A 43,403-nucleotide genomic window follows, 5' to 3' on the forward strand; every position below is an offset into this window, starting at 1 on the left:
GTGAGGACTACGCAGAAACCGAGCAGCTCTGACGCGCTGACGGCCGAGACCGAACAGCTGTAGAGAACCCCTCAACACCCCCTCCCGGCCGAGAGGCCGCGAGCCCACCTAGGAGTTACCAATGCCCAAGCCCACCAAGGGTGCCCGCCTCGGCGGTTCGGCGTCGCATCAGAAGGCGATGTTGGCCAACCTCGCCACCTCGTTGTTCGAGCACGGCCGGATCACCACCACCGAGGCCAAGGCGAAGCGACTGCGTCCGTACGCGGAGAAGCTGATCACCCACGCCAAGGCCGGCACGCTGGCTCATCGCCGTGAGGTGCTCAAGGACATCCGGGACAAGGACATCGTGCACACGCTGTTCGCCGAGATCGGACCGTTCTTCGCCGATCGTCCGGGCGGTTACACCCGCATCATCAAGACGCTGCCGCGCAAGGGCGACAACGCCCCGATGGCCGTGATCGAGCTGGTCCGGGAGAACACCGCGTCGTCGGAGGCCAACCGCGCCACCCGTGCCGCGGCGTCACGCAAGGCCGCTGCTGCCGCGCCTGCCGAGGAGAACGTGGTGGAGGCCGTCGAGGCCGACGCCACCGATGCCGAGGTCGCCAACGCCGACGCCGTCGCCGAGGGCCTCACCGACGAGACGACCGCAGAGAGCGCCGCGGAGATCTCCGACGACGACGCCGCCGATCTGCCCGCCGGTGCGCACGCGCCGCTGGCCGACGACGCGCAGCCCGAGGGCTTCCCGATCAAGGGCAACGAGAGCTCCAAGCTCTACCACCGCCCGGGAACCCGGTTCTACGACTCGACCGTTGCCGAGATCTGGTTCGCGACCGACGCGGACGCCGAGGCCGCGGGCTACTCGCTGCCGAAGAGTCAGCAGGAGTCCGAGGACTGAGCGCAGTCAACGAACCCGAACCCGCCGTCACCGCATCCGGTGACGGCGGGTTCGTTCGTCTGCGGCTCGACGTCGGGTACGACGGCACCGATTTCCGTGGCTGGGCGAGTCAACCCGGTCACCGGACGGTCTGCGGGACCATCGAGTCGACGCTGTCCACCGTGCTGCGCTGTCCGATTCGGCTCACCGTGGCCGGCCGCACCGACAGCGGTGTCCACGCCACCGGTCAGGTGGCGCACTGCGACGTTCCACGCGCGTCGTTGCGGACCCGGTCCATCGACGGTGATCCGTCACGGCTGGTGCGGCGGTTGGCCAAGATGCTGCCCGACGACGTCCGGGTGAAGGCGCTGACCGAGGTGTCGGATGACTTCGACGCCCGGTTCTCGGCGCTCCGCAGGCACTACGGATATCGGCTCACCGACCGTCCCTGGGGTGCCGAGCCGGTGCACGCGCGGACCACCGGGGTGTGGACCCGACCGCTGGACGAGACGGTGATGAACGCGGCGTCGCGCCGGTTGGTGGGGCTCAACGACTTTGCCGCGTTCTGCCGGTACCGCGAGGGTTCGACCACGATTCGCGACCTGCAACGCTTCGAATGGAATCGTGGCGCCGATGGTGTGTTGACCGGCGTGGTGGTCGCCGACGCGTTCTGCTGGTCGATGGTCCGTTCGTTGGTGGGCGCGGTGGCCACCGTCGGAGACGGCCGTCGCGACATCGACTGGTGTGGTGCATTGTTGACCGAACGATCGCGGTCGGCACAGGTGCCGGTGTCGGAGGCCCGCGGACTCACCCTGGTCGGGGTCGACTACCCGCCGCCCGATCAGTGGGCGGCGAGGACCCAGCGCACCCGCGACATCCGCGACGCCGGGGACGTGACCGGTGGGTGCTGCTGACGGGACTCAGTCGCGCAGGACGCGCCCTTGACCGTCACGAACATTGCCGGTGAACATCATGATCGCGTCGACCAGCACCCAGATGGACAGGCCGAACAATATGAACAGGCCGATGAAGAATATCGTGCTGATCAGCCCGACGATGAAGAGCAGCAGCTGAGCGACCCCGATCGCCGTCGACCCGATGTAGAAGCGCCCGATCCCGAACATGCCGAGGAAGAACTGCAGCAGTCCGGCGGCGACCTTCGACTTGTCCGACAACGGCTCGCCGGTGCGCGGATCCCGACCGAAGGGTGCCGACGGGTCGACCCCGTACGGGTACGCAGGGGGTTGGCCCTGACCGTATCCGGGAACGGGCTGCCCGTAGGGCGACGGCTGTTGTGGCGGGACCGGTTGTTGGTACGAATACGGTTGCGGCACCGACGGATACGGCTGCTGCCCACCGTGCTCGGCGAACGGGTCGTCGTCGGGCCGGTAAGGGTTGGGGTACGTCATGTGTGCAGCATGGCACACGGATCGGACGACCACCGGCCGATGGTGTCGACCGAACGGACGACGGATCAGGTCGCGCTGCGCTCGTCGTCGAAGGCATCGAACACGGCCTCGCGGGTGTGGGCGTCACCGGTGATGGCGACCCCGCCCTGTCCCTCGGTGAGCAACTGTCGCCAGTTGTCCGGGTCGAAGACGATCGGCGGGTTGGCGTCCGCGAAGGCGATGATGTCACCGGCGAATCGCTGCGGGTCGTTGTGGAAGGGGAAGTGTCCCGCGCCGCGGAACGTCTCCAACCGAGAATGCGGGATGGCGCTGTGGGCCAGCGTCGCGTGCCCGTAGGGGATGACGGTGTCCTCGTCCCCCCAGATCAACAACACCGGCAGACGCTCGGTGAGGTAACAGCGGTCCAGCATCGTCACCACCTGTCCGCGCCAGTCGACCACCGCCCGGAGGGTGCGGGTGAACGCCGACCAGGCGACCGGATCGGCGAGATCACCCATCACCCGCATGAGGTCGTCGGCATCATTGAGCAGTTGCCGCGGTGACAGCGACCGCGGCAGTCCTGGAATGTGCGGGGCGGCCGACAATCGGGTGGCGGCGAACCGCAGCGTGGGTAGCACCCCGGGCACGCGCATCAGGACGAGGAACTCGTGGACGATCGGCATCGACGCCAGTCGCAGGGCCGGGTTCACGTCGCGAGTGACACCGCCGGCCGCCACCAGGATGAGGCGCTCGACCATCCGGGGGAACTGATAGCAGAACTGCATGGCGACACCACCGCCGAGCGAGTGTCCGACGACTGTCACCCTGTCGTGCCCGAGCACGGTGAGCAGATCGCGCATTCCGTTGGCGAAGGCGGCCACCGAATAGTCGGCCCGCGGTTTGTCGGACAACCCGTGTCCGAGCAGGTCCGGCGCGATGACGGTGAACCGCTGGGCCAGCAGCGGGATCACCTCGTCGAAGGTGGAGGAGTTGTCGCCGATGCCGTGGACCAGGAGAAGCGCCGGACCGGATCCGGCGATCCGGAATGCACGCTTGTACCCGTGAATGATCCGGTACTCGACACGGGTCTCGGTGGCGTTGACCGGACGCAGCTTTGCCTGACCGGTGCGGCCCGGTGGTGTGCTGGTGGGTGTGGTCATCGGGTACACCTCCTCGGTTTGGTGTCTCGTAGTGCGGGCTGCAGTTCAGTGAACCCTACGGGTCGGCGGATCGGCGTCGATGTTGCAGGCAATTAACGTGTGACCCCGCCACGATGGCGACACCTCTGGTGATCCAGGTCTCTCGTGGGGTGGGCGCCGGTCGCCGGAGCGGTGGTCATCACGTCCTGGCGCCAGGTTCTTCCGCGTCCGGGACACGCGAGGTGAACACCGCGTGTGAACGGGGTCGAACGCCCTGGTGAACACAGCAGACCTGCAGGTCCCGTGAGGTCGGCGCGGAAAGATGCGTGCGTACCCTCGATGCGGTGAACCCGTTCGATGTGGACTCTTTTCTCGCCACCGGCGGATTGATCGGTCTGTGCGCACTGATCTTCGTCGAGACCGGGCTGCTCATCGGTTTCATCTTTCCCGGGGACACGGTCCTGTTCACCGCGGGAGTGTTGACCGCACAGTCGAATCCGTTCGCGCCCTGGTGGTTGCTGTGCATCGTGGTCCCGGCGTCGGCGGTGCTGGGGGATCAGTTCGGATATCTCATCGGTCGACGACTCGGACGGGCGGCCGTCTCTGGTCGGGTGGAACGGATGATCGGCTCGGGGCCCATCGCCAGGACCCATGCGTTCTTCGACCGGTTCGGTGCGTTGACCGTGTTCCTCGGTCGTTTCATCGGTGTCGTTCGGACCCTGGTGCCGGTGTTCGCGGGGTTCAGCGGGATGAGCTACCGGATGTTCACACTGATGAGCGTGCTGGGCAGCGTGGTCTGGGCGGGAGGTCTGATCATCCTGGGAAATCTGCTGGGCAACGTCGCGATCGTCCGCGACAACATCGACGTCTTCCTCATCGCCTCGGTGCTGACCGTGGTGGTCCCGATCACCGTTCACCTCGGCAAGCGGTGGTGGCGACGGCGCGGTGGAGCCGACACCGCCACGGAGGATCAGGGCTGGAACGGCTCCTCGCGACGTGACGACGTGGTGAAGTCGTCGGCCACCACGGCCGCGAGTTCGACGAACGCCCGACGGGCGTCACGTGACAGCAGCTCCAGATCCACCTCGGCCCCCTCGGACAGGTGATCGTCGAACGGGATCGACTGCACGGCACGACATCTGGTGAGGAAGTGCTGGGCCAGCTGGTTGGTGTCGATGGTCGACGAACCCGGTCGCGACGAACTGAGCACGACGACCGCGCGGGACACCAGGTGGGCGTAGCCGTGGGCCTGCAGCCAGTCCAGGGTCGCCCCCGCGCTGCGCGCCCCGTCGATCGCCGGTGAACTGACCAGGATCAGCGCGTCGGCGAAGTCGAGGACACCGTTCATCGCCGAATGGCTCAGTCCCGTACCGCAGTCGGTGATGATGATGTTGTAGAAGCGCTGGAGTACCGCCATCACGCCGCGGTAGTCGTCCGCACTGAACGCCTCGGCGACTGCGGGATCACGCTCCGACGCGAGTACTTCCAGCCGACTGGGTGCCTGCGAGGTGTGGGCGCGCACGTCGGAGTAGCGGTAGATGGAGGTGTCGGCGAGCAGATCACGGACCGTGGATCGGGTCTGTTGCGGGATCCGCTGAGCCAGCGTGCCGAGGTCGGGGTTGGCGTCGACGGCGATGACCCGATCACCACGCAGGGCGGCGAAAGTCGAGCCCAGGCCGACGGTGGTGGTGGTCTTGCCGACCCCACCCTTCAGCGACAGCACCGCGATCCGATAATCACCGCGGACCGGACGGTTCACCCGCTCCAGCAGCTGCTGATAGTAGAGGTCGTCCGGGGAGTCGCCGGGGTTGATCGTCCCGGCGGACATCCGGTGTACCGCACGTCGCCACCCACTGGCCGGTGCCCGACGAGCCTTGCGTAGCAGGGCGACCTCGTCGAGCGATGGCGGCGGACCGGACTGGTCGTGACCGAACCCACCGGGTTGGCCCCACGGGTCGCCGGCCGGGCGTTGCGACCCGGTGACGTGCTGGCCGGATTGCGGTTGACCTGCTCGAGGTTGACCGGGCTGGGGTGCGCCCGGACCTGGGTGCCCCGATTGCGGCGCGAACGTCGGCTGCCCGTACGGCGGGCGTCCGGGCTGGGGTGCACCCTGGTGCGGCGGACCCTGCGGTTGACCCTGCTGCGGTCGGCCCTGCTGTGGTGTGCCCTGGAATGGGCCGTTCTGCTGGGTCTCGCCGGTCGGGGGCTGCGGAGGCCGGTGCTGCGGGGGCTGGCCCGGGGGAGGGCCACCGAACGGTGGGCGTGTCTCCGGGCCGGCCGCGGTGGCGGACTGTTCCCACGGTCGCTGCATCGGGGGAGGAGGGTCGGTTCGCTGCTCGTGACCTGCCGACGCACCTGTCGGTCGATCCTGTTCGCGAGGTGTCAGGGGTGTGAACGGTGGTTCCGTCGGCTGGGCCCCTGGCCGCCAGGGCTGACCCGGCCCCGCGGGCCCGCCGTGTCGACCCCACCCGGTCGGCGCCTCGCCGTGGTCGGGACGCTGCGTCGGTTCGGAGGTCGACGCGGCAGTCGGGGTAAACATGTCCGCGCGGGGTTCACCACCGTCGGGACCGCGCCGCGACTCGTCGTCCGCCGAGGCCCCACCGACCTGGTGCTCATGGTGCTGCTCGGTCCGCGGCTCGGCGTTGCCCGACGTGTCGTCGCCACCGTCGGACGCGCTGTTCTGCAGCCACGGCGGAGTCGCGGGCAGGCCGTTGTTGTCGTAGCTCACAGGCGGATCCCTTGTTGGAAATAGCTGGTCAGGAGTCGGTCGGTGATGGGCGCGGCGTGGTGTCCCGCTCGTCCGTACTCGCGATCGTCTGGCAGGAGCCTATACGTGCGGTGACCACGGACTCGACCGTGCAGCGGATTTACCCAGGAGTGCGTCGGCGGATCGAATGACACCGCGAGCACCGTGCCCAGCCGATCATGCCAACCGCATCTGCGACAGTGTGTTCGGAAATACGCCTTATCGGACAAGTACCCCACCTTTCATTCGAATAGCCGACACAACCGACGATTACAGGTGGCCGCATAACCTTTGCTATGGCAATATCACGCCGAGAAAGCCGCACATCTATTTCTTTCCTAGGAGCATTGGTGGCCAGTGCATCGTCGCGCAACGGCGACCTGTCCGTGGTGACGACCGACGAGGGTCTGCCCACGACGGTGTCGATCTCGGACGCCGCCGCGGGTCGCGATGCCGCGGTGCTGTCCCGTGAGATCCTCGGGCTGTGTCGACGGTCCGCGGTGTCGGCTGGGGTGGGACGTCGCGTACAACTGCAAGAAGCAGGGGTCGAGAGCGGTCTCATCGACGCCATGGGTCTGCCGACCGCCGATGACCTCGCCAAACTCGAGATGGCGGACGATCTCGACACCGGGGACACCGCGACCTGGATGCGATCGGTCCGATGAGCTGGGCCATGGACGAACTCGAGGCACGCGCGCACGCGCAGCTGAACTCGATGCGCGGTCTGCAGGAACAGCTCGGATCGATCCGGGTGCGAGAGACCAGCCCGGATGATCTCGTCACGGTCGAGGTCGATGCATCGGGTGCGCTCTGTGACCTGGGGTTGGCGCCCGGCGTCGGCGAGCTCGGTGGTCGACGCCTGGGAGAACTCATCGTCGCGACCGCGCACGCCGCGGCTCGCATCGCCTTTGCGCGGCGTGCCGCGCTGCTCGAGGACTTCAACCGGTCGTTCGGTGAGATGGTCGGCGTCGCGGCGGATGGCGGACCCCACGCGGAAACCGCGTCGTCGGGCACCGCATAGTGATCGTCGTGTGGGAGTCGTCACTCGACGAATGTGGAACCGCGCGGCGCGACGATGCGTCGAACGCAGTGAGAGGGGGTGTCGGCGTGCCGACGCCCGAACCGAGAACAGCCCGACAGGGGGTACACGATGAGTGAAGTGACTGCGGTCCCGGCCGCGTTGGAGACTTTTGGTTCCGCGGCCGCCGCCATGTCGGCGACCGTGGCCAGCGCCGGTTCGATCAACGCGGCGGCCAACACCGCGGTGATGGCCCCGGTGTTCGGTCTCATCGGTCAGGAATTCCTCGCCGCGTTCGTGCAAGCCCAGGCCTCCCACCTGTTCTCGGTGGGTCAGCTCGCCGCGGTGCACGCGGGAACGGCGGCGTCGATGTTCACCACAGCGCAGGAGTTCCAGTCGTCGGACACGGCCTCGGGAACGGTGATCAAGGCGGCCGGGGAAGGACAGTGACCCCGGGGCCTCCCCCCGGTCCCGGCGGCCTCCCGGCCGACCCCAGCATCGCGCAGTTCCTCGACGCGAGTCCGCTCGGTCCCATTCTCAACACCCCGGTCAGCGATGTCCTCGACGGACTTGGTCTCTCACTGCCGCAGATACCCGCGGGTCTGCCACCGCTTCCCGGTCTGCCGCCGCTACCGCCCCTCGACATCGGTGCCCTGATCAAACCCATCACCGACCTGCTGGGCGGGTTCGGGACCGGAAACCTCGGGGGCGCCGACTTCGACCCCAGCATGATCTTCCAGGGTCTCTCGCAGGTCCTCGACATGACGATGGGCCTGGGTTCCGGCGCGCTCAAGGCGCTCGATCAGGTGTGGACGGGGCAGGCGGCGGTGGCGAACACGGCCAAGAGCGTCGCCGCGAGCGGCGACACCGCCGCGTTGTCGACGCAGGGGACCGGCATGTCCATCGACATCCAGGCCGCCGCGGGGATCGTCGGCGTGGGCCTGGGTCTGGTGCAGGGCATCGTCGCCAAGACGGTCGCGTTGATCTCGGGGGCGATGCCGTTCATCCTCACACCGCCCGGACAGGCGGTTGCCCTGGGTGCCGCGGCCGACGGGCTCGCCGAGGCGACCGCTGTGGTCGCCTCCACCCGTGCCCAGTTGCTCGCCCCGACCACCACCATGGCCGCCCACGGCACCCCGATCCCGGTCACCGGTGCGCCGGTGCCGACGCCGGGCACCTCGCCGTTCGGGATCGCGGGTTCGGTGCTCGATTCGGTCGGCCAGCCCATGGTCAGTGCGATCGGTCAGACCGCATCGATGCTGGGTGGTGCGGGTGGTGACTTGTTGCGGACGCACCAGAGCAACCTGCTGAAGTCCGCGGGCGAACCGGAGGCGAGTGCGGTCGACGCGGCCGCGCTGAACCCCGATCTCGACCCTGCGGGCGGTGGATCGGGACCCGGTGGCGGCGCCGGCGGGCTCGGGGCGCTCGGTGGTGCCGTCGGAGGCATCGGTGGGGCTGCCGGGTTGGGGGGATCCACCCCACTCACCGGGCGGCCCACGCCGAGCCAGTTGACCTCACTGGGCGAATCGGGGCCGTCGACACCGACCACCCGGTCGTCGTCGACCGCCACCACCACAACGATGCCCGCGTCGATGGCCCCGATGGCCGGCGCGGCGGGTGCCGCCCGCGGCGCGGGCGCATCCGACGAGGAGCACGAGACGCCGGACTACCTCGTGACCGAACACAACGGCAACGAGGTGGTCGGCGACCTGCCCGACGTCGCCCCCGCCGTGCTCGGCGATCCCGAGAGTGCCGACAACGCCGGCGCCGCAGCATCACCGGACGTCGAGCTGCGCCTCGGACCCGTGTTCGAACGCACCATCTGAACCCAGCACGCACGCCGCCCACCACCGTCGAGGGAGAGCAAGGCATGACCCAGCACGTACACGTCGATCGGACCCACCTCGTCGTCGCCGCCCATGAGATGGACGCACTCGCCGATCATCTCGAGACAGCCTTGGGGAACCACGCCCCGACGCTGAGCGTCCAACCAGCAGGTGCCGACGAGGTGTCGGCGCGGGCGGCGGAAACGTTCTCCGAGGTCGCCGAGAAATACGGCGTCGAGGGCAGCCACGGTGTGCTCGAACTCCGCAAGATCGCGGCCACCCTGCGGGCGCAGGCGGCGGACTTCGCGGCCGCCGACGAGACGGTTGCCGAGGCGTTCCGCGCCTGACCGCGGACTGCTCGCGCTCCACTGACACGACCAGAACCGGAGAGGAGGAACGATGACCGGATTCACCGGGGTGGCCTGGGACGGCCGCACCACCGAGCGGCTCGCCCATGACCTGGTTCACGGTGCCGGGCCGGCCCCGCTCGCCGAAGCCGGTCTCGCCTGGGCGCAGGTCGCTGCCCTCCTCGCCGACGCCGGAGTGCAGTACCAGCGCATCGTGACCGAGCTCGGCAGGCATTGGCAGTCCACCGGACACGACACCGTGCAACAGAAGTTGCGAAGCCTCTCTCCTTGGTTCGAGCACATGGCCGGCGAGGCGGCCCAGAATGCGGTGCGGGCCGAAGGTCAGGCCGCCGCCGACACGGTCGCCCGACTGACGATGCCCAACGTCGTCGAGATCGAGGCGAACAAGGCGATCCACGAGAATGCGACCAGGATCGGGGCCGCGCTCGGGGCGCCGATCAACGGTGTCGCCGCCCGGGCCGAGAACGCTCTACACGATCAGAAGGTGCGCGCCGCCCGCGTCATGCAGACCTACGAATCGGCCACCGCACCGGTCGCCGAGTCCTGGCCCGCGCCGATGCCGCCGCAGGTGGTGTCGGGTAAGGCGTTGGCTGCCGAGCAGGCTGCTCGACGCGCTGCCGACGGACCCCGCGCGGCGGGGCCCCCGACGGGGACGCAGACATCGGCCACACGGACTCCGGCGGGTGCGGGAGTCGGGATGATCGGCATGCCGATGGTTCCGGTGATGGCGCCCACGCCGCTGACCGGACCCCGTGCCGCCGCAACGATGCTGGCCTCGGGGACGACGACGGTCGCCGAACCGCGTCCCGCACCCATCGGTGAGGTGCGGTCTCCGGTCGCGGCGCCGCCGACGCCGATCGCGGCCGTGAACGGTCTCAACGGTGACCGGGAGCTGCCCACGCGTCGGGCGGAGATCTCGGCGTCGGGAGACGACGTCACCGAGGCGACGGACGGACTGGTCGGCACCGGGGACGACGCCGCGGTCGGGGAGCGGTACCGAACCGAACGACTCGATCTGTTCGGCACTCCCGCACAGGCATCACCCGCGGTGATCGGCGCGGCGGAAGGGGGCCCATCGTGAATCTGACCGTATTCGCAGACGATGTGTCCTCCGAGACCGTCCTCACCGCGGCGCAATGGACGCGATTGGGCGAGCACGCCGACGTGCAGACCTGGCCGGTCGTGCTCGACCTCGAGCCCCGGTTCGACACCCACGCCGAACGGGCCGCAGCGGCGCGTGATCACGACGCCGCGCTGACCGCGGCGGGTTTGTTCGACCACGGTGAGGTCGATGCCGACCTGCGGAGCGCACTGACGGTGGTCGCCGACCCCGAGCGGATGCTCGCCGTCCGCCGGTTCGCCGGTGACGGCACCGTACGTGCGTGTCTCGCCCGGCGAGGGGACGCGCACGTCTGGCTGGTCAGGACCGGCGACACGATCCGACTGCGCCGACCCGGCGTCGCCGACGACACCGACATCGTCGCGCTCATCACCACACTTCTCGGTGCCCATGACACCCCCGACTTCGTCGGGATCAGTGCTCCGGCCGAGGAACTCGCCGGCCGGCTGAACTCGTGCGAGACCACCGCGAACTACGCGGATGCGTTGTACGCGGTCGGTGCGGGCCAACAGGACGCCGTGGTCGTCGCGTCCGCCCTGCAGGCGTGCGACGCGCACACCGAGATCGTCGCCGAGCAACGTGTCGACGGGGTCGTCTCGTCGTCGCTCGGTGCGCTCGCGATCTTCGAGTCCCCCCGGGGCCGAATCGTCGCGGGTCCCAGTATGTCTCCGGACGGACGGGTGTGGACAACACTCTCGAGAGGGACGAGTCATCGGATCGGGCAGGCTCTGCACCTGCTGATCGAGACCCTGCCCGACTCGCGGTGGATGCCATGACCGCCGGGTCGGGGAAGGAGTTCGGCAGGACCGATGTCGGACTCCGCGCACGAAGTTCGAACATCCGCGGTCATCACGCCGGTGGTGCCGCCTCAGTATGGAGGGAACTACCTTGGCAACTCACATGAATCTCGACACCGCGGGCGGACACGCCGGCGTACAGCAGGTCCAGGGCCAGATCGAGGAGATGCAGTCGCTGCTCAAGGCCGTCAACTCGCAGGTCGCGGCCGCGGCGAGCTGGAAGGGCTCGGCGAGCAGCACTTTCCATGGTGTGGCCGAGGACTGGCAGGCGCATGCAGGCAACTTGCAGCGCGCGCTGGACACCATGCGCGAGAACCTGAACGGCTCCTTCCAGGGCTACGAGCAGGCCGAAGAACAGGCCGCCTCCGGCTTCAACGGCCTCAAGCTCTGACTCACCTCTTCCACCCAACGGACCTTAGGACCACACATGTCTGATCTCATCAGCTACCACTTCGGCGACCTCCAGGATCTGCAGGCCGGCCTCGTCGCCAACGTCAACCGTCTGCACACCCTGTCGGCGGACCTCGGCCAGACCGTCTCCCACCTGAACGACGCATGGAAGTCGGACTCGGCGGGTACCGCGTTCAACTCCGCCTACCAGCAGTGGAACAAGGAACTCGACGCCGCGACCGAACATCTGCACGGCATCGGCAAGGGCGTCGGCAACGCCTCGGATTCGATGCAGCACGCCGACAAGGCGGCGGCGGCCCGATTCGGCAACTGATGTCGCCGCACCCCCGTCCGTCGGTGCTCGTCGGGAGATGAGACCGGACGGACGGGGCGGGTGGCACACGGTCGGCCGTCGTCGAGCGGCGCGCCGGTATGACCACCCCCGGTAGGGTCTCAGCGCGGCACTCGCAACGGGATCCATTCGGAAGGCGGCGTCATGTCCAGTGAGGGATCGACCAAGGCGATCATGGCGGCGCTGGCCGCCAACTGTGGCATCGCGATCGCCAAGTTCGTCGGCTTCGCGATCACCGGGTCGTCGTCGATGCTCGCCGAGGGCGTGCACTCGGTCGCCGACACATCCAACCAGGGTCTGCTGTTGCTCGGGCAGAAGCGCGCCGCGAAGTCGGCCAGCCGGTTGCACCCGTTCGGATACGGCCGTAACCGGTACTTCTACTCCTTCGTCGTCGCTCTGGTGATCTTCTCCCTGGGGTCGCTGTTCGCGATCTTCGAGGGGGTGGAGAAGATCATCGAGCCCCACGAGCTCGAGTCACCATTGGTGGCGGTCGTGATCCTGGTGATCGCCATGGCGTTGGAGGGGTACAGCTTCACCACCGCGTTCCGAGAGTCGGCACCGCTCAAGGGGTCGAACAGTTGGTGGCGCTTCATCCACACCACCCGCAGCCCCGAACTGCCCGTCGTGCTGCTCGAGGATGCCGGGGCCCTGTGCGGTCTCGTCTTCGCGCTCGCCGGCGTCGGGTTGTCCGAGCTCACCGGCGACCCGATCTGGGATGGCATCGGAACCCTCGCCATCGGCGTGCTGCTCGGGGGTATCGCGATCATCCTGATCACGGAGATGCAGAGTCTGCTCATCGGTGAGGGCGTCACCCCCTCCGACGAGCGTCGCCTGATCGACACGGTGGAGTCGGTACCCGGGATCGAACGGCTCATCCACATGAAGACGCAGTACCTCGGTCCCGACGAATTGCTGCTGGCGGCGAAGATCGCCATCCCGCGCGGTACCGAGGCGTCGCAGATCGCCCGGACCATCGACACCGCGGAGGAGCGCATACGCGGCGACTTCCCCGCTGCGCGCATTATCTACCTGGAACCCGACATCGACCGCGGCACGGGTAAGGAGGTGGCCGCACACGAGGCCGCGTCCCGGGACGTCGAGCCGGGAGAGTGATCGGGCGTCGCGGCGACCCCGGATAACGGTCACGACCGCCCGAGCGGTCCGATAGTTTCAATCGTGTGAACTCTTCGCGATCGAACCCACTGCTGCGGACAAAATCCGTCGAACAGTCCATGCGTGACACCGACGAACCCGGTTCGCAGCTGAAGAAATCGTTGTCGTGGTGGGATCTCACGGTTTTCGGGGTCTCGGTCGTCATCGGTGCGGGCATCTTCACGATCACCGCCTCCACCGCAGGTGATCTAGCCGGGCCGGCCATCTCGGTCTCGTTCGTGATGGCGGCCATCGCCTGTGCTCTCGCCGCCCTCTGCTACGCCGAGTTCGCCTCCACCGTTCCGGTGGCGGGTTCCGCCTACACCTTCGGCTATGCGACCTTCGGCGAGTTCCTGGCCTGGGTCCTGGGCTGGGACCTCATCCTGGAGTTCGCGGTCGGTGCCGCGACCGTCGCGAAGGGCTGGTCGAGCTACCTGGGCACGGTCTTCGGCTTCTCCGGCGGGGAAGTCGAGATCGGTGGCCTGACCGTCGACTGGGGTGCGCTGATCATCGTCGGCGGCATCACCGCGCTACTGGTGGTCGGCACCAAGATCTCGTCCCGGGTGAGTGCCGTCATCACCGCCATCAAGGTCGCCGTGGTGTTACTGGTCATCGTGGTCGGGTTCTTCTACGTGAAGTCGTCGAACTTCTCCCCGTTCATCCCCCCGGCCAAGGCGTCCGAGAGCGGAGGTAAGTCGGTGGAGTCGACGCTGTTCGCGTTGATCACCGGCGGCGGTGACTCCAGCTACGGTTGGTACGGGCTGCTCGCGGCAGCGTCCATCGTGTTCTTCGCCTTCATCGGCTTCGACGTGGTGGCGACCACCGCGGAGGAAACCAAGAACCCCCGCCGCGATGTCCCCCGCGGCATCCTCGGGTCGCTCGCCATCGTCACCGTGCTCTACGTGCTGGTCACCATCGTGGTCACCGGGATGGTCAACTACAAGGATCTCAGCACCGACGCCGGCGACGGCTCGGCCAAGAACCTGGCCTACGCCTTCGGCCAGAACGGCATCACCTGGGCCGAGAAGGTCATCGCCATCGGCGCGCTCGCTGGTCTCACCACCGTGGTGATGGTCCTGATGCTGGGTCAGTCGCGTGTGCTGTTCGCGATGTCGCGCGACGGCCTGCTGCCCCGTGGACTGGCGAAGACCAGCCGGTTCGGCACCCCGGCGCGGATCCAGATCATCATCGGCGTGCTGGTCGCGGTGGTCGCGGCCTTCTTCCCGATCAACAAACTCGAGGAGATGGTCAACGTCGGCACGCTGTTCGCCTTCGTGGTGGTCTCCGCCGGGGTCATCGTGCTGCGCCGTCGACGCCCGGACCTCCAGCGCGGATTCACGGTGCCCCTGATGCCGGTCATCCCGGTGCTGGCCATCGCGGCCTGCGTCTGGCTGATGCTGAACCTCTCGGCCCTGACCTGGATCCGTTTCGTGGTCTGGATGATCGTCGGCATCGTCATCTACTTCCTGTACAGCATGCGCCACTCGATGGTCGGTCGTCGTGCGCGCGGTGAGGTCCCCGACACCGTCGAGCATCCGTCGGCGGATACGTCGACCTGACCTGGGTGCGACAGCCCGCCGCGCCCGGACACGGGTGACCGGCTCGACGGGTACTTTACAAATTCTTCGGAATGTCTAGCCAAACGACAGATCATCCTCTAATGTCAAACGTATGCGATGTCGTACATCACATCGACGAGGAGGAATGGAATGAGCGGCGAAGCTCTCACCGCCCGGTCGGCACAGTCGGCCGAGGAGTGGCATGACAAGAAACGACACCTGTGGTTGCTCGGGTTGATCCCGCCGACGGCGGTGTTCCTGGCGTCCGGATTGGTGGCGCTGTTCAACGCGATCGGCTGGGACGTCGCGGCACCGGTGTGGTGGTGGATCGGGCCACTGCTGCTCTACGTGTTGCTGCCCATCCTCGACGTCTTCTTCGGCCCGGACGGTGACAACCCGCCCGAAGAGCTGATGGAGCAGCTCGAGAACGACAAGTACTACCGCTGGTGCACCTACGTGTACATCCCGTTCCAGTTCGCCAGTCTCGTCTACGCCTGCTACCTGTGGACCGCATCCGATCTCGGCTGGCTCGGGATCGACGGCGGACTGGGCATGACATCGAAGATCGGTCTCGCCCTGTCGATCGGTGTGATGGGCGGGATCGGCATCAACACCGCCCACGAACTCGGACACAAGAAGGACTCGCTCGAGCGGTGGCTGTCGAAGATCACCCTGGCGCAGACCTTCTACGGCCACTTCTACATCGAGCACAACCGTGGTCACCACGTGCGCGTCGCCACCCCGCAGGACCCGGCCAGTTCACGCTTCGGCGAGACCTTCTGGGGTTTCCTGCCGCGCAGTGTCTCCGGCAGCCTGACGTCGTCGTGGCAGCTGGAGAAGGCCCGCATGAAGCGCCTGGAGCGACCGGTCTGGCACCGCAGCAACGACGTACTGAACGCCTGGGCGATGTCGATCGTGCTGTGGGCGGCACTCACCGCGGTCTTCGGCTGGCAGATCCTGCCGTTCATGGTGCTACAGGCCGTATTCGGGTTCTCCCTGCTGGAGACGGTGAACTACCTCGAGCACTACGGACTGCTGCGACAGCTGACCGAGCGAGGCCGACCGGAGCGCTGCACGCCGCAACACAGCTGGAACTCCGATCACATCTGCACCAACATCTTCCTGTACCACCTGCAGCGGCACAGCGATCACCATGCCAACCCGACCCGTCGGTACCAGACCCTGCGCAGCTTCGACGGGGCACCGAACCTACCCAGCGGATACGCCAGCATGATCGTCGTCGCCTACGTCCCGCCACTGTGGCGCAAGATCATGGACCACCGGGTGCTCGAGCACTATGACGGCGACATCACCAAGGCAAACCTGCAGCCGGGCAAGCGCGAGGCGATCCTCGCCGACCACGGGGTGCGGGCGTGATGGCCGAGACCACGACGACCAGTTACCGCTGCCCGGTCTGCGACTACGTCTACGACGAGGCCACAGGCGCTCCGCGCGAGGGATTTCCGGCCGGGACATCCTGGAACGACATCCCCGACGACTGGTGCTGCCCCGACTGCGGGGTCCGCGAGAAAATCGACTTCGAGAAGGAATGATCACGATGAATTTCAAACTCTACCGTTGCCTGCAGTGCGGTTTCGAATACGACGAGGAGCTCGGCTGGCCCGAGGACGGCATCGAGCCGGGTACCCGGTGGGATGACATCCCCGACGACTGGAGCTGCCCCGACTGCGGGGCCGCCAAGTCTGATTTCGAGATGATCGAGGTCGCGCGGTCGTGAGCGCAACCACGTCCTCCGATGCCGGCGCCGTGATCATCGGTGCCGGCATCGCCGGTATGACGGCAGCGGAGACCCTGCGCGCCAACGGCTTCGAGGATCCCATCACGGTCATCGCCGGTGAGCCCGGCCCCCCGTTCCGCCGTACCGCGCTGTCGAAGGATCTGCTCACCGCCGATCTCTCCGACGGAAAAGTCACGCTGCGCAAACCGGAACACTGGCAGGACAAGGGCATCGATATCCGCACCGGTGTGGAGGTGACGGCCATCGACACCGACCGCAGGGTGGTCGTCGCGGATGATGAGATCCCCTACGCCGTACTGATCCTGGCCACCGGAGCACAACCTCGCCGACCGGCGAGCTTCGCGGACGACGTGGCGGTACTACGCACCCGTGAGCACGCCGAGGGCCTGCGCGACGCTCTGGTCGATCGCGACACCCGGCTGGTGGTGGTGGGTGGTGGATTGATCGGTCTCGAGTTGGCCGCGTCCGCGGCCACCGCGGGGATGGTGGTCACCGTCCTGGAGGCCGCTGATCGACTCGCCGCCAGGGTGGGTCCGCCGCAGGTCTCCGAATGCCTGGCGCGACTGCACACCGACCACGGCGTCGACATCCGCACCGGCGTGACGATCGCGCAGGCCACCGCCGACTCGGTACACTTCGCCGACGGCAGCGCCGTCGACGGTCTGGTGGTCGCCGCGATCGGGGTCGCCCCGGTCACCGATCTCGCCGAGCGGGCGGGGATCGCGACCACGCCGGTCGGCATCGTGACCGATTCCGCGTTGCGGACATCCGTCACCGGGGTCTACGCGGCGGGGGACTGCGCGGCGGTCCCCGATCCGGCGACCGGCCGGCCGGCCCGGTCCGAACACTGGCTCGCGGCGGGCGACCAGGGCGCGCAGGCCGCCCGCACGGTGATCTCCGACCTGGCCAACGGTGCGGAGCCCACCGAGGCCTTGGCGCTGGTCCCGTTGGCCTGGAGCATGCAGTACGGCGTGAACCTCCAGTTCGCGGGATGGCCAGGACGTTCGGGCGATGTGGAGGTCGAGGGGTCGCTCGGCGACATGGATGCGGAGGTGCTGATCCGCGACGAGGGCGTGCTGATCGGCGCGGTGTGCGTGGCCCGGCCACGGGCGGGCCGGACACGTCGCGAGGAGATCCGCGCGGGGTTGCCCACGGTGGTGCCCGCGTGACGGTGACGCGCGCGGAGGTCGTGGCCCCGCGTGGTCGGTACCCTGGCCGCGTGGCAGCGAAGTCGACCTACGCACAGGCCAGCAAGACGTTGCTGCGCAACTCGTTGCTGGACGCGCTGCGCGATTTGCTGCAGCAGCGCGACTGGTCGTCGGTGACGATGGCCGACGTCGCCACCATCACCGGGGTGAGCAGGCAGACCGTCTACAACGAGTTCGGTTCGCGGATGGGGCTGGCGACGGCCTACGCGATGCGGTTGGTCGGCGAGTTCTGCGACGTCGTCGCGGCCGCGGTCCGGGACAATGTGGACGATCTCGACGCCGCGCTGCGACAGGGTTTCGCCGACTTCTTCCGCTGGGCCGCCGCCGACCCGATGATCCGGTCGTTGCTCGACGGTGAGGCCAAACCCGATCTGCTGCGGCTGATCACCACTGATGCGGCACCGCTCATCGACTCGGCCACCGACCAGCTCACCGGCTTGCTGACGAGCTCCTGGGTGCAACTGAGCACGACCGACGCGGTACGTATCGGCGGGGCCATCGCGCGTATGGCGCTCAGCTACGTCGCGATGCCACCGCAGAACGACCGTGACGTGGCCGCCGACGTGGCCGCCGTCATCGCCCCGGCTGTCCTCGCCGCGCGTCGCTGAGCCCCGCGCCTGTGGAACCGCCCACGGTGTTCGATAGCCTGGTTGCGTCGCCGACCGGGCGAGGTTCGCCATCGACGTCGGTGGCGGCACCCCTCCGGTCGGGCGAGCAACCCCCGAACCCGAACGACCAGGAGTAGCGATGACTTCGGTGCAGACCACAGCACTGCGTCCCGACAACCGCGGTGGCCTTGATTTCAAGGTGGCCGACCTAGGGCTTGCCGATTTCGGTCGCAAGGAGATCGAGTTGGCCGAGCACGAGATGCCAGGTCTGATGGCTCTGCGTCGTGAGAACGCGGATGTGTTGCCGCTCAAGGGTGCTCGCATCTCCGGTTCGTTGCACATGACCACGCAGACCGCGGTTCTCATCGAGACGCTGGTCGCGCTGGGTGCCGAGGTGCGTTGGGCGTCCTGCAACATCTTCTCCACCCAGGACCAGGCTGCGGCCGCGGTCGTCGTCGGCCCGCACGGCACCGTCGACGAGCCCAAGGGTGTGCCGGTGTTCGCCTGGAAGGGCGAGACGTTGGAGGAGTACTGGTGGGCCGCGAATCAGATGCTGACCTGGCCGAATGAGCCGGCGAACATGATCCTCGACGACGGTGGCGACGCGACGATGCTGGTGCTGCGCGGCGCGCAGTTCGAGAAGGCCGGCGTGGTGCCCCCCGAGGAGGACAACGACCCCGCCGAATACAAGGTGTTCCTCAACCTGCTGCGTGAGACGTACGCGACCGACAAGACCAAATGGACCACCATCGCCGACTCGGTCCAGGGCGTCACCGAGGAGACCACCACCGGGGTGCTGCGTCTGTACCAGTTCGCCGCGGCGGGTGAGCTGACCTTCCCGGCCATCAACGTCAACGACTCGGTCACCAAGAGCAAGTTCGACAACAAGTACGGCACCCGCCACTCGCTGATCGACGGCATCAACCGCGGCACCGACGTTCTCATCGGCGGCAAGAAGGTGCTGATCTGCGGTTACGGCGACGTGGGCAAGGGCTGTGCGGAGTCCCTGGCCGGGCAGGGTGCTCGCGTCCAGGTCACCGAGATCGACCCGATCAACGCTCTGCAGGCGCTGATGGACGGGTTCGACGTGGTCACGGTGGAGGATGCGATCGGCAACGCCGACATCGTCATCACGTCGACCGGCAACAAGGACATCATCTCCCTCGAGCACATGAAGGCGATGAAGAACAAGGCCATCCTGGGCAACATCGGCCACTTCGACAACGAGATCGATATCGCCGGACTGGAGAATTCCGGGGCCACGCGGATCAACATCAAGCCGCAGGTGGACCAGTGGGTGTTCGACGACGGCGACTCGATCATCGTGCTGTCCGAGGGGCGTCTGCTCAACCTGGGCAACGCCACCGGTCACCCGTCGTTCGTGATGAGCAACAGCTTCTCCAACCAGGTCATCGCCCAGATCGAGCTGTGGACCAAGAATGACGAGTACGACAACGAGGTCTACCGGCTGCCCAAGCACCTCGACGAGAAGGTCGCGAAGATTCACGTCGAAGCCCTCGGCGGACGCCTGACCAAGCTCACCAAGGAGCAGGCCGAGTACATCAACGTCGACGTGGAGGGCCCGTACAAGCCCGAGCACTACCGCTACTGAACCGGAACGACCCGACGCGTCAACCGACCAGGTCGGGCTGGGTGTCCGGGCAGATCAGCCAGGTGTCGTTCTCGCGCCGGAAGGCGACCGCCGCATCTCTGCGCTTGGTCTGCCCGGACCCGGACTGCAGATGGTAGCGCAGGTCGGCGTCGGCGGTCACCCCGGTGATCTGGATCCGGCCGACCTGGTCGACGACCAGTTGCGCGTCACCGGGGGGTGAGGCGGTGGCCCGGTCGCGGAAGTCGGAGCACACCGCATAGCGGATGCGGGTGATGTTGCCGTCGTTGACGGCCAGCACCCAGGTGTCGACGGCTCCGCGGATCTCTCGTTCGCTGTCCGCCACGTCGAGGGTGCGGGTGCCCGGCAACACCGGACCCGCGGTCACGGTGGGGCCGGTGTGGCTGTCGGGCGGGAGGGTTCCGTGCCGACCTTCGGTGACAAACGAGGCGACGATGACGACGAAGGCGACCGCGGAGCCGACACCCACCACGGCCGCCCCGAGCGTCAGCAGATCCCGACCCCGATCCGAGGTCGGTGCGTCCCGATCGCCTCTCAGCGTGGGTCACTCCCGGTCATACGGCCCAGCCTACGGCCGCGGAATCACACCTGCAGGAGGCTGTGTCCCGACCCGCAGACGGTCCAACCGGTGTCCTCGCGGGTGAACGTGGTGATCGCGCCGTCGGCCGGGATCCGCAGCGCCGCCTGAGGTGCCCCGGTGAGTGCGAGAACGACCCGTGCGGTGGCGGTGTCACCGGTGATCGAGATCTGGTCGACCGACACCACTCGCAGGTGGTTCCGTGCTCCGAGTTGCGGCAGCGCGGCGATCACCGCGGGCGCGGCGGCCTCCTCGGCGGGGCACATGGTCGACCGCAGCCCGTCCACGTCGTGGGCATCCAACGCGGCGACCTGCGCGGCGATCACCGATCGGACCTGATCGGCGGGGGAGGCGGGGGTGTCGCGCAGTCCCAGCACGACGGTGATCACGGCGACGTTGGTGACGATGACGCCCACCGCGATCAGCACAGCGGCAACGCGGTCGTGATGGTGGTGGTCGTGGAGGTGGTGACGAGCGGGATGCGGCAGACGTAGTCGGCCGAGCAGCCCTGTGGACGCATGTGCTCGGTACAGGTGGTGACGCGACAGGTGGCGACGGCGGAGAAGGACGGCCGGACCGGACATGGCGGCTCCCTTGCGGTCAGCACCTCGTGGTCGCACACCGCCGGTCCGCGCTGCTGCAATCCTCGGTGTGCCGTGTCATCACGCTACGGTCGGCGGAGGCCGCGTCGCGGCGACCGCGCGGGCTGTGGCTGTCGCGGCATCGAACCGTGACCGGAACTCCACTCACCGACCGTCGGGACGTCAATCGAGCAGCAGTTTGTCCACCGTCTCGGTGTCGGCGAGGTCGCCGATCAGTGACCACGGGGACATCCACGACATCTCGGCCAACCCCCGGTAGCGGGCGTAGGTGCGTTCCTGCAGCCCGCGGTCGCGTTCGTAACGATCGGTCGGACGATCGGCCTCGTTCGCGGCTCGCGACGACGCGCGTCCCATGGCCACCTGCGGGTCGACGTCCAGCAGGAGCTGGTGATCCGGGACGGGCAGGCGCAGACGGTGGAACTCCAAGTCGGCCACCCACGACACCACCTCACCGTCGGGGTCCTCGTCGAGACGGGCCGCGCTGTAGGCGGCGCTGGAGGCGACGTAGCGGTCGAGCAGCACCACGTCGCTGTGGGTGAGCGCCGCCGCGATCTCGGCCGCGGCGCCGGCCCGGTCGAGGGCGAACAACACCGCCATCCCGTACACGCTGTCGGTCAGATCGCCGTTGCCGCCGTGCAGCGCCTCCGCGGCGAGGTCGGCGGTGACGGACTCGCCGTATCGGGGGAAGGCGAACGTGGACACCCGGTGACCGGCACGAGTCCAACGATCGACCAACCCGTCGACGACGGTCCTCTTCCCGGCCCCGTCGAGACCCTCCACGGCGATCAGCACACCCACGTCTGCGATGGTATCCAGCGTCGGCTCGTCAGCCCTGAACTGCGACATCGGCGCGCCGGGCACCCGAACGCGGTCATTGGTGACACCATGAGGCGATGAAGCCACGGATTCTGGTTGTCGACGACGACGCGGCTTTGGCAGAGATGCTGACGATCGTGTTGCGCGGTGAGGGTTTCGAGCCTTTCGTCGTCGGTGACGGCACCCAGGCGCTGAGCGCCGTCCGCGAGATCCGACCCGACCTGGTGCTCCTCGACCTGATGCTGCCCGGGATGAACGGCATCGACGTGTGCCGGGTGCTGCGCGCCGACTCGGGGGTTCCGATCGTCATGCTCACCGCCAAATCCGACACGGTCGACATCGTGCTGGGTCTGGAGTCCGGCGCCGACGACTACATGGTGAAGCCCTTCAAGCCGAAGGAACTGGTCGCGCGGGTGCGTGCCCGGCTGCGTCGCACCGACGACGAACCCGCCGAGATGTTGTCCATCGGACCGGTGGAGATCGACGTCCCGGCGCACAAGGTGACCAGGGACGGCAATCTGATCTCGTTGACCCCGTTGGAGTTCGACCTGTTGGTGGCCCTCGCCAGGAAGCCGCGGCAGGTCTTCACCCGCGACGTGTTGCTCGAGCAGGTGTGGGGTTACCGTCACCCTGCCGACACCCGCCTGGTGAACGTGCACGTACAGCGACTGCGGGCCAAGGTGGAGAACGACCCGGAGAACCCTGAGATCGTGCTGACGGTGAGAGGGGTGGGCTACAAGGCCGGCCCACCGTGATCGGTCGTGGACGACGCCGGATCAACGGGGGCTTCCGCCGCACGCTCGGCCGTTGGGGCCGCTCCGGCCGCTGGATCGGTCATCTGTGGCGGCGTTCGCTGCAGATGCGCGTGGTGGTGTCCACGCTGGTGCTGTCCTTCGTGGTGTTGCTCATCCTCGGATTCGTCCTCACCAGTCAGATCACCGATCGGCTGCTGGAGCTGAAGCTCCGTGCGGCCACCGAGGAGATCGACCGCACCCGCGTCGCGGTGGAACGCGACCTGGCCGGTGCGGACGCCAACAGTTCCGTGGAGAACCGGTTGCGGCAGACCAGGGCCGTGCTCACCGACCGTGACGTCGACGCCGGCCCGACCTCGGGTGTCGTCGGCACCTTCGACACGGTGCTGTTGGTCCCCGGCGCCGGGCCGTCGAGTGTGACCGGGGTGGGGCCGGTTACCGAGATACCCGCCAACCTGCGCACGATGGTGCGCGGCGGTCAGGTCGCCTACCGCTACAGCACCGTCACCAGCGCCGCCGGCCGCGGTACCCCGGCGCTGATCATCGGGTCGCCCACCAACGCGGGGATCCCGGGGCTCGAGGTCTACCTGGTGTTCCCGTTGGCCAACGAGCAGAGCACGGTGCAGCTGGTGCGCGGGACGTTGTTCACCGGCGCGTTGGTGCTGCTCGGTCTGCTGGCGGCCATCGCGATGCTGGTGTCGCGGCAGGTGGTCATCCCGGTGCGGTCGGCGTCGAGGATCGCGGTCCGGTTCGCCGACGGCAGGCTCAAGGAGCGAATGCCGGTGCGCGGCGAGGATGACATGGCACGGCTGGCGATGTCGTTCAACGACATGGCGGAGAGCCTGTCCAAACAGATCAGCCACCTCGAGGAGTTCGGCGGGCTGCAGCGGCAGTTCACCTCCGACGTGAGCCACGAGTTGCGCACCCCGCTGACCACGGTGCGGATGGCCAGCGACGTCCTCTACGAGGGCCGAGACGAACTCGACCCGATACGCAAGAGGTCGGTGGAGCTGCTGGACAAGGAACTCGACCGATTCGAGACCCTGCTCAACGAGCTGCTGGAGATCTCCCGGCACGACGCCGGCGTGGCCGAGTTGGCCGCCGAACGTCTCAACATGATGATCCCGATCAACGCCGCCATCGCGACCGTGCGTCACCTGGCCACCGAGACCGACACCGAACTCGTCATCGATGTCCCGCAGGAGCCGGTGATCGCCGAGGTGGACCCGCGACGGGTCGAACGGATCCTGCGCAACCTGCTGGCCAACGCCATCGACCACGGGGAACAGCGACCGGTGACACTGACCATGCGGTCCGACGGTGATGCGGTGGCCATCACCGTGCGCGACCAAGGCATCGGACTGCGGCCGGGGGAGGAGAAGTTGGTGTTCAACCGCTTCTGGCGATCGGATCCCTCGCGGTTCCGACGCTCGGGGGGCACCGGATTGGGGCTGGCGATCTCGTTGGAGGACGCGCGGCTGCACCAGGGTCGGCTGGAGGCGTGGGGAGAACCGGGCGAGGGTGCCTGCTTCCGGTTGACGCTGCCACTGGTGCGCGGGCACAAGGTGCTGGGTAGCCCGTTGCCGATGAAGCCGGTGGGCGCGCGAAAGGTCGGTGGGCGTGAGTCCCAACAGGCCTGATCCCGGCCGTGTCCGGCACCGTCGGCAGGTGTGGCTGTCGCTGGTGATCGTGGTGATCGCCGCGGTGGTGGGTGGATGTGTCTCCATCCCCACCTCGTCGAGTCCGCAGCCGATCGGTTCGCTGGAGCGTCGCAACCCGTCGGCGAACGTGCCCTCGCCGACACCGGGGATGGATCCGGAGTCGTTGGTGCGCGCCTTTCTCAAGGCGGGGGTGAACCCTGGTTCCGGTCATCTCGCGGCCCGGCAGTTCCTCACCACGAAGGCATCGGACGACTGGGACGACCGTGGCGGCTCGCTGATCCTCGGTCAGATCAACGTGCTCACCGACGACCGCACCGCAGATGCGTTCTCGGTGCGGCTCATCGGTGACAACACCGGAACCCTGCAGTCCAACGGTCAGCTCATTCCGGCGTCCGGCCGGGTGGAGATCAAACTCGGTCTGGTCCGTCAGAACGGGGAGTGGCGCATCGACGGCCCGTTACCCGCGGGTGCCATCCTCGACCGGACCGTCTTCGAGAACAGCTATCAATCGCATTCGTTGTACTTCCCGTCCACCGACGGCCGTCGGCTGGTTGCCGACCCGCGGTGGTTGTACGCGGCCAACCGGCAACTGCCCGACCAACTGATCGGATTGTTGATCCAGGGTCCGTCCGACGACATCGCCCGCGCGGTGAACAACCCGTTCAACGCCGGATCGAACCTGCGCGGATCCATCACCACCGACGGCGGCGGCGTGCGGATGGATCTCACCGGCCTGGTGGACACCGACGATCAGGTCCGCACCCTGCTCGCGGCGCAGATCGTGTGGACGCTCGCCCGTAACGAGATACCCGGGCCGTACCGCATCGACGCCGACGGGGTCGCGCTGTTGGACAAGTACCCGGGCGGGCTGCAGACAACTGACGTCGCGGCCCTCGACCCCACCGCGGTGCCCGCGGAAACCGTGGGCCTCAACGTCATCCGGGGCGGCGCGTTGTTGAAGGTGGAGCAGGCCGGTGAGAGCCCGGCACCTGGGCCGACGGGTACGTCCAACTCGATCATCGCGGCCGCCCTCTCGCCCGACGGTTCCACCGTGGCCATCGTGCAGCGGGCGGGTTCGGGGCAGTCGCTGTCGCTGGCCCGCTACGGCGGAACCCCGCAGGAGGTGCTGCGCGGCAGCTCGATCACCCGGCCGTCGTTCGCCGGTGACGCGAATGCGGTGTGGTCCGTCGTCGACGGCAAGGTCGTGCGGATCTCGATCGACCCCACGTCGGGGGCGACGCAGCGAGTCGAGTCGGACAGCGGTTCGGTGGGGTCGGCGGCCAGCGGTCAGATCACCGAGTTCCAGGTGTCCCGCGACGGTGCCCGGGTGGCGATGATCGTCGGCGGGCAGGTCGTGCTGGGGGTGATCTCCACCGACCGCAACCGCTACTCCCTCGGCGGGGTGCGGACCGCCGCGTACAACATCGGCGGTCCGGCCGTCTCGCTGGACTGGGCGTCCGGCGACACGGTCGTCGTCGCCCGCGCCACGACCGACACCCCGGTGGTGCAGGTGCAGATCAACGGCACGCCCGCGGTGGGGCTGCTCAGCAGCAACCTGACCCCGCCGGTGTCGGCGGTGGTGGCCAACTCGTCGACCATCTACGTCGCCGACAGTCGAGGTGTGCTGCGGTTGAGCAGCAACAACGGTGAACCCGATCAGTATTGGAACGAGGTCGGCCCGACCATGGGCTCGAACTCCATCCCGGTCCTGCCCTGACCGCACAGGTTGTGGAATGCGGGCGACCCTGTGCACAACCCGGCCGGAGGACCGGGATCCCGTCGCCGCCACCACCTCGCGGCGGCAGGATCGTCGTCATGCGATCTCGCGGCACCCCACCCAGCAGCATTCCTCCCGTGGGCATGGAACCGCTGTGGGCCTTGCTGGACCTGTGTCTACCGGTGGAGTGCGGTGGCTGTGGCCGCGGTGGCACACCCTGGTGCGAGGGCTGTGCGGCGACGGTGCGCGACGACCCGGTCGCGATCACGCCGCGGGTGGCCGTGGGCGCCCCGGTCTGGTCGGCGGGCATGCACCGCGGGGTACGCGGTCACGCGGTGGTCGAACTCAAGGAACACCATCGCCGCGACCTGATCGACCCGCTGGGCGGGATGCTGGCCGAGATGCTGCGCACGTTGGCCCGGTGGCAGGAACTTCCCGACCGGGACCGGTTGGTGCTGGTCCCCGCGCCCACCACCGCGTCGGCCGCCCGCCGCCGGGGTGGCGACCCGGTGACCGCGATCGCCGAAGCCGCCGCGGCACGTCTGGGCAGTCGGGTGCGGGTGGTGCCGCTGCTGCGCACGCGGTGGGGTGTACGCGATTCGGTCGGACTCTCGGCGTCCGCGCGGACCGGCAACCTGACCGGTGCGATACGCGCGATCGGTCCCTCGACACGGTGGCGACACGCCGGCGATGCCGACGTCGCCGTGGTGCTCGTCGACGACGTGCTCACCACCGGGGCGACGGCGGCGGAGTCGGTGCGGGTGCTCGCGGGGCGTGGGGTGTCCGTCGACATGGTGTCCGTGCTCGGTGCCGCGTGAACGGGAACGGGCGGTCGGGGACCGAAACGGCAATGCGCACACCGGTGCTGCAGTCGAACCCGGGGTTACGTCGAGTGGACATCCGAATGGCCAATCCATGGCGAGTCGGGCTCATCGCGGCTACCGTCGAGGGACCAGGCCGGTGGTGCGAACCGCGCACCATCTCGCTGCCGCCTCGGGGAGGTGACGCCCAACGATCCACGACCCCGGCGGAGCCCCGCCGGAGTCGACCAGATCCGATCGTCTTCGTCGCCGCGGCCCGAATCCACTGGTTCTGATGGACGGCAACGCCTGGTACGGCACATGCGGTGACCGAGTCGGTCGGAAGATTTCCCACCAGGAGGTTTGCGAGTGTCGACAACAACGCGTGACGAGACGCGAGCGCAGCTGCCCGACGAGTCGGCGTTCCTGAGACCGACCACCATCGACGACGATCACGAGCCCTCGGAACCCACGGCCACCCTCGTGATCACCGGCCGCAATGTCGAGATACCCGACCACTTCCGCATACACGTGGGTGACAAACTCGCCCGACTCGAACGCTTCGACCCCTCCATCCAACGTTTCGACGTCGAACTGCACCACGAGCGCAACCGACGCCAGTCCAAGAACTGCCAACGGGTCGAGATCACCGTCCGCGGAAAGGGCCCGGTCGCCCGCGCCGAGGCCTGCGCGGAGAACTTCTACGCGTCGCTGGAGGCCGCGGTCGCCAAACTGCAGTCGAAACTGCGTCGCGTGAAGGACCGTCGCAAGGTTCACCACGGTCTGCGGACCCCCACGTCGGTCGCGGAGGCGACTGCCAAGGCCGAGCCGGATCCCGCCGTCGACGGCGACCTGTCGCACTTACTGGACAACTCGGTGGACAACTGGGATGGGAGCATGCCCGAGCCCGTGGGGCCGGGGCGGATCGTCCGGGTCAAGGACCACCCGGCCGTGCCGATGTTCGTCGACGACGCCCTCTACGAGATGGAACTCGTCGGCCACGACTTCTTCCTCTTCCACGACAAGGAGACCGACAAGCCGAGCGTGGTCTACCGGCGTCACGCCTTCGACTACGGGCTGATCCGACTGGCCTGACCGGCGGCTCGGGTGAGAACCACGACCGGCCGGGTGCCGTCGCACCCGGTCGGCCGCGGTTCCGCCACCCGGGACGGGGACGAGGCAGCGGGTGTGGGTGGGCATCGGTACCCACGCGCCTGCGGGGCATCAGTACCATGGACCCCGTTCTGTGGACGCTGGTGAGCCCTGTCGTGGGTGCCGGCGTCGTGTGCCGAGAGTCGGATTGAGGGATCTAACAGTGCTCAGCAAGCTATTGCGGGTCGGCGAGGGCCGGATGGTCAAGCGACTGGACGCTCTCGCCACACATGTCGAGTCGTTCGCCGACGAGACCGAAGCCCTCGACGACGAGCAGTTGCGAGCCCGCACCGACGAGTTCAAGAAGCGTTACACGGACGGCGAGACGCTCGACGACCTGCTGCCCGAGGCGTTCGCGGTGGCCCGCGAGGCGGCATGGCGCGTCCTCGGTCAGAAGCACTTCCACGTGCAGATCATGGGTGGTGCCGCGCTGCACTTCGGCAACATCGCCGAGATGAAGACCGGTGAGGGCAAGACCCTCACCTCGGTCCTGGCGGCCTACCTCAACGCCATCGGCGGTGACGGCGTCCACATCGTCACCACCAACGACTACCTGGCGAAACGTGACTCCGAGTGGATGGGCCGGGTGCACCGTTTCCTCGGTCTCGACGTCGGCGCGATCCTCACCGGGATGACCCCCGACGAACGCCGGGACTCCTACAACGCCGATATCACCTACGGCACCAACAACGAGTTCGGCTTCGACTACCTGCGCGACAACATGGCGCATTCGCTCGAAGATCTGGTCCAGCGCGGCCACAACTTCGCCATCGTCGACGAGGTCGACTCCATCCTCATCGACGAGGCCAGGACCCCGCTGATCATCTCCGGCCCGGCCGATTCCTCGAGCAAGTGGTACCTCGAGTTCGCGCGGATCGCTCCGCAGCTGAAGCGCGACGTCCACTACGAGGTGGACATCCGCAAGAAGACCATCGGTGTACACGAGGCCGGGGTGGAGTTCGTCGAGGACCAACTCGGTATCGACAACCTGTACGAGGCCGCGAACTCGCCGCTGGTCAGCTACCTGAACAACGCGATCAAGGTCAAGGAACTCTTCGAGCGGGACAAGGACTACATCGTCCGCAACGGAGAGGTCCTCATCGTCGACGAGTTCACCGGCCGTGTCCTCGACGGTCGTCGCTTCAACGAGGGTTTGCACCAGGCCATCGAGGCGAAAGAAGGGGTGCAGATCCAGGCCGAGAACCAGACGCTGGCCACCATCACCCTGCAGAACTACTTCCGCATGTACGAGAAGTTGTCGGGCATGACCGGCACGGCCCAGACCGAGGCCGCCGAACTCGACCAGATCTACAAGCTCGGCGTGCTGCCCATCCCGACCAACAAGCCGATGATCCGCGGTGACCAGACCGACCTCATCTACAAGACCGAAGAGGCGAAGTTCGCGGCCGTCGTCGACGACATCACCGAGCGTCACGAGATCGGACAGCCGGTGTTGATCGGTACCACCAGCGTCGAGCGCTCGGAGTACCTGTCGCGGCAGCTGAAGAAGCGGGGCATCCCGCACAACGTGCTGAACGCGAAATATCACGAGCAGGAAGCGCAGATCATCGCCGAGGCGGGCACCAAGGGCGCGGTGACCGTGGCGACCAACATGGCCGGCCGTGGTACCGACGTGGTCCTCGGCGGCAACCCCGACATCATCGCCGACAAGCGGCTGCGCAAGGGCGGACTGGACCCGGTGGAGACGCCGGACGAGTACGAGGCCGCCTGGGACGAGATGATCGCCCTGGTCCGAGGCGAGGTCTCCGACGACGCCACCACCGTCCGCGAGGCCGGCGGGCTCTACGTCCTCGGGACCGAACGACACGAGTCGCGTCGCATCGACGACCAGCTCCGCGGACGTTCCGGACGGCAGGGCGACCCCGGGGAGTCGCGCTTCTACCTGTCCCTCGGCGACGAGCTGATGCGTCGATTCAACGGGGCCGCTCTCGAGTCGATCATGAACCGGGTCAACCTGCCCGACGACGTCCCCATCGAGGCCAAGATGGTCACCAAGGCCATCCGCAGCGCGCAGACCCAGGTGGAGCAGCAGAATTTCGAGGTCCGCAAGAACGTCCTCAAATACGACGAGGTGATGAACCAGCAGCGCAAGGTCATCTACGCCGAGCGTCGCACCATCCTCGAGGGCGAGGACCACGGTGCCGAGGTCCGACGGATGATCGACGACGTGATCGCGGCCTACGTGGCCGGGGCCACCTCCGACGGTTATGTGGAGGACTGGGACCTCGACGAGCTGTGGACGGCCATCCGGACGCTGTACCCGATCGAGCTCGACTATCGGGACGTGGTCGGCGAGGACGAGTTCGGCGAGGGCAAGGAGATCACTGCCGAGGAGCTCACCGAAATCCTGCAGGAGGATGCGCACAAGGCCTACGCCCGACGCGAGGAGCAGATCAACGCGGTCGCGGGTGAGAACGCGATGCGCCAGCTCGAGCGCACCATCCTGTTGTCGGTGCTGGACCGCAAGTGGCGGGATCATCTCTATGAGATGGATTACCTCCGTGAGGGGATCCACCTGCGCTCGATGGCCCAGCGTGACCCGGTGGTGGAGTACCAGCGCGAGGGCTTCGACATGTTCTCCGGCATGCTCGACGGTCTCAAGGAGGAGTCCGTGGGATTCCTGTTCAACGTCGAGGTGGAGACCGCGCCGGCGCCGGAGTCGGAGAACGGGGTCGGAACGACCCCTGATCTCGTCGGTGTCGGTGCGCAGAACGGCGGTTCCCCGGGCATCGGGGGTCCCGGGGGTACCCAGCCGGACGGCAATGGTGCTCGCGCGGCCGGGTCCGGCTCGGCCGCACCCGCCGCGTTGCGCGCCAAGGGTGTCGACGACCAGGACGGTGGCGGCATGCTGCTCAGCGGGCCGTCCGAGCAGGGTGGCACGACCATCGTGCGCGAGGAGGACGACGAGCCCGCGGTGGCGGGCAGCAGGCGCGAACGTCGCGCGGCCGCCCGCGCCGACGCGAAGTCGTCGCGGCCGAAGCCGGCGAAGTCCCGCAAGAAGCGCTGACCCACCGAGTCGGCGGTCCGTCGACCGGATGACACCGACGGAACCGTCGGACCGGCGTTGCCCGTCGAACGGGTATGAGCCGGTTGACCATTCGAACTCTCGCCGAGGTGCAGACGCCGCGGGTGTCCGCGCGCGTCCCCGTCACCGGGGTCTCCGCGCTGACCCCGATGCGGCAGCGTCCGCGTGACGACGTCGACCCTGCCGTCCGCGAACTCGGCATGCGCGCGATGCACCTCGTCCTCGAGGTGGTCGACCGGCGGCGCCCACCTGCTCAGCTCGCGCCGATCGCGGTTCCACACATCATCGATCAACTGCGGGCCTCCGTCGGCCCGCGGGCGACATCGCGGACCGCCGCGACCTTGCGACGGGTCCATGTGCAGTGGCCGCGCCCCGACGCGGCGGAGATCTTCGGGACCTATCAGCGCGGTGACCGGGTGCAGGCGATCGCGGGCCGGATCGAGCGGGTCCCGGTCCGGCTGCCCACCGTCGACGGACGGCCCCGACGCACCGAGCTGCGCTGGCAGCTGGTTGCCGTCAACCTCGGGTGAACCCGGTGCGGATAGGATCGGGCGCATGTCGGTGGTCCCCAGGTCGATGGTGCGCGGTCACCGGACGGGCAGATGCCGGTGGTGACGCGGCTGTCCGCACAGGACGCAGCTCTGTACTACCTCGACGAGTCCGGCGCGAGTTGCCAGATAGGGTCCCTGCTGATCCTCGACCGCGAGACGGCCGAACAGGATTCGGCGGGCACCGCCACCGGCGGGCTGGATTACCAGCAACTGCTGCGAACCGTCGAGGAACGTCTACAGCTGATCCCGCGGTACCGGCAGCGGATCCGCGAGGTCGCCTTCGGACTGGGGCGACCGGTCTGGGTCGACGACAGCGACTTCGATATCACCTACCACGTGCGGCGGTCCGCCCTGCCGAGCCCGGGTGCGGACGACCAACTGCACGACCTGATCGCGCGCCTGATGTCACGCCCGCTCGACCGACGTCGACCGCTGTGGGAGATGTATCTGGTCGAGGGTCTGGCCGACAACCGGATCGCCGTCCTCAGCAAGACCCACCAGGCGATGATCGATGGTGCCGAGTCGCTGGAGATCAATCAGGCCATCGTCGACGACACCCGCAGGCCCACCCCGATGCCCGAGGACCTGTGGCTGCCCACCCGGGTGTCCGGTGACACCGAACTGGTGGTCGGCGCGGTCACCGAATTCCTTGCCCGCCCCTGGGAGGTCGTCGATTCGATGCGCGCCGCCTCCGGACGGGTGTCGGTGCTCGGATCGGTGGTCGCGGGCGGTCTGCGCAGGGTGGGTGCGGTCCTGCAACTGGCCACCGACGGCGCTCCCGACAGCCCGCTGAACGGGTCGACCACCAGCACCCGACGGTTCACGGTCGGGTCGTTTCCCCTGGAGAAGTGTCGGGTGATCGCCGAGCGGCAGGGCTGTTCGGTGAACGACGTCGTGCTCGCCGTGCTGGCCGGGGCGTTGCGCCGATGGCTGTTGTCGCGCAGTCAGGTGGTGGAGGCGTCGACCACGGTGCGCGCGATGGTGCCGCTGAGCGCCTACGCCGACGACCTCGACCGGGTCGCGGTGACCAACGACACCGAGTGGACCGCCGCCGGTCTGGCCGGCTTCGTCACCGATCTGCCGGTGGGGGAGCCGAACGCGACCGTCCGGTTGGCGCAGATCGCCCACCTCACCGACCGGCACGCACACTCCATGCGTCGTGCGGCGGGCGGGCGCACCTGGGTGGTCGAGATGTCACCGGCCACCTTCCATGCGATGAGTTCCCGTGCGGCGGCGACCATGTCGCGGCGCCGGTTCAACCTGCCGATCAGCATCGCGCGCGGTCCGCGCACCGCGCAGTACGTGCACGGCACCGAGATCCTGGCCATCTACCCGGTGCCTGCGGTAGTGCGTCAACGCGGGTTGTCCATCGGTTTGACCTCGTACAACGGGCGAGTGCTGGTCGCCTTCAACGCAGACAGGGATGTGATGTGGGATCTGGGTGTGATGCCGGACTTCCTGACCGAGTCGTTCGACGAGTTGTCGACACGGTCGGCGCGGTGACCGGCTGATGCGCGTCTACCTTCCGGCCACGCTGTCGATGCTGTCCCAACTCACCGACAGCCACCAGTTCGCCGCCATCGGGGGTACCGGTTTCGCCCTCACCCCCGCGTTGCGGGAGTCGTACTCGGTGGGTGATGACGAGGAGCTGTCCGAGGCCGCGATGCGTGAGGCGGCCAGGGCATCGCTGCGTCTGCTCGCCGCCGAGCCCGGGGTGCTCGACCCCGACGTCGACGACGACGGGACACATGCGGCGTTGCCGCCGCGTCGGGTGGTGGTCGCCGCCGACGTGGACGACGACGAGGTGACGCTGCGACCCGACCTCGAGCCCGCCGTGGTGAAGATCGGTGTCCCGGTGCCGATCGCCGACATCGCGTCGGTGCACGTCGACGCGGCCGATGCCGAATCGGCGATCCGCGTGGCCGCCGAGGTCATCGACGCGGCCGACATGGGCGACGAGGACGCCGAGCTCGCGGTCGGGGACGTCGACGACCACGATCTGGCCTGGTACGCGACGCAGGAGATCCCGTTCCTCCTCGACCTTCTGTGACCGACTAACCTACGGTGGCGTAGGTCGGGGTCCGTCAGGCTCCGACGACGAACGATCGAGGAGTCGATGTGGGCTGGCGGGAGAGATTCAGCGAACCGGTGGCCGGCCGCAGTTCGCGCCGGGGCGGTCTCGACGTGGCCCGCGCCGCACTGGCGCGGATCACCACCCCGTTGTTGCCCGATGACTATCTACAGTTGGCCAACCCGCTGTGGTCGGCGCGCGAGCTGCGCGGCCGCATCGTACGGGTGATCCCGGAGACCGCGGACGACGCCACCGCGGCCACCGCCGCGACCCTGGTCATCGAACCCGGGTGGGGGTTCGGCTTCGACTACCGGCCCGGTCAGTACGTCGGCATCGGGGTGCTGGTCGAGGGGCGATGGACGTGGCGGTCGTATTCGCTGACGTCGATTCCGGATGCCACCCCTGCCGACACCGACGGTTCGGGGCTGCGCGGTCGCCGGCGCTCGGGGCCCCAGCACATCTCGGTGACCGTGCAGGCGATGCCCGAGGGGTTCCTGTCGAGTCACCTGGTCAACGGCCTGCAACCGGGCACCATCGTCCGGCTGGCCGCGCCGCAAGGAGACTTCGTGCTCCCCGAACCGCCGCCGCCTGCGGTGCTGTTCGTCACCGCGGGCAGCGGGATCACGCCCGTGATCTCCATGCTGCGGACCATGCGTCACCGGGGTCAGCACAGTTCCGTTCAGCTCATCCACTCGGTATCCGACCAGGACGACCTGCTGTTCGCCGACGAACTCGCCGCGATGCACGACGAAGGGCTCCTCGACCTGCACGTGCAGACCACCGGCACCGACGGCAGGCTCGACAGGGAACTGCTGACCCGCCTGTGCCCCGACTGGGCCGAGCGGGAGACGTGGGCCTGCGGGCCGTCGGGATTCCTGGAGATGGTGGGCGCGGTATTCGGTGACGCGGGGGTGTCCGAGCGGCTGCACGTCGAACGGTTCACCCTCGAACGCGGCGACGTGGACGCTCAGGGCGGAACCGTGACGTTCGGTCGGGGTGGACGAGTCGCGACCGTCGACGGTGCCACCACCCTGCTGGAGGCCGGGGAATCGGTGGGTGTGCAGATGCCGTTCGGCTGCCGGATGGGAATCTGCCAGAGCTGTGTGGTCATGCTCGACCGGGGATGTGTGCGTGACCTGCGCAGCGGTACCGAACACGTCGAGGGCGAGCGGATCCAGACGTGTATCAGCGTCGCGGCAGGGGACTGCACGCTCGACGTGTGACACGCGTCTCACCTCTTGTCGGCTACCGAACCGTAACCTACGATTGCGTAAGTTACGCATACGTAGGTCGATCTGGAGGTATCCGTGGCCATCACCGACATCGAAGAATATGCGCATCTGAGTGAGGCCGACATCGAGGCCCTCGGACGGGAACTCGACGAGATCCGCCGCGACGTCGAGGCCGCTCGTGGCGCCGACGACGCCCGCTACATCCGCAACACCATCCGCTTCCAGCGGGCGCTGGAGATCAGTGGTCGAGCGATGATGTTCGGCGCCCGGCGCCGGTCGCTCTGGTGGGCGGGCGCGGGAGTCCTCGGGGTGGCCAAGATCGTCGAGAACATGGAACTCGGCCACAACGTGATGCACGGTCAGTGGGACTGGATGAACGACCCCGAGGTGCACAGCAGCACCTGGGAGTGGGACAACCCCGACCCGTCGGCGCACTGGAAACACACCCACAACTTCATCCATCACAAGTACACCAACGTGCTGGGTATGGACGACGACGTGGGTTACGGGTTGTTGCGGGTGACCCGGGACCAACGGTGGACGCCGTTCTACCTCGGCAACCTGGCCTACAACACACTGCTCGCGTTGGGTTTCGAGTACGGGGTGGCCATCCAGCACCTCGAACTGGGCAAGGTGGCCAAGGGCAAACACGACCCGGACGAATTCCGTGCCAACCTGCGCGCCGTGGGTGCGAAGGTGGGCAGGCAGACCCTCAAGGACTACGTGCTGTGGCCGGCCATCGTCGGCCTGACCACCCGGTCCCGCGGCGCCTGGGCCACGGCGGCGACCTCCACCGTGATGGCCAACGTCATCCGCAACGTGTGGAGCAACGCCATCATCTTCTGCGGACACTTCCCCGACGGTGCGGAGAAGTTCACCAAGCAGGACGTCGACAGCGAGACCCAGGCGCAGTGGTATCTGCGACAGATGTTGGGCAGCGCCAACTTCCGCTCGGGTCGCGTCCTCGGTTTCCTGAGTGGCAACCTGAGCTACCAGATCGAGCACCACATCTTCCCCGACCTGCCCAGCAACCGGTTGCCCGAGATCTCGGTGCGTGTGCGCGCCATCTGTGACCGCTACGACCTGCCGTACACCACGGGGCCGTTCCTGCTGCAGTACGCGAAGAGTTGGCGGACGATCGCCAAGCTGTCCTTGCCCGACAAATATCTCTGGGCCGACAGCGACGACGCCCCGGAGACCGCATCGGAACGGCGGTTCGACGAGACGTCGACGCCGTGGTCGCCGATACCCGTGACCACCGGGCGGCGTCGCGGACTGCGGTCGGCGATCGCCGAGGCCCGGCGCCGTCGCGGCGGTGTGTTCGGTCGACGACGCGCGCGGGTCAGCGCGCTGCCGACCCGTGACGACCGCCGCCGCGCCGCCTGAGACCCCACGGGGGTGTTGTCGTATCCGACAGGTGATGGACAATGGGATCACGAGGTGATCGTCGGCGTCGTCCGGTGATCGCCGTCCATCTCGGCGCGCCCCTGCGGGCGCGGGGGACACCCGAGGATCAGGAGAGTGCCCGGCGATGGCCATCACCGACATCAATGCCTACGCCCATCTGACCGATGCCGACGTCGACCAGCTGGCCACCGAACTCGACGCCATCCGTCGTGATGTGGAGTCGTCGCGTGGGGTCCGGGACGCGACCTACCTGCGTCGGACCATCGTCGCGCAGCGGTTGCTGGAGGTCGGGGGTCGCGTCGCGCTGTTGCGCAGCGGCAGGCGGTCGCGCTGGGCGGTGGGAACGGCGATGCTCTCGCTGGCCAAGATCATCGAGAACATGGAACTCGGCCACAACGTGATGCACGGCCAGTGGGACTGGATGAACGACCCCGAGGTGCACTCCACCTCGTGGGAGTGGGACATGATGTGCGCATCCGCCGACTGGAAGCACTCGCACAACTTCATCCATCACAAATACACGAACGTGTTGGGGATGGATCACGACGTGGGCTACCGGTTGCTGCGGGTCACGCGCGACGACCCCTGGCAGCCGAAGAACCTGCTCCAGCCGTTCTCCAATCTGTTCCTCGCCGCCACCTTCGAGTGGGGGATCGGGTTGCACGACCTGGAATTGAAGTCGGTCATCGCCGGCACCAAACCGATGGAGGTCGCCCGGCCGCAGATCCGCGGTTTCCTGATCAAGGTGGCCAAACAGCTCAGCAAGGACTATCTGCTGTTCCCGGCCTTGTCCGGTACGCATGCCCGGTCGACGCTGACCGCGAACCTCACCGCCAACCTGGTGCGCAACCTCTGGGCCTACGTGGTCATCTTCTGCGGGCATTTTCCCGACGGGGCGGAGAAGTTCACCGCCGATGAGCTGGAGAACGAGTCCGAAGGACAGTGGTACCTGCGACAGATGTTGGGCAGTGCCAACTTCGAGGCCGGACCGGCTCTGGCGTTCTTGAGCGGCAACCTCTGCTACCAGATCGAGCACCACCTGTTCCCGGATCTGCCCAGCAACCGATACGCCGAGATGGCGGTCCGGGTGCGCGCTCTGTGTGACAAGTACGACCTGCCGTACACCACGGGCACCCTGATGGGTCAGTACCTGCAGAGTTTCCGCACGATCAACAAGCTCGCACTACCGGACGTGTTCCTGCGCGCGGACGCAGACGATGCACCGGAGACCGCTTCCGAGCGCCGATTCGGACTGCCCGACGCCCTGCGGGCGCGCATCGCCGACCGCCCCTCGGTGCGACCGCGTCAGGGTCTGCGCACAGCGCTGGCTGCCCGCGCCCGGCACGCCCGTACCGCCAAGATCGTCGCCCGCGCGCGCTGACCCACGTCGAGTGGGCCCTCGTTCGCGTCGAGCGTGCCCATAACGGCCCACTCGATGCGAGTGTCGGCACGCTCGACGGGGTTCAGGCGTCGAGCGGGCCGTTGTTCTCGTCGAGCGTGCCGTTGTAGGGCTCGAGCGTGCCCTCGTTCGCGTCGACCGGGCCGTCGGCGGAGACCTCGTCCTGCCCGCCGACCGCGACCAGCAGCGCCCGCACGGCCATCGCGCGTCGATGGGCATTGCCGGTGAGCGCGTCCAGCGCACACTCGGGGTCCGCGGGCGGCCCCAGGTGGGTGCAGCCGCGCGGGCAGTCCTCGATCGCGACCCGCAGGTCGTCGAAGGCGTCGACGATGTCGTCCGGTGAGACGTGGGCCAATCCGAACGATCGGATGCCCGGCGTGTCGACCACCCAGCCCTGCGGCGTCCCTGGTTGTCCGACCAACGGCAGGGCGACCGACTGGGTCGAGGTGTGCCGTCCCTTCCCGACCCCCGACACCACACCGGTCGCACGGTCGGCGTCGGGTACCAGTCGGTTCACCAACGTCGACTTGCCCACGCCCGAATGCCCGATGAGCGCGGTGATGGTGCCCGCCAGATCGGCGCGGAGACCCTCGAGCGGATCGTCGCGACCGGCCAACACGATCGGCAGGTCCAGGTCGGCGAAGGCGGCGGTGAAGGACTCCGGCGCGGCGAGATCGGACTTGGTCAGGCACAGGATCGGGGTCAGACCGCCCACGTAGGCCGCGGCCAGCGCCCGTTCGACGAAACCCGTCCGCGGCGGGGGATCGGCCAGCGCGGTCACGATCAACAGCTGGGCCGCGTTGGCCACCACGATGCGCTCATACGGATCGGTGTCATCCGCGGTGCGCCGCAACACCGTTCGACGGTCCGACACCTTCACGATGCGCGCGAGGGTGTCGGGTCTACCGGACAGGTCGCCGACCACCGACACCTCGTCGCCCACCACCACGGGTGTACGGCCCAGCTCGCGGGCCCGCATACACACCACCGGACGGCCGGGATCGCCGTCGAGCACACACCCCCATCGGCCACGATCGACCGACACCACCATCGCGTACTCGGCGTCGTCGTGCCGGGGACGGGTCTTGGTGCGCGGACGACTGCCCTTGCCCGGACGGATCCGGACATCGGTCTCGTCGTAGACCCGACGGCTCAGGACACACCCACCAGGCCGGACCACATGGCGGGAAAGTCGGGCAGTGTCTTCGCGGTGGTCTCGATGTCGTCGACCGCCACACCCGGCGTGACCAGACCGATCAGTGCGCCCGCGGTGGCCATCCGATGATCGGCGTAGGAGTGCCAGGTGCCGTCGTGCAGGGTCGCCGGGACGATGCGCAGCCCGTCGGCGGTCTCGGTGCAGTGGCCGCCCAGTGCGGTGATCTCGGTGGACAAGGCGGCCAGTCGGTCCGTCTCGTGGCCGCGCAGGTGCGCGATCCCGGACAACACGGATTCTCCGTCGGCCAACGCGCAGAGGGCGGCGATGGTCGGCGTGAGCTCACCGATGTCGTGCAGGTCCAGGGCGACGCCTGCGGGTCGCTCGGTCCCGTACACGGTCAGTGATCCGTCCACCAGCTCTGTGCGACAACCCATCTCGTGGAGGACGTCCACGAACGTCGCACCGGGCTGGGTGGTGACCGCAGGCCACCGTGGCACCGTGACGGTGCCACCGGTGACCGCGGCCGCGGCCAGGAACGCCGCGGCGTTCGACAGGTCGGGTTCGATCTGCCAGTCGACCGCGGAGATCGGGCCCGGCAGCACCCGCCAGGTGTCGGCGACCGAGGTGTCGACCACGACCCCGGCCGTCCGCACCATCTGCACGCTCATGTCCACATGCGGTGTCGACGGCACCGGCTTGCCGACGTGGCTGATGCTGATGCCCTGGTCATACCGCGCCGCCGACAACAACAGGCCGGAGACGAACTGCGACGACCCGGAGGCGTCGATGGTCACCTCGCCGCCCGCTGCGGCCCCACCGCCGATCACGGTGAACGGCAACGCATCCCCGTCCACCTGGACCCCGAGTGAGCGCAGTGCGTCGAGGATGGTCGACAGGGGTCGCGACCGCGCCTGTTCGTCGCCGTCGAACTCCACGGTCCCGGAAGCCAGTGCGGCTGCGGGAGGCAGGAATCGCATCACGGTGCCGGCGAGACCGCAGTCGACCCGGCCGCCGTGTAACGGGCCGGGGGTGATGTGCACGGTGGTGGGATCGCCGGGGGCCGGTGCCACATCCACCCCGAGGGTGGCCAGCCCGCTGAGCATCAGGTCGGTGTCGCGGCTGCGCAGGGTTCCGCTGAGGGTGCTCGGACCGTCGGCCAGGGCGGCGAGGATGAGGGCACGGTTGGTGATCGACTTGGATCCGGGCAGGTCGACGGTGGCGACGACGGGCCCGGACGCCACCGGTGCGCTCCAGGAACTCATGGGTACGAGTCTGTCATGCGATCCAGCCCGCGCTCAGTGCCGTGTGTCCGTGCGCAGGGGGTGGTCGCCGGGGATCTCCACGAAGATCAGCGTGCGGCCGTCCGGGTCCTGCACATGCATCTCGATGAGTCCCCACGGTTCGGTGCGTGCCGCGCGGGTTATCGGAACGTCGTGCTCGGCCAATTGCCGCGCGGCGTCGGCGATGTCACGCACCTGCAACCACAGCGAGGCGCCGGAACCGGGTATCCCGTCCGAGTCCGGTGGGAGATGTGCGGGCACTTCGATGAAACCTGCGCCCGCGTGGAAGACGATCCCGCCGGGATATTCGCGTGCGACGGCCAAGCCGAGACTCTCTCGGTAGAAGGCCTGCAACTGCTTCGGATCGCTGGACCGGAGCAGGACGCGGCTGCCGAGGATCTCCATGGGGCCAGTCTCCACCACCGAGGTCGGTTGTCATACGAGTTCGGCGGCCGGGATGCATAGCCGAGTTCGCGAGTGTACAGTCGTGCACTGAGTATGACAGCCCGTCGCGACTCGAAGAATCCTCGGCACAACATGACTGAGGATGAGGTCGACGACCAAGTGAACGGTGGGTACATGGCTGAGCGTGGTGCGGTTCCTCGGGTGTCGCCGGTGCGGCGGGGGTTTATGCGGGCGGTGACGGGGTTGTTCAATCCGTTGCGTCCGGATGATTACGTGGAGATGATCAATCCGTTGTGGACGACGCGGGAGTTGCGTGGTCGGGTGGTGGAGGTGGAGTCGGAGGGGTCGTCGGCGGCGACGGTGTGGATTCGGCCGGGGTATGAGTGGCCGGGTCATTTGCCGGGGCAGTATGTGCGGTTGGGTGTGGTGGTGGATGGGGTGTTTCATTGGCGGGCGTATTCGTTGACGTCGGATCCGGATCCGCGTGATGGGTTGATCAGTGTGTCGCCGAAGTTGGTGCCGGATGGGACGGTGTCACCGTTTTTGGTGCAGCGGTTGCGGCCGGGTGAGATTGTGCGGCTCGGTGAGATCGAGGGTGTGTTCACGTTGCCTGATCCGTTGCCGTCGAAGTTGTTGTTCGTCAGTGCGGGTAGTGGGATCACTCCGATCATGAGTATGTTGCGGGCGTTGGATCGGCGGGATCGGATGGCTGATGTGGTGGTGATCCATTCGGTGCGTGAGCGTGAGCAGTTGATGTTCGCTGATGAGTTGGATGATTTCGCGGATCGTCATGACGGGTTTGATCTGCATGTGCGGGTCAGTGGTGATGACGGGCGGATGTCGGTGGCCGATATCGAGTCGTGGTGTCCGGATTGGTCGCAGCGGGAGGCGTTGTGTTCGGGGCCGTCGGAGTTGTTGGACGATCTCGTCGAGTTCTGGGACACCCACGATGTCGCGGAGCGGATTCATCTGGAGCGGTTCCAGCCGGTGATCGGGGGGGATCCGGGTGAGGGTGAGGGTGGGGTGGTGCGGTTCGCCAAGTCCGGGGCCGAGGCCACGTGTGAGCCGGGGCAACCGATCTTGCAGGCCGGGGAGGATGCGGGGTTGGAGTTGAAGTTCGGGTGTCGGATCGGGATCTGTCATACGTGTACCGGGGTTCTGGATGCGGGGCAGGTGCGGGATCTGCGGACCGGGGAGGTGTCCTCGCCGCAGGGCCAGGCCATCCGGATCTGTGTGCATACCGCTGAGGGTGAGGTCACCGTCAAACTGTGACCCCTGCCCGGGGCCTGTAGTACAACAATTATTTGGGAGAACACATCATGACCACACATGCCACTGACCGCACCGACACGACTTCCTACGGTGGGGATGGTGATCGTTCGGGGGCGCGGGTGTACGGGGTGGGCCCGGATGGGCAACCGCATCCGTTGGCGCATTTGTCTGATGAGGACATCGAGTTGTTGGGCAAGGAGTTCGACGCGATCCATGACGATGTGTACGCCGACCTCGGTGATGGTGATCGGCGGTACATCAAGTCGGTGATCGCCGCGCAACGACAGTTGGCGGTGTTGGGTCGGGTGGTGTTGCTCAACTCGCGGTCCACCCCGGCGTGGGTGGTGGGCACCGCGTGTCTGGGGATGGCGAAGATCCTGGAGAACATGGAGATCGGGCACAACGTGATGCACGGTCAGTGGGACTGGATGAACGACCCCGACATCCATTCCTCGGTGTGGGACTGGGACACCGCCTCCACCGCGGAAGCGTGGAAACATTCCCACAACTATGTGCACCACACCTACACCAACATCCGCGGTAAAGACAAAGACCTCGGCTACGAGATCATGCGGATCGACCCCCACCAACCCTGGTCACCGGTGTATCTGCTGCAACCGTTCTACAACGTGGTGTTGATGGCGTTTTTCGAGTGGGGCGTGGCCGTACACGACCTGGACATCGAAGCGATCCGCCGCGGCGACAAACCCGCCGCCGAGATCATCCACGACCTGAAAGGCATCGCCGGCAAAGCCCGACGCCAGATCGTCAAGGACTACCTCGGCTGGCCCGCCGTGTCGGCGGCAGCGTTCCTCGCCACCCACACCCTGACCGGTGGGCGTCTCGATCAACCCGCCACCTCCCGGACCGGGCGGCTGCTGCGTACCGTCAACCGTCGAACCCACCTGGGCCCGGTCACCCTGCTCGCCGCGGCCGCCGACCGGGTGTTACCCGGCGCCGAGGACACCTTCCTGCGGACCGCGGGCGCCGATTTCGTGGCCAACCTGATCCGCAACGTGTGGTCGAACGCGATCATCTTCTGCGGCCATTTCCCCGACCAGGCCTACACCTTCTCCCAGGACGAGACCGCAGACGAGACCCGCGGCGGCTGGTACGCCCGGCAACTGATCGGCGCCGCGAACATCGAGGGCTCCCCCCTGTTCCACATCATCTCCGGCAACCTCGGCTACCAAGTCGAACACCACCTCTACCCCGACATGCCCTCCACCCGCTACGCCCAGGTCGCACCCCGGGTCAAAGACATCTGCCAACGCTACGGACTGCCCTACAACACCGGACCCTTCCACCGCCAATGGGCACAAGTCCAACGCACCATCCTGCGCCTGGCCCTACCCGGCGGACACCCCCGACCCAAACCCGGCCCCTACCACCGACCACCCCACTCCGCACCCACCCCCACCCGACCCAGCGAAGCCACCCACTCCCGCAACCGCATCCCCCACCCCAACCCCGACACCAACCACCCCACCACCGGACCCGAACACCCCAACACCAACAACGCCACCCACGTCACACCCCCACCCCGCACCTAAACCACCACCACAAGGTGGGG

Annotated in this window: 42 protein-coding genes and 2 pseudogenes (1 of these 44 cut by a window edge); 35 read left to right on the plus strand and 9 right to left on the minus strand. The window is 67.7% G+C overall.

Annotation, left to right across the window (positions count from 1 at the left end; translation table 11 throughout):
* The 3 genes from BW971_RS15140 to truA all read left to right on the plus strand — a co-directional run.
* Positions 1 to 32, plus strand: the final stretch of a protein-coding gene (locus tag BW971_RS15140; RefSeq protein ID WP_076481062.1) for a DNA-directed RNA polymerase subunit alpha. Its footprint begins 1,024 nt before the window's first position; the window shows 32 of its 1,056 coding nt (coding positions 1,025-1,056); its start codon lies beyond the left edge, outside the window; its stop codon occupies positions 30 to 32.
* Between the two features lie 89 nt (positions 33 to 121).
* Complete coding sequence (gene rplQ, locus BW971_RS15145) at positions 122 to 895, plus strand: 50S ribosomal protein L17, sunset domain variant (protein ID WP_076481064.1); 774 nt, start codon at positions 122 to 124, stop codon at positions 893 to 895.
* Positions 892 to 1,788, plus strand: coding sequence for a tRNA pseudouridine(38-40) synthase TruA (gene truA, locus BW971_RS15150; protein WP_076481066.1), 897 nt, complete (start codon positions 892 to 894; stop codon positions 1,786 to 1,788). Before rplQ ends, truA begins: the two co-directional genes overlap by 4 nt.
* Before the next feature lie 6 nt (positions 1,789 to 1,794).
* Here truA and BW971_RS15155 read toward each other — a convergent pair whose 3' ends face one another.
* Both BW971_RS15155 and BW971_RS15160 read right to left on the minus strand, forming a co-directional pair.
* Positions 1,795 to 2,283, minus strand: a complete 489-nt coding sequence (locus BW971_RS15155; RefSeq protein WP_076481069.1) for a TM2 domain-containing protein — start codon at positions 2,281 to 2,283, stop codon at positions 1,795 to 1,797.
* A 65-nt stretch (positions 2,284 to 2,348) separates the two neighbouring features.
* Positions 2,349 to 3,422: an alpha/beta fold hydrolase gene (locus tag BW971_RS15160; RefSeq protein ID WP_076481071.1), complete on the minus strand. Its 1,074-nt coding sequence runs from the start codon at positions 3,420 to 3,422 to the stop codon at positions 2,349 to 2,351.
* Positions 3,423 to 3,760: 338 nt separating this feature from the next.
* On the opposite strand from BW971_RS15160, the pseudogene BW971_RS22095 reads away from it, so the two are divergent.
* Positions 3,761 to 4,216: pseudogene (locus tag BW971_RS22095) on the plus strand (DedA family protein); the annotation flags it as partial.
* 155 nt (positions 4,217 to 4,371) lie between these two features.
* Here the strand turns inward: BW971_RS22095 and BW971_RS15170 are convergent.
* Positions 4,372 to 5,940 (minus strand): nucleotide-binding protein, encoded by a 1,569-nt coding sequence (locus BW971_RS15170; RefSeq protein WP_076481223.1) that lies wholly within the window; start codon positions 5,938 to 5,940, stop codon positions 4,372 to 4,374.
* 557 nt (positions 5,941 to 6,497) lie between these two features.
* On the opposite strand from BW971_RS15170, the gene BW971_RS15175 reads away from it, so the two are divergent.
* The 17 genes from BW971_RS15175 (at position 6,498) to ahcY (ending at position 19,916) form a co-directional block, all read left to right on the plus strand.
* Positions 6,498 to 6,812, plus strand: a complete 315-nt coding sequence (locus BW971_RS15175; RefSeq protein ID WP_076481073.1) for a hypothetical protein — start codon at positions 6,498 to 6,500, stop codon at positions 6,810 to 6,812.
* Between the two features lie 8 nt (positions 6,813 to 6,820).
* Entirely contained in the window at positions 6,821 to 7,168 is a 348-nt protein-coding gene (locus BW971_RS15180; RefSeq protein ID WP_076481226.1) for a YbaB/EbfC family nucleoid-associated protein, read from the plus strand.
* 129 nt (positions 7,169 to 7,297) lie between these two features.
* Positions 7,298 to 7,615, plus strand: a complete 318-nt coding sequence (locus tag BW971_RS15185; RefSeq protein ID WP_076481076.1) for a type VII secretion target — start codon at positions 7,298 to 7,300, stop codon at positions 7,613 to 7,615.
* On the plus strand, positions 7,612 to 8,991 hold the full coding sequence (locus BW971_RS15190; protein ID WP_076481079.1) for a hypothetical protein: 1,380 nt from the start codon (positions 7,612 to 7,614) through the stop codon (positions 8,989 to 8,991). Before BW971_RS15185 ends, BW971_RS15190 begins: the two co-directional genes overlap by 4 nt.
* Before the next feature lie 44 nt (positions 8,992 to 9,035).
* Positions 9,036 to 9,338: a PE family protein gene (locus tag BW971_RS15195; RefSeq protein WP_076481081.1), complete on the plus strand. Its 303-nt coding sequence runs from the start codon at positions 9,036 to 9,038 to the stop codon at positions 9,336 to 9,338.
* A 52-nt stretch (positions 9,339 to 9,390) separates the two neighbouring features.
* Positions 9,391 to 10,440: a PPE domain-containing protein gene (locus BW971_RS15200; protein ID WP_076481084.1), complete on the plus strand. Its 1,050-nt coding sequence runs from the start codon at positions 9,391 to 9,393 to the stop codon at positions 10,438 to 10,440.
* Positions 10,437 to 11,255 (plus strand): ESX secretion-associated protein EspG, encoded by an 819-nt coding sequence (locus BW971_RS15205; protein ID WP_234974419.1) that lies wholly within the window; start codon positions 10,437 to 10,439, stop codon positions 11,253 to 11,255. The genes BW971_RS15200 and BW971_RS15205 overlap by 4 nt, the downstream gene beginning before the upstream one ends.
* Positions 11,256 to 11,379: 124 nt before the next feature.
* Positions 11,380 to 11,667, plus strand: a complete 288-nt coding sequence (locus BW971_RS15210; RefSeq protein ID WP_159441872.1) for a WXG100 family type VII secretion target — start codon at positions 11,380 to 11,382, stop codon at positions 11,665 to 11,667.
* Between the two features lie 36 nt (positions 11,668 to 11,703).
* Positions 11,704 to 12,000 carry a WXG100 family type VII secretion target gene (locus tag BW971_RS15215; RefSeq protein WP_076481089.1) on the plus strand — a complete coding sequence of 99 codons (297 nt, stop codon included), beginning with the start codon at positions 11,704 to 11,706 and terminating at the stop codon, positions 11,998 to 12,000.
* Positions 12,001 to 12,162: 162 nt separating this feature from the next.
* On the plus strand, positions 12,163 to 13,131 hold the full coding sequence (locus BW971_RS15220) for a cation diffusion facilitator family transporter (RefSeq protein WP_076481092.1): 969 nt from the start codon (positions 12,163 to 12,165) through the stop codon (positions 13,129 to 13,131).
* 119 nt (positions 13,132 to 13,250) lie between these two features.
* Positions 13,251 to 14,729 (plus strand): APC family permease, encoded by a 1,479-nt coding sequence (locus BW971_RS15225; protein WP_076481095.1) that lies wholly within the window; start codon positions 13,251 to 13,253, stop codon positions 14,727 to 14,729.
* A 150-nt stretch (positions 14,730 to 14,879) separates the two neighbouring features.
* Positions 14,880 to 16,106, plus strand: a complete 1,227-nt coding sequence (locus BW971_RS15230) for an alkane 1-monooxygenase (RefSeq protein WP_076481098.1) — start codon at positions 14,880 to 14,882, stop codon at positions 16,104 to 16,106.
* Positions 16,106 to 16,282 carry a rubredoxin gene (locus BW971_RS15235; protein ID WP_076481101.1) on the plus strand — a complete coding sequence of 59 codons (177 nt, stop codon included), beginning with the start codon at positions 16,106 to 16,108 and terminating at the stop codon, positions 16,280 to 16,282. The genes BW971_RS15230 and BW971_RS15235 overlap by 1 nt, the downstream gene beginning before the upstream one ends.
* Before the next feature lie 5 nt (positions 16,283 to 16,287).
* Entirely contained in the window at positions 16,288 to 16,467 is a 180-nt protein-coding gene (locus BW971_RS15240) for a rubredoxin (protein WP_076481232.1), read from the plus strand.
* Positions 16,464 to 17,657: an NAD(P)/FAD-dependent oxidoreductase gene (locus BW971_RS15245; protein WP_076481103.1), complete on the plus strand. Its 1,194-nt coding sequence runs from the start codon at positions 16,464 to 16,466 to the stop codon at positions 17,655 to 17,657. The genes BW971_RS15240 and BW971_RS15245 overlap by 4 nt, the downstream gene beginning before the upstream one ends.
* A gap of 50 nt (positions 17,658 to 17,707) precedes the next feature.
* Complete coding sequence (locus BW971_RS15250) at positions 17,708 to 18,304, plus strand: TetR/AcrR family transcriptional regulator (RefSeq protein ID WP_076481106.1); 597 nt, start codon at positions 17,708 to 17,710, stop codon at positions 18,302 to 18,304.
* A 139-nt stretch (positions 18,305 to 18,443) separates the two neighbouring features.
* Entirely contained in the window at positions 18,444 to 19,916 is a 1,473-nt protein-coding gene (ahcY, locus tag BW971_RS15255; protein ID WP_076481109.1) for an adenosylhomocysteinase, read from the plus strand.
* Between the two features lie 19 nt (positions 19,917 to 19,935).
* Here ahcY and BW971_RS15260 read toward each other — a convergent pair whose 3' ends face one another.
* The 3 genes from BW971_RS15260 to BW971_RS15275 all read right to left on the minus strand — a co-directional run bounded on the left by BW971_RS15260 (position 19,936) and on the right by BW971_RS15275 (position 21,911).
* Entirely contained in the window at positions 19,936 to 20,403 is a 468-nt protein-coding gene (locus tag BW971_RS15260; RefSeq protein ID WP_143690404.1) for an Rv0361 family membrane protein, read from the minus strand.
* 113 nt (positions 20,404 to 20,516) lie between these two features.
* On the minus strand, positions 20,517 to 21,095 hold the full coding sequence (locus tag BW971_RS15265) for an Rv0361 family membrane protein (protein WP_143690405.1): 579 nt from the start codon (positions 21,093 to 21,095) through the stop codon (positions 20,517 to 20,519).
* A 180-nt stretch (positions 21,096 to 21,275) separates the two neighbouring features.
* Positions 21,276 to 21,911, minus strand: coding sequence for a dTMP kinase (locus BW971_RS15275; protein WP_076481235.1), 636 nt, complete (start codon positions 21,909 to 21,911; stop codon positions 21,276 to 21,278).
* Between the two features lie 95 nt (positions 21,912 to 22,006).
* On the opposite strand from BW971_RS15275, the gene mtrA reads away from it, so the two are divergent.
* From mtrA to BW971_RS15335, 12 genes and pseudogenes are all read left to right on the plus strand, one after another.
* Complete coding sequence (mtrA, locus tag BW971_RS15280) at positions 22,007 to 22,684, plus strand: MtrAB system response regulator MtrA (RefSeq protein ID WP_076481119.1); 678 nt, start codon at positions 22,007 to 22,009, stop codon at positions 22,682 to 22,684.
* The gene (gene mtrB / locus BW971_RS15285) at positions 22,681 to 24,321 is read left to right on the plus strand and encodes an MtrAB system histidine kinase MtrB (protein ID WP_076481122.1); all 1,641 of its coding nucleotides are present in this window, start codon (positions 22,681 to 22,683) and stop codon (positions 24,319 to 24,321) included. The genes mtrA and mtrB overlap by 4 nt, the downstream gene beginning before the upstream one ends.
* Positions 24,302 to 26,059, plus strand: a complete 1,758-nt coding sequence (gene lpqB, locus BW971_RS15290; protein ID WP_234974420.1) for an MtrAB system accessory lipoprotein LpqB — start codon at positions 24,302 to 24,304, stop codon at positions 26,057 to 26,059. Before mtrB ends, lpqB begins: the two co-directional genes overlap by 20 nt.
* A 143-nt stretch (positions 26,060 to 26,202) precedes the next feature.
* Positions 26,203 to 26,877: a ComF family protein gene (locus BW971_RS15295; RefSeq protein WP_076481128.1), complete on the plus strand. Its 675-nt coding sequence runs from the start codon at positions 26,203 to 26,205 to the stop codon at positions 26,875 to 26,877.
* A 351-nt stretch (positions 26,878 to 27,228) separates the two neighbouring features.
* Complete coding sequence (hpf, locus tag BW971_RS15300) at positions 27,229 to 27,954, plus strand: ribosome hibernation-promoting factor, HPF/YfiA family (RefSeq protein WP_407701226.1); 726 nt, start codon at positions 27,229 to 27,231, stop codon at positions 27,952 to 27,954.
* Between the two features lie 220 nt (positions 27,955 to 28,174).
* Positions 28,175 to 30,680, plus strand: a pseudogene (secA, locus tag BW971_RS15305) (preprotein translocase subunit SecA); the annotation flags it as partial.
* Positions 30,681 to 31,122: 442 nt separating this feature from the next.
* Positions 31,123 to 31,587 carry an Rv3235 family protein gene (locus BW971_RS15310; RefSeq protein ID WP_143690406.1) on the plus strand — a complete coding sequence of 155 codons (465 nt, stop codon included), beginning with the start codon at positions 31,123 to 31,125 and terminating at the stop codon, positions 31,585 to 31,587.
* Between the two features lie 72 nt (positions 31,588 to 31,659).
* Complete coding sequence (locus tag BW971_RS15315; protein ID WP_327201588.1) at positions 31,660 to 33,111, plus strand: wax ester/triacylglycerol synthase family O-acyltransferase; 1,452 nt, start codon at positions 31,660 to 31,662, stop codon at positions 33,109 to 33,111.
* Positions 33,112 to 33,118: 7 nt separating this feature from the next.
* Positions 33,119 to 33,658 (plus strand): DUF6912 family protein, encoded by a 540-nt coding sequence (locus BW971_RS15320; RefSeq protein WP_076481141.1) that lies wholly within the window; start codon positions 33,119 to 33,121, stop codon positions 33,656 to 33,658.
* A gap of 68 nt (positions 33,659 to 33,726) precedes the next feature.
* The gene (locus tag BW971_RS15325) at positions 33,727 to 34,902 is read left to right on the plus strand and encodes a ferredoxin reductase (protein WP_076481143.1); all 1,176 of its coding nucleotides are present in this window, start codon (positions 33,727 to 33,729) and stop codon (positions 34,900 to 34,902) included.
* Between the two features lie 84 nt (positions 34,903 to 34,986).
* Complete coding sequence (locus BW971_RS15330; RefSeq protein ID WP_076481146.1) at positions 34,987 to 36,297, plus strand: fatty acid desaturase family protein; 1,311 nt, start codon at positions 34,987 to 34,989, stop codon at positions 36,295 to 36,297.
* Positions 36,298 to 36,442: 145 nt separating this feature from the next.
* On the plus strand, positions 36,443 to 37,699 hold the full coding sequence (locus BW971_RS15335; RefSeq protein ID WP_076481148.1) for a fatty acid desaturase family protein: 1,257 nt from the start codon (positions 36,443 to 36,445) through the stop codon (positions 37,697 to 37,699).
* Between the two features lie 82 nt (positions 37,700 to 37,781).
* On the opposite strand, the gene rsgA is transcribed toward BW971_RS15335, so the two are convergent.
* The 3 genes from rsgA to BW971_RS15350 are packed head-to-tail and all read right to left on the minus strand — an operon-like array spanning position 37,782 to position 40,558.
* On the minus strand, positions 37,782 to 38,873 hold the full coding sequence (gene rsgA / locus BW971_RS15340; protein WP_083710106.1) for a ribosome small subunit-dependent GTPase A: 1,092 nt from the start codon (positions 38,871 to 38,873) through the stop codon (positions 37,782 to 37,784).
* Positions 38,870 to 40,135, minus strand: a complete 1,266-nt coding sequence (gene aroA, locus BW971_RS15345) for a 3-phosphoshikimate 1-carboxyvinyltransferase (RefSeq protein WP_076481150.1) — start codon at positions 40,133 to 40,135, stop codon at positions 38,870 to 38,872. The genes rsgA and aroA overlap by 4 nt, the downstream gene beginning before the upstream one ends.
* Before the next feature lie 33 nt (positions 40,136 to 40,168).
* On the minus strand, positions 40,169 to 40,558 hold the full coding sequence (locus BW971_RS15350) for a VOC family protein (protein ID WP_076481154.1): 390 nt from the start codon (positions 40,556 to 40,558) through the stop codon (positions 40,169 to 40,171).
* Positions 40,559 to 40,732: 174 nt separating this feature from the next.
* Here BW971_RS15350 and BW971_RS15355 point away from each other — a divergent pair, with 174 nt between their 5' ends.
* Both BW971_RS15355 and BW971_RS15360 read left to right on the plus strand, forming a co-directional pair.
* On the plus strand, positions 40,733 to 41,830 hold the full coding sequence (locus tag BW971_RS15355) for a ferredoxin reductase (protein WP_076475448.1): 1,098 nt from the start codon (positions 40,733 to 40,735) through the stop codon (positions 41,828 to 41,830).
* A gap of 47 nt (positions 41,831 to 41,877) precedes the next feature.
* Positions 41,878 to 43,383, plus strand: coding sequence for a fatty acid desaturase family protein (locus tag BW971_RS15360; RefSeq protein ID WP_083709120.1), 1,506 nt, complete (start codon positions 41,878 to 41,880; stop codon positions 43,381 to 43,383).
* Positions 43,384 to 43,403: the final 20 nt, after the last annotated feature.

It is taken from the genome of Williamsia sterculiae (genome assembly GCF_900156495.1).
In the GTDB taxonomy this organism is placed as follows: Bacteria; Actinomycetota; Actinomycetes; order Mycobacteriales; family Mycobacteriaceae; genus Williamsia_B; species Williamsia_B sterculiae.

Bases quoted from the DNA above. Each gene is read 5' to 3' on its own strand.
- BW971_RS15180 (WP_076481226.1), top strand. From the start codon at position 6,821: ATGGACGAACTCGAGGCACGCGCGCACGCGCAGCTGAACTCGATGCGC.
- aroA (WP_076481150.1), bottom strand. From the start codon at position 40,135: ATGAGTTCCTGGAGCGCACCGGTGGCGTCCGGGCCCGTCGTCGCCACC.
- ahcY (WP_076481109.1), top strand. From the start codon at position 18,444: ATGACTTCGGTGCAGACCACAGCACTGCGTCCCGACAACCGCGGTGGC.
- BW971_RS15360 (WP_083709120.1), top strand. From the start codon at position 41,878: ATGACCACACATGCCACTGACCGCACCGACACGACTTCCTACGGTGGG.
- mtrA (WP_076481119.1), top strand. From the start codon at position 22,007: ATGAAGCCACGGATTCTGGTTGTCGACGACGACGCGGCTTTGGCAGAG.
- BW971_RS15350 (WP_076481154.1), bottom strand. From the start codon at position 40,558: ATGGAGATCCTCGGCAGCCGCGTCCTGCTCCGGTCCAGCGATCCGAAG.
- BW971_RS15235 (WP_076481101.1), top strand. From the start codon at position 16,106: ATGGCCGAGACCACGACGACCAGTTACCGCTGCCCGGTCTGCGACTAC.
- BW971_RS15240 (WP_076481232.1), top strand. From the start codon at position 16,288: ATGAATTTCAAACTCTACCGTTGCCTGCAGTGCGGTTTCGAATACGAC.
- BW971_RS15225 (WP_076481095.1), top strand. From the start codon at position 13,251: ATGCGTGACACCGACGAACCCGGTTCGCAGCTGAAGAAATCGTTGTCG.
- BW971_RS15220 (WP_076481092.1), top strand. From the start codon at position 12,163: ATGTCCAGTGAGGGATCGACCAAGGCGATCATGGCGGCGCTGGCCGCC.
- BW971_RS15200 (WP_076481084.1), top strand. From the start codon at position 9,391: ATGACCGGATTCACCGGGGTGGCCTGGGACGGCCGCACCACCGAGCGG.
- BW971_RS15160 (WP_076481071.1), bottom strand. From the start codon at position 3,422: ATGACCACACCCACCAGCACACCACCGGGCCGCACCGGTCAGGCAAAG.
- BW971_RS15320 (WP_076481141.1), top strand. From the start codon at position 33,119: ATGCGCGTCTACCTTCCGGCCACGCTGTCGATGCTGTCCCAACTCACC.
- BW971_RS15155 (WP_076481069.1), bottom strand. From the start codon at position 2,283: ATGACGTACCCCAACCCTTACCGGCCCGACGACGACCCGTTCGCCGAG.
- BW971_RS15210 (WP_159441872.1), top strand. From the start codon at position 11,380: ATGAATCTCGACACCGCGGGCGGACACGCCGGCGTACAGCAGGTCCAG.
- BW971_RS15315 (WP_327201588.1), top strand. From the start codon at position 31,660: ATGCCGGTGGTGACGCGGCTGTCCGCACAGGACGCAGCTCTGTACTAC.
- BW971_RS15355 (WP_076475448.1), top strand. From the start codon at position 40,733: ATGGCTGAGCGTGGTGCGGTTCCTCGGGTGTCGCCGGTGCGGCGGGGG.
- BW971_RS15170 (WP_076481223.1), bottom strand. From the start codon at position 5,940: ATGTTTACCCCGACTGCCGCGTCGACCTCCGAACCGACGCAGCGTCCC.
- rplQ (WP_076481064.1), top strand. From the start codon at position 122: ATGCCCAAGCCCACCAAGGGTGCCCGCCTCGGCGGTTCGGCGTCGCAT.
- BW971_RS15195 (WP_076481081.1), top strand. From the start codon at position 9,036: ATGACCCAGCACGTACACGTCGATCGGACCCACCTCGTCGTCGCCGCC.
- BW971_RS15265 (WP_143690405.1), bottom strand. From the start codon at position 21,095: ATGTCCGGTCCGGCCGTCCTTCTCCGCCGTCGCCACCTGTCGCGTCAC.
- BW971_RS15335 (WP_076481148.1), top strand. From the start codon at position 36,443: ATGGCCATCACCGACATCAATGCCTACGCCCATCTGACCGATGCCGAC.
- BW971_RS15295 (WP_076481128.1), top strand. From the start codon at position 26,203: ATGGAACCGCTGTGGGCCTTGCTGGACCTGTGTCTACCGGTGGAGTGC.
- BW971_RS15230 (WP_076481098.1), top strand. From the start codon at position 14,880: ATGAGCGGCGAAGCTCTCACCGCCCGGTCGGCACAGTCGGCCGAGGAG.
- BW971_RS15215 (WP_076481089.1), top strand. From the start codon at position 11,704: ATGTCTGATCTCATCAGCTACCACTTCGGCGACCTCCAGGATCTGCAG.
- BW971_RS15185 (WP_076481076.1), top strand. From the start codon at position 7,298: ATGAGTGAAGTGACTGCGGTCCCGGCCGCGTTGGAGACTTTTGGTTCC.